Source organism: Streptomyces sp. WG5 (genome assembly GCF_049974565.1).
Classification (GTDB): Bacteria; Actinomycetota; Actinomycetes; order Streptomycetales; family Streptomycetaceae; genus Streptomyces.
Genome location: NZ_JBNGGC010000038.1, coordinates 1 through 55359, shown reverse-complemented (window position 1 = coordinate 55359; position 55359 = coordinate 1). Strand labels below are relative to the sequence as shown.

53 protein-coding genes (1 of these 53 only partly in view) are annotated in these 55359 nt (G+C 72.8%); 18 read left to right on the top strand and 35 right to left on the bottom strand.

What is annotated here, in order from left to right; genetic code table 11:
- Positions 1-819: the 5' portion of an RNA polymerase sigma factor SigF gene (locus ACP4IX_RS30675; protein ID WP_426524331.1), read on the bottom strand. Its footprint begins 69 nt before the window's first position; 819 of the gene's 888 nt are visible here — the first part of the coding sequence; its start codon is at positions 817-819; its stop codon lies beyond the left edge, outside the window.
- A 256-nt stretch (positions 820-1075) separates the two neighbouring features.
- Between ACP4IX_RS30675 and ACP4IX_RS30670 the strand changes: the two genes are divergently transcribed.
- On the top strand, positions 1076-1504 hold the full coding sequence (locus ACP4IX_RS30670; protein WP_426524275.1) for a helix-turn-helix domain-containing protein: 429 nt from the start codon (positions 1076-1078) through the stop codon (positions 1502-1504).
- A gap of 51 nt (positions 1505-1555) precedes the next feature.
- On the opposite strand, the gene ACP4IX_RS30665 is transcribed toward ACP4IX_RS30670, so the two are convergent.
- Together ACP4IX_RS30665 and ACP4IX_RS30660 are read right to left on the bottom strand one after the other, a co-directional pair.
- Complete coding sequence (locus tag ACP4IX_RS30665; RefSeq protein WP_426557777.1) at positions 1556-2158, bottom strand: ClpP family protease; 603 nt, start codon at positions 2156-2158, stop codon at positions 1556-1558.
- Positions 2158-2814 carry an ATP-dependent Clp protease proteolytic subunit gene (locus ACP4IX_RS30660; protein WP_426524271.1) on the bottom strand — a complete coding sequence of 219 codons (657 nt, stop codon included), beginning with the start codon at positions 2812-2814 and terminating at the stop codon, positions 2158-2160. The genes ACP4IX_RS30665 and ACP4IX_RS30660 overlap by 1 nt, the downstream gene beginning before the upstream one ends.
- Before the next feature lie 206 nt (positions 2815-3020).
- Between ACP4IX_RS30660 and ACP4IX_RS30655 the strand changes: the two genes are divergently transcribed.
- The 4 genes from ACP4IX_RS30655 to ACP4IX_RS30640 all read left to right on the top strand — a co-directional run bounded on the left by ACP4IX_RS30655 (position 3021) and on the right by ACP4IX_RS30640 (position 6879).
- Positions 3021-3500, top strand: coding sequence for a VOC family protein (locus ACP4IX_RS30655; protein WP_426524269.1), 480 nt, complete (start codon positions 3021-3023; stop codon positions 3498-3500).
- Positions 3501-3775: 275 nt separating this feature from the next.
- Positions 3776-4477 carry a ribonuclease H family protein gene (locus ACP4IX_RS30650; RefSeq protein WP_426557775.1) on the top strand — a complete coding sequence of 234 codons (702 nt, stop codon included), beginning with the start codon at positions 3776-3778 and terminating at the stop codon, positions 4475-4477.
- Between the two features lie 139 nt (positions 4478-4616).
- The gene (locus ACP4IX_RS30645; RefSeq protein ID WP_426557799.1) at positions 4617-5891 is read left to right on the top strand and encodes an FAD-dependent monooxygenase; all 1275 of its coding nucleotides are present in this window, start codon (positions 4617-4619) and stop codon (positions 5889-5891) included.
- 4 nt (positions 5892-5895) lie between these two features.
- Complete coding sequence (locus tag ACP4IX_RS30640; RefSeq protein WP_426524265.1) at positions 5896-6879, top strand: aldo/keto reductase; 984 nt, start codon at positions 5896-5898, stop codon at positions 6877-6879.
- Positions 6880-6918: 39 nt separating this feature from the next.
- Here ACP4IX_RS30640 and ACP4IX_RS30635 read toward each other — a convergent pair whose 3' ends face one another.
- On the bottom strand, positions 6919-7266 hold the full coding sequence (locus ACP4IX_RS30635) for a hypothetical protein (protein ID WP_426524263.1): 348 nt from the start codon (positions 7264-7266) through the stop codon (positions 6919-6921).
- Between the two features lie 151 nt (positions 7267-7417).
- Between ACP4IX_RS30635 and ACP4IX_RS30630 the strand changes: the two genes are divergently transcribed.
- Positions 7418-7933, top strand: a complete 516-nt coding sequence (locus ACP4IX_RS30630) for a DUF6328 family protein (protein WP_426524261.1) — start codon at positions 7418-7420, stop codon at positions 7931-7933.
- Positions 7934-7987: 54 nt separating this feature from the next.
- Here the strand turns inward: ACP4IX_RS30630 and ACP4IX_RS30625 are convergent, their stop codons facing one another.
- From ACP4IX_RS30625 to ACP4IX_RS30605, 5 genes are all read right to left on the bottom strand, one after another.
- Positions 7988-8413 (bottom strand): SsgA family sporulation/cell division regulator, encoded by a 426-nt coding sequence (locus ACP4IX_RS30625; protein WP_426524259.1) that lies wholly within the window; start codon positions 8411-8413, stop codon positions 7988-7990.
- A gap of 95 nt (positions 8414-8508) precedes the next feature.
- Positions 8509-9486 (bottom strand): LLM class F420-dependent oxidoreductase, encoded by a 978-nt coding sequence (locus ACP4IX_RS30620; protein ID WP_426524257.1) that lies wholly within the window; start codon positions 9484-9486, stop codon positions 8509-8511.
- 241 nt (positions 9487-9727) lie between these two features.
- Complete coding sequence (locus ACP4IX_RS30615; RefSeq protein WP_426524255.1) at positions 9728-10687, bottom strand: threonine/serine dehydratase; 960 nt, start codon at positions 10685-10687, stop codon at positions 9728-9730.
- 225 nt (positions 10688-10912) lie between these two features.
- A complete protein-coding gene (locus tag ACP4IX_RS30610; protein WP_426524253.1) occupies positions 10913-11590 on the bottom strand; it encodes an AIM24 family protein in 678 nt (225 codons plus the stop codon).
- A gap of 56 nt (positions 11591-11646) precedes the next feature.
- Positions 11647-12960 (bottom strand): CAP domain-containing protein, encoded by a 1314-nt coding sequence (locus ACP4IX_RS30605; protein ID WP_426557773.1) that lies wholly within the window; start codon positions 12958-12960, stop codon positions 11647-11649.
- A 200-nt stretch (positions 12961-13160) separates the two neighbouring features.
- On the opposite strand from ACP4IX_RS30605, the gene ACP4IX_RS30600 reads away from it, so the two are divergent.
- Positions 13161-14036, top strand: a complete 876-nt coding sequence (locus tag ACP4IX_RS30600; RefSeq protein WP_426524249.1) for a universal stress protein — start codon at positions 13161-13163, stop codon at positions 14034-14036.
- 76 nt (positions 14037-14112) lie between these two features.
- Here the strand turns inward: ACP4IX_RS30600 and ACP4IX_RS30595 are convergent, their stop codons facing one another.
- From ACP4IX_RS30595 to ACP4IX_RS30585, 3 genes are all read right to left on the bottom strand, one after another.
- Positions 14113-15345, bottom strand: a complete 1233-nt coding sequence (locus ACP4IX_RS30595) for a DUF4032 domain-containing protein (protein WP_426557771.1) — start codon at positions 15343-15345, stop codon at positions 14113-14115.
- Between the two features lie 238 nt (positions 15346-15583).
- Positions 15584-16867: an acyltransferase family protein gene (locus tag ACP4IX_RS30590; protein ID WP_426524245.1), complete on the bottom strand. Its 1284-nt coding sequence runs from the start codon at positions 16865-16867 to the stop codon at positions 15584-15586.
- Between the two features lie 110 nt (positions 16868-16977).
- The gene (locus ACP4IX_RS30585) at positions 16978-17607 is read right to left on the bottom strand and encodes an alpha-ketoglutarate-dependent dioxygenase AlkB (protein ID WP_426557769.1); all 630 of its coding nucleotides are present in this window, start codon (positions 17605-17607) and stop codon (positions 16978-16980) included.
- Positions 17608-17740: 133 nt separating this feature from the next.
- Here ACP4IX_RS30585 and ACP4IX_RS30580 point away from each other — a divergent pair, with 133 nt between their 5' ends.
- Both ACP4IX_RS30580 and ACP4IX_RS30575 read left to right on the top strand, forming a co-directional pair.
- The gene (locus ACP4IX_RS30580; RefSeq protein WP_426524241.1) at positions 17741-18364 is read left to right on the top strand and encodes a TetR/AcrR family transcriptional regulator; all 624 of its coding nucleotides are present in this window, start codon (positions 17741-17743) and stop codon (positions 18362-18364) included.
- Between the two features lie 119 nt (positions 18365-18483).
- The gene (locus tag ACP4IX_RS30575) at positions 18484-20157 is read left to right on the top strand and encodes an FAD-binding dehydrogenase (RefSeq protein WP_426557767.1); all 1674 of its coding nucleotides are present in this window, start codon (positions 18484-18486) and stop codon (positions 20155-20157) included.
- A gap of 53 nt (positions 20158-20210) precedes the next feature.
- Here ACP4IX_RS30575 and ACP4IX_RS30570 read toward each other — a convergent pair whose 3' ends face one another.
- The 3 genes from ACP4IX_RS30570 to ACP4IX_RS30560 form a co-directional block, all read right to left on the bottom strand.
- Positions 20211-20564 carry a DUF488 domain-containing protein gene (locus ACP4IX_RS30570; protein WP_426524237.1) on the bottom strand — a complete coding sequence of 118 codons (354 nt, stop codon included), beginning with the start codon at positions 20562-20564 and terminating at the stop codon, positions 20211-20213.
- An 82-nt stretch (positions 20565-20646) separates the two neighbouring features.
- Entirely contained in the window at positions 20647-20898 is a 252-nt protein-coding gene (locus ACP4IX_RS30565; protein ID WP_426524235.1) for a WhiB family transcriptional regulator, read from the bottom strand.
- Positions 20899-21012: 114 nt separating this feature from the next.
- On the bottom strand, positions 21013-21936 hold the full coding sequence (locus ACP4IX_RS30560; RefSeq protein WP_426524327.1) for a LysR family transcriptional regulator ArgP: 924 nt from the start codon (positions 21934-21936) through the stop codon (positions 21013-21015).
- Between the two features lie 69 nt (positions 21937-22005).
- Between ACP4IX_RS30560 and ACP4IX_RS30555 the strand changes: the two genes are divergently transcribed.
- Complete coding sequence (locus ACP4IX_RS30555) at positions 22006-22620, top strand: LysE/ArgO family amino acid transporter (RefSeq protein ID WP_426524233.1); 615 nt, start codon at positions 22006-22008, stop codon at positions 22618-22620.
- A gap of 103 nt (positions 22621-22723) precedes the next feature.
- Here ACP4IX_RS30555 and ACP4IX_RS30550 read toward each other — a convergent pair whose 3' ends face one another.
- From ACP4IX_RS30550 to ACP4IX_RS30540, 3 genes are all read right to left on the bottom strand, one after another.
- Positions 22724-23179, bottom strand: coding sequence for a cyclic nucleotide-binding domain-containing protein (locus tag ACP4IX_RS30550; RefSeq protein ID WP_426524231.1), 456 nt, complete (start codon positions 23177-23179; stop codon positions 22724-22726).
- Between the two features lie 345 nt (positions 23180-23524).
- Positions 23525-25003, bottom strand: coding sequence for an aminotransferase class I/II-fold pyridoxal phosphate-dependent enzyme (locus ACP4IX_RS30545; protein ID WP_426557765.1), 1479 nt, complete (start codon positions 25001-25003; stop codon positions 23525-23527).
- 49 nt (positions 25004-25052) lie between these two features.
- Positions 25053-25268 (bottom strand): hypothetical protein, encoded by a 216-nt coding sequence (locus ACP4IX_RS30540; protein WP_426524227.1) that lies wholly within the window; start codon positions 25266-25268, stop codon positions 25053-25055.
- A gap of 169 nt (positions 25269-25437) precedes the next feature.
- Here ACP4IX_RS30540 and ACP4IX_RS30535 point away from each other — a divergent pair, with 169 nt between their 5' ends.
- The 5 genes from ACP4IX_RS30535 to ACP4IX_RS30515 all read left to right on the top strand — a co-directional run bounded on the left by ACP4IX_RS30535 (position 25438) and on the right by ACP4IX_RS30515 (position 28839).
- Positions 25438-25875: an ATP-binding protein gene (locus ACP4IX_RS30535; RefSeq protein WP_426557763.1), complete on the top strand. Its 438-nt coding sequence runs from the start codon at positions 25438-25440 to the stop codon at positions 25873-25875.
- A 177-nt stretch (positions 25876-26052) separates the two neighbouring features.
- Positions 26053-26922 (top strand): SigB/SigF/SigG family RNA polymerase sigma factor, encoded by an 870-nt coding sequence (locus ACP4IX_RS30530; protein ID WP_426557761.1) that lies wholly within the window; start codon positions 26053-26055, stop codon positions 26920-26922.
- A 31-nt stretch (positions 26923-26953) separates the two neighbouring features.
- Entirely contained in the window at positions 26954-27199 is a 246-nt protein-coding gene (locus ACP4IX_RS30525; protein ID WP_426524221.1) for a DUF5133 domain-containing protein, read from the top strand.
- 331 nt (positions 27200-27530) lie between these two features.
- The gene (locus ACP4IX_RS30520) at positions 27531-28376 is read left to right on the top strand and encodes a DUF1206 domain-containing protein (RefSeq protein WP_426557759.1); all 846 of its coding nucleotides are present in this window, start codon (positions 27531-27533) and stop codon (positions 28374-28376) included.
- Positions 28377-28404: 28 nt separating this feature from the next.
- Positions 28405-28839, top strand: coding sequence for a hypothetical protein (locus ACP4IX_RS30515; RefSeq protein WP_426557757.1), 435 nt, complete (start codon positions 28405-28407; stop codon positions 28837-28839).
- A 56-nt stretch (positions 28840-28895) separates the two neighbouring features.
- Here ACP4IX_RS30515 and ACP4IX_RS30510 read toward each other — a convergent pair whose 3' ends face one another.
- The 11 genes from ACP4IX_RS30510 to ACP4IX_RS30460 all read right to left on the bottom strand — a co-directional run bounded on the left by ACP4IX_RS30510 (position 28896) and on the right by ACP4IX_RS30460 (position 44855).
- Positions 28896-31142, bottom strand: a complete 2247-nt coding sequence (locus tag ACP4IX_RS30510; protein ID WP_426557755.1) for an FUSC family protein — start codon at positions 31140-31142, stop codon at positions 28896-28898.
- A gap of 111 nt (positions 31143-31253) precedes the next feature.
- On the bottom strand, positions 31254-32630 hold the full coding sequence (locus ACP4IX_RS30505) for an NAD(P)/FAD-dependent oxidoreductase (protein ID WP_426524213.1): 1377 nt from the start codon (positions 32628-32630) through the stop codon (positions 31254-31256).
- Between the two features lie 222 nt (positions 32631-32852).
- Positions 32853-34586 carry a PP2C family protein-serine/threonine phosphatase gene (locus ACP4IX_RS30500; protein ID WP_426557753.1) on the bottom strand — a complete coding sequence of 578 codons (1734 nt, stop codon included), beginning with the start codon at positions 34584-34586 and terminating at the stop codon, positions 32853-32855.
- On the bottom strand, positions 34583-34783 hold the full coding sequence (locus ACP4IX_RS30495) for a hypothetical protein (RefSeq protein WP_426524209.1): 201 nt from the start codon (positions 34781-34783) through the stop codon (positions 34583-34585). Before ACP4IX_RS30495 ends, ACP4IX_RS30500 begins: the two co-directional genes overlap by 4 nt.
- Positions 34780-35844: a SpoIIE family protein phosphatase gene (locus ACP4IX_RS30490; RefSeq protein WP_426557751.1), complete on the bottom strand. Its 1065-nt coding sequence runs from the start codon at positions 35842-35844 to the stop codon at positions 34780-34782. Before ACP4IX_RS30490 ends, ACP4IX_RS30495 begins: the two co-directional genes overlap by 4 nt.
- Complete coding sequence (locus tag ACP4IX_RS30485) at positions 35844-36284, bottom strand: anti-sigma regulatory factor (RefSeq protein WP_426524325.1); 441 nt, start codon at positions 36282-36284, stop codon at positions 35844-35846. The genes ACP4IX_RS30490 and ACP4IX_RS30485 overlap by 1 nt, the downstream gene beginning before the upstream one ends.
- A complete protein-coding gene (locus tag ACP4IX_RS30480; RefSeq protein WP_426524205.1) occupies positions 36284-36715 on the bottom strand; it encodes an STAS domain-containing protein in 432 nt (143 codons plus the stop codon). The genes ACP4IX_RS30485 and ACP4IX_RS30480 overlap by 1 nt, the downstream gene beginning before the upstream one ends.
- On the bottom strand, positions 36712-37608 hold the full coding sequence (locus tag ACP4IX_RS30475) for an STAS domain-containing protein (RefSeq protein WP_426524203.1): 897 nt from the start codon (positions 37606-37608) through the stop codon (positions 36712-36714). Before ACP4IX_RS30475 ends, ACP4IX_RS30480 begins: the two co-directional genes overlap by 4 nt.
- 157 nt (positions 37609-37765) lie before the next feature.
- Positions 37766-38158 carry an STAS domain-containing protein gene (locus ACP4IX_RS30470; RefSeq protein WP_426524201.1) on the bottom strand — a complete coding sequence of 131 codons (393 nt, stop codon included), beginning with the start codon at positions 38156-38158 and terminating at the stop codon, positions 37766-37768.
- A gap of 105 nt (positions 38159-38263) precedes the next feature.
- Positions 38264-40762: a SpoIIE family protein phosphatase gene (locus ACP4IX_RS30465; RefSeq protein WP_426524199.1), complete on the bottom strand. Its 2499-nt coding sequence runs from the start codon at positions 40760-40762 to the stop codon at positions 38264-38266.
- 97 nt (positions 40763-40859) lie between these two features.
- Entirely contained in the window at positions 40860-44855 is a 3996-nt protein-coding gene (locus ACP4IX_RS30460) for a HAMP domain-containing protein (RefSeq protein WP_426557749.1), read from the bottom strand.
- A 420-nt stretch (positions 44856-45275) separates the two neighbouring features.
- Here ACP4IX_RS30460 and ACP4IX_RS30455 point away from each other — a divergent pair, with 420 nt between their 5' ends.
- Positions 45276-45641 (top strand): PRC-barrel domain-containing protein, encoded by a 366-nt coding sequence (locus ACP4IX_RS30455; protein WP_426524323.1) that lies wholly within the window; start codon positions 45276-45278, stop codon positions 45639-45641.
- Positions 45642-45686: 45 nt separating this feature from the next.
- Positions 45687-46139, top strand: a complete 453-nt coding sequence (locus tag ACP4IX_RS30450) for an ATP-binding protein (protein ID WP_426524195.1) — start codon at positions 45687-45689, stop codon at positions 46137-46139.
- A 21-nt stretch (positions 46140-46160) separates the two neighbouring features.
- On the opposite strand, the gene ACP4IX_RS30445 is transcribed toward ACP4IX_RS30450, so the two are convergent.
- Positions 46161-46595 carry an ATP-binding protein gene (locus ACP4IX_RS30445; protein WP_279562485.1) on the bottom strand — a complete coding sequence of 145 codons (435 nt, stop codon included), beginning with the start codon at positions 46593-46595 and terminating at the stop codon, positions 46161-46163.
- Positions 46596-46871: 276 nt separating this feature from the next.
- Positions 46872-48779: an AMP-dependent synthetase/ligase gene (locus ACP4IX_RS30440; protein WP_426557747.1), complete on the bottom strand. Its 1908-nt coding sequence runs from the start codon at positions 48777-48779 to the stop codon at positions 46872-46874.
- A 151-nt stretch (positions 48780-48930) separates the two neighbouring features.
- Here ACP4IX_RS30440 and ACP4IX_RS30435 point away from each other — a divergent pair, with 151 nt between their 5' ends.
- Entirely contained in the window at positions 48931-49164 is a 234-nt protein-coding gene (locus ACP4IX_RS30435) for a DUF6480 family protein (RefSeq protein ID WP_426524191.1), read from the top strand.
- A gap of 34 nt (positions 49165-49198) precedes the next feature.
- Here the strand turns inward: ACP4IX_RS30435 and ACP4IX_RS30430 are convergent, their stop codons facing one another.
- The 4 genes from ACP4IX_RS30430 to treS form a co-directional block, all read right to left on the bottom strand.
- Positions 49199-50290 (bottom strand): glutamate--cysteine ligase 2, encoded by a 1092-nt coding sequence (locus ACP4IX_RS30430; RefSeq protein ID WP_426524189.1) that lies wholly within the window; start codon positions 50288-50290, stop codon positions 49199-49201.
- Between the two features lie 108 nt (positions 50291-50398).
- The gene (gene glgB / locus ACP4IX_RS30425; RefSeq protein WP_426557745.1) at positions 50399-52621 is read right to left on the bottom strand and encodes a 1,4-alpha-glucan branching enzyme; all 2223 of its coding nucleotides are present in this window, start codon (positions 52619-52621) and stop codon (positions 50399-50401) included.
- Positions 52622-52624: 3 nt separating this feature from the next.
- A complete protein-coding gene (locus ACP4IX_RS30420; RefSeq protein WP_426524185.1) occupies positions 52625-53986 on the bottom strand; it encodes a maltokinase N-terminal cap-like domain-containing protein in 1362 nt (453 codons plus the stop codon).
- Positions 53987-54014: 28 nt separating this feature from the next.
- Positions 54015-55359, bottom strand: a 1345-nt coding sequence (gene treS / locus ACP4IX_RS30415) for a maltose alpha-D-glucosyltransferase (RefSeq protein ID WP_426524183.1), incomplete at its 5' end; no start/stop codon positions are given.

The window sequence follows — 55359 nt, the reverse complement described above, 5'->3', positions numbered from 1 at the left end:
CACGTGCATCTGCGAGCAGCCGAGCCGCTCGCCGATCTCCGCCTGGGTGGCCTCCTCCACGAACCGCATGTGGATGATCTGCCGGTCGCGCTCGCTGAGCTCCGCCATCAGCGGGGCGAGCGAATGGAAGTCCTCGACGAGCCGCAGCCCGTCCTCCTCGACGCCGATGAAGTCGGCCAGCACCGACTCGCCGCTCTCGGGCCCGTCCCCGGTCAGTGCGGCGTCCAGCGAGGAGGAGTTGTAGCCGTTGGACGCGATCTGGCCCTCGACCACCTCGTTCTCACTGATGTTCATCAGGGTGGCGAGTTCGGCGACGGTGGGTTCCCGGTCCAGGCGGGAGGAGAGCTCCTCGCGGGCCTTGGCCAGCTCCACGCGCAGCTCCTGCAGGCGCCGGGGCACGTGCACCGCCCAGGTGGTGTCGCGGAAGAAGCGCTTGATCTCGCCGACGATGTACGGCAGCGCGAAGGACGTGAACTCCACCTCGCGCGACAGTTCGAACCGGTCGATGGCCTTGATCAGGCCGATCATGCCGGTCTGCACGACGTCCTCCATGTCGTCCCCGCGACCGCGGAAGCGGCCGGCGGCGAACCGCACGAGCGACATGTTCATCTCGATCAGCGTGTTGCGCGCGTACTGGTACTCGTGCGTGCCCTCTTCGAGTTCCGCCATGCGCTGGAAGAACTGGCGGGACAACTGCCGCGCGTCACGCGGAGCCACGGTGCGCGGGTCCCCGACACCCGGCAGAGATCCGCCGCCCGTCCTGCTCCCGGTGGTCTGCTCGACGACCTGTGCCTCCGGCCGGATCACGGCGGACTCCATTACCTCTCCCACGAAAGTCACGGTTCGACGTCTCCCTAGGTTCTTCCCGCTTGCGGGTACCCGGGCCACGGCGGCGCATGCCCCCCGTCTTCACGGGTGGCGAGAACTCGGTGCCGCTGCGTCATCGCGGGGTGATGCGTTCCTCCTCAGCGTAGTCCCGTGGGCGGTGACCGGCACCCGGTGCTTCCCCTCCGGTTTCCCTCTGGGCGGAACGCCGCCCCCTTCCCTCGCGCGGCAGGGTTCCTAGGCTGAGGAGGTGACCAGCCACGTGCCGAAAGAAGCCCGCGTCATCGCGCTGCGCCCGCAGACCGCGCGCCCCGGAGCCCGCCCCGCCGCCTCGCCGGTCCCCCCGGAACGGAGGCCGCCCGCCGGCAGAGAGCCCTTGTGGCGCGATCTCGTCGGCGACGTCCTGCGCCGTGAACGCCTTGCCCAGGAACGCACCCTGAAGGAGGTGGCGGATACGGCGCGGATCTCCATGCCGTATCTGTCGGAGGTCGAGCGCGGCCGCAAGGAGGCGTCGTCGGAGGTGCTGGCCGCCGCCGCGGGCGCTCTCGGCCTGGGCCTCGGCGACCTGCTGGCGCGGGCCCACGGGGAGCTGGTCCGCCTCACCTCCCGGCACACCGGCGCCGGCCGGGCCGGTGGTACGTCGGGTGCCCGGCACGACGGGCTGTGCCTGGCCGCCTGACCGCCCGCACGGGCCGGCGCCCCGCGGACGGCGAGGCGCCGGCCCGGCCTCTCACACCCTCACCAGACGCCGGTCGAGTACGTCGTCGGCCAGCCCGTACGCCACCGCCGCCTCGGCGGTGAACACCTTGTCGCGGTCCGTGTCCGCGCGCAGGGTCGCCACGTCGTGGCCCGTGTGCCGCGCCAGCACCTCCTCCACCTGGGAGCGGATCCGCACCATCTCCTTGGCCTGGAGCGCCAGATCGGACGCCGTGCCGCGCTGTCCGCCGGTGGCCGGCTGGCCGAGCAGCACCCGCGAGTGCCCCAGCACGAACCGCCGCCCCGGATCCCCGCCGGCCAGCAGCACGGCCGCCGTGGAGGCCGCCTGCCCGACGCAGAACGTGGAGATCGGCGCCTGCACGAACGTCATGGTGTCGTAGATCGCCATCAGCGAGGTGTACGAGCCGCCGGGCGAGTTGATGTAGATCGCGATCTCGGACTCCGGGGCCGCCGACTCCAGATGGAGGAGCTGCGCGATGACGACGTTGGCGACGCCGTCGTCGATCTCGGTGCCGACGAAGATGATCCGCTCGTTCAGCAGCCGGCTGAACACGTCGAAGGACCGCTCGCCCTGCGGGGTCCGCTCGACGACGTTCGGAATCGTGTACGTCCCCATCACCGCAGTCCCATCCTCGGTCGTGTCGTGGCCGGGCGGACGTCCGCGAGGGACTCCAGGACCCGGTCCACCATCCCGTACTCCCTGGCCTCCTCGGCCGTGAACCAGCGGTCCCGGTCGCCGTCCCGGGAGATGGTCTCCGGGCTCTGGCCGGTGTGCTCCGCGGTGATCCGCTCGATGGTCCGCTTGGTGAACTCCAGGCTCTCCGCCTGGATCTCGATGTCGGCGGTGGTGCCGCCGATGCCCCCCGACGGCTGGTGCATCATGATGCGCGCGTTCGGCAGGGCGTACCGCTTGCCGGCGGTGCCGACGCTGAGCAGGAACTGCCCCATGCTGGCCGCGAAGCCCATGGCGAGCGTCGAGACGTCGTTGGGGATCAGCCGCATCGTGTCGTAGATGGCGAGCCCGGCGTGCACGGAGCCCCCGGGACTGTTGATGTACAGGCTGATGTCGGTCCGCGGGTCCTCCGCGGACAGGATCAGCAGCTGGGCGCAGACCCGGTTCGCGGAGACCTCGTCGACCTGCGTGCCCAGCAGCACGATCCGCTGTGCGAGCAACTGCGCGGCCAGGTGGTCGTCGAACGGGGTCGGAGGGGTGTCGCCCTCCTCCGCCCGGGGCAGCGAGGCCGGGGCGGGGCCGGCGAAGAGTGGAGACATCGGCGCTCCTTGTCGAGTCGTGGAGAACGTCGTACGCGGCTGGCGGCGCCGCGGTCCGTCCACTGTGGGACCGCCCCGGCCCCCGGCGGGGGTTTCTCTGCCCGCGGCAGATTCGCCACGGGCAGATCCCGGTCCGTACGACCGATGAGTTCTCCGGCCTGCGCCGGTCGACAGTGGTGACCGTGTTCCACGCCCGGGAGGTACTCATGAGCACCGACGGATTCACCACGTGTCTCTGGTTCGACGGCCAGGCGGAGGAGGCCGCCCACTTCTACGTCTCCCTCTTCGAGAACTCCGGCATCGGTGCCGTCACCCGGTACCCCGAGGGAGGGCACCGGCCCGCCGGCACCGTGCTCACCGTCGACTTCACGGCCAACGGCCAGAAGTTCGTCGCCCTCAACGGGGGGCCGGAGTTCAGGTTCAACGAGGCGATCTCCTTCCAGATCACCTGTGAGAACCAGGAAGAGGTCGACCACTACTGGACCGAACTCACCAAGGGCGGCGAGGAGGGACCCTGCGGCTGGCTCAAGGACAGGTTCGGCGTCTCCTGGCAGGTCGTCCCGGTCCGGCTCGAGGAGATGTTCCGCGACCCGGATCCCGCGAAGGTGGCGCGCGCCAACCAGGCGATGATGTCGATGCACAAGCTCGACATCGCCGCGCTGGAGAGGGCGTACGCCGGGGAGTGAGCGGCCCGTCGGCGCGCGGAGCGGGGCAGGGGCTGACCGGCGTGGGGAAGCGGACCCCTGTCCGGCGCTCCGTCGCTTCGCTCCGGGCGACCGCACCGTGCCCGGCCGCACGGCTGCGGTCCGTGCCGATGGACCCCCCCTTCGGCCGGTCCCGGCACGGAGCGACCCGCGGGGCGCGAACTCCTCGGTGACCGACATCACGACGACCGAGGGGGAGGCGCGGAAGGCCACGGACGTCTCCTGAGCCCCGTCCGGGCACCCCGCCGGGCCATGGCATGATCGGGCGCATGCGTGAACGTGTTGTGGCCGCGTGCGACGGGGCTTCGAAGGGAAACCCGGGTCCGGCCGGCTGGGCCTGGGTGGTCGCCGACGCGTCGGAGCGTCCGGTCCGCTGGGAGGCGGGCCCGCTCGGCAGGGCCACCAACAACATCGCCGAACTCACGGCGTTGGAGCGCCTGCTCGCGTCGACCGACCCCGACGTGCCGCTCGAGGTCCGCATGGACTCGCAGTACGCCATGAAGGCCGTCACCACCTGGCTGCCCGGCTGGAAGCGCAACGGCTGGAAGACGGCCGCCGGCAAGCCGGTCGCCAACCAGGAGCTGGTGGTGCGCATCGACGAGCTGCTCGACGGCCGCTCCGTCGAGTTCCGCTACGTACCCGCCCACCAGGTCGACGGCGACCGGCTCAACGACTTCGCCGATCGTGCCGCCAGCCAGGCCGCCGTCGTCCAGGAGCCCGCGGGCAGCGGCCTCGGCTCACCGGAGCCGCCGCCGGCGCCGGACGTTCCCGCGGCCCGCAAGGCACCGCGCCGGAAACCGGGCGCGGCCCGCAAGGGCGGCGGTGCGCCGGCGCGCACGATCAAGGCGAAGTTCCCGGGGCGCTGCCCGTGCGGGCGGTCGTACGCGGCGGGGGAGTCCATCGCCAAGAACGACCGGGGCTGGGGCCACCCGGAGTGCCGCACGGCGGCGGCCGGGTAGCCCGAGCAGGCCCACGGCCGGGCAGCCGAGCCGGGCAGCCGACGCAGGCCCGCGGCCGCGTAGCACCGGCCTGCGCCCCCTCGCTTGTTACTGTGCTTTCCGGATGACCGGAATGTCCGTACATAAGTGCATGTCAGGGGTGCGTGTGAAGGTCGCTTGTGTCGGCGGCGGGCCCGCCGGACTGTATCTGTCGATCCTGCTCAAGCTGCAGGACCCGTCCCACGACGTCACCGTCCACGAACGCGACCCGGAAGGCTCCACCTACGGCTGGGGCGTCACCTACTGGCGCGGACTGCTCGACCGGCTCCAGGAACACGACCCCGAGTCCGCGCGCGCCCTCGCGGAGCACTCGGTGCGCTGGCGGGACGGCGTCGCCCACGTGGGCGACCGGTCCACCCGGCACCGCGGCGACGAGGGGTTCGGCATCGGCCGCCACCGGCTCCTGGAGATCCTCGCCGCCCGCGCCCGCTCCCTCGGTGTGCGCCTGGAGTACGAGCACAGGATCACCGGCGACGCCCCGCCCGCCGCCGACCTCGTCGTGGCGGCCGACGGAGCGGGCAGCGCCCTGCGCACCCGCCACGCCGGTCACTTCGGTACCCGGACCCGGGCGGGGCGCAACCACTACGTCTGGCTCGGCACCACCCGGGTCTTCGACGCCTTCACCTTCGCCTTCGTCGAGACCGGCCACGGCTGGATCTGGGCGTACGGCTACGGCTACGGCCCCGAAGGCAGCACCTGCGTCGTCGAGTGCGCGCCCGAGACCTGGACCGGCCTGGGCCTGGACCGGGCCGACGAGGCCGAAGGGCTGGTCCTGCTGGAGAAGCTCTTCGCCGATGTCCTGGACGGCCACCCGCTCACCGGCCGGTCCGCACCCGGCGCCGGTACCCCGTGGCAGACCTTCCGCACCCTCACCAACCGCACCTGGTCCCGGGACAACCTCGTCCTGCTCGGCGACGCCGCCCACACCACGCACTACTCCATCGGCGCAGGAACCACCCTCGCGCTGGAGGACGCCATGGCCCTGTCCGCCGCGCTGCGCGACCGGGCGACCCTCCCCGAGGCCTTCGCCCACTACGAACGCGAACGCAGGGCGGCCCTGCTGCCGGTACAGAGCGCGGCCCGCCACAGCGCCCAGTGGTACGAGAACCTGCCCCGCTACATCCATCTGCCGCCGGAGCGGATGTTCGCCCTGCTCGGCCAGCGCCACTCGCCCCTGCTGCCCTACGTCCCGCCCCGTCTCTACTACCGGGTCGACCGGGCGGCCGGGCGACTGGAGGCGCTGCGCCGGCTCAAGCGCTGGCTGGGACCGAGGGTCGCGCGGACGGTGCAGGCGCGGAACCTGGCCGCCCGCGACCAGGGCGCCGGCAGCGAGGCGTCCCGACGCGATGCGCGATCACTCCGGATGACAGACTGACGCCATGGACGAGCGCACATTCGACAGGTCGGAACAGCACGCATCGGTGATCGGCCTCGGCACCTGGCAACTCGGCGCCGACTGGGGAGACGTCGACGACAAGGAAGCCCTCGCGGTGCTGGAGGCGGCGGCCGAGTCGGGGGTGACCTTCTTCGACACGGCCGACGTCTACGGCGACGGACGCAGCGAGGAGACCATCGCCACGTTCCTGCGCGGCAGGCCCGACCTGCACGTGCTGGTCGCCACCAAGATGGGCCGCCGGGTCGAGCAGATCCCGCAGAACTACGTCCTCGACAACTTCCGGGAGTGGAACGACCGCTCCCGCCGCAACCTGGGCGTCGACGTCCTGGACCTGGTGCAGCTGCACTGCCCGCCGACTCCCGTCTACTCCACCGACGAGGTCTTCGACGCCCTCGACACCCTGGTCGAGGAAGAGCGCGTCGCCGCCTACGGCGTCAGCGTGGAGACCTGCGAGGAGGCGCTGACCGCGATCGCCCGGCCGAACGTGGCGAGCGTGCAGATCATCCTCAACCCGTTCCGGATGAAGCCGCTGCGCGAGGTCCTCCCGGCGGCGCGGGAAGCGGGCGTCGGCATCATCGCCCGGGTTCCGCTGGCCTCCGGTCTGCTGTCCGGCAGGTACACCCGGGACACGGTCTTCGCCGCGAACGACCACCGGAACTTCAACCGGCACGGCGAGGCCTTCGACCAGGGCGAGACCTTCTCCGGCGTCGACTTCGCCACGGGCGTGGAGGCCGCCGCGGAGTTCGCAGCGCTCGCCCCCGAGGGGTACACCCCGGCCCAGCTGGCCCTGCGGTGGATCATCCAGCAGCCCGGCGTGACCACCGTGATCCCCGGTGCGCGTTCGCCCGAGCAGGCCCGCGCCAACGCGGACGCCGCCCGGCTGCCGGAGCTGTCCGAGGACACGCTCGCGGCGATCCGCGACCTCTACGACCGTCGTGTCAAGGACCAGGTCGAGGGCCGCTGGTAGGCGGTGCCCCGAGCCGCCGGCAGGCGGTACCCGCGAACCTCACGGCACCAGGAGCAGCTCCCGCTCCCGCTCCTGGTCGCCGGAGGCCGCTCCTTCGTTCCGCGTGCTGAAGGCGTGGGACAGCGTCTCGCTCGCCGCCTCGACGGCCTGCGGCGTGCCCTGAACGGTGACCGCCACCGGCGCGGACAGCGGGGCACCCGCCTCTCCCGGCGCCGAGGACGCCTCCGGGGCCGCCGGGGAGCCGAAGGTGGCGGTGCGGACCGTCGCCCGCTCGTCCGCCGGGAGGCCGTCGGGTGCGCCGAAGACGCCCTCCAGTGCGCGGACGATCGCCCGCGCGTCGTCGAGACCACCACCGCTGAGCGTCACGGTGAGCTGAGTGTCGGACATCCTGCTCCTTCTCCCGGGCCTGCGTCGGTCCCGGCCCGTGTAACCGTCCGCCGATCACCCAAACCGGGCGCCGCGATCCCGGCACGGCGCCTGAGTGCGGGGAACCCGGGAAGAGAGAAGAGGACGCAGGCCGCGGAAACCGGGAGGAACAGTGACGGACTCGCGCTCGGACACGGCGGACGGCAACGGCTCGGGCCGGCGCAGGGGGCGCAACGAGAGCGAGGAGGAGCGGGCGGACCGGATGTGGACGGAGCTGATCCAGGAGGTCCGCGTCGCGCAGATGGGCGTACAGATCCTGTTCGCCTTCCTGCTGACCGTGGTGTTCACCCCGAAGTACGACGATCTCTCGGACACGGACCAGACGATCTACCTCGTGACGGTCGTCCTCGGTGCCGTGACCACCGGCGCGCTGATCGGGCCGGTGTCCCTGCACCGCATCGTCTCCGGTCGGCGCGTGAAACCCCAGGCGGTGCGGTGGGCCTCCCGGCTGACCCTGCTCGGCATCGTGCTGCTGCTGGCCACGATGACGTCCTCGCTCCTGCTGATCCTCCGGGTGGCGACGGACGACGCCTTCGTGCCCTATCTCGTCACCGGCGTGGTGCTCTGGTACCTGCTGTGCTGGTTCGGGATCCCGCTGTGGACCCGTCACCGCTACACGTCCCACTGAGTTCCGCCGAGGGCCCACTGCGGTACACGTCCCACTGAGGTCCGGCCCCGAAGGTCAGCCGTCGGCCATCAGCTCCGCGAGGAAGTCGTCGACGCGCACCTGCTCCTCACCCGGCCGGACCACGGCGTGGGTCTCGTGCAGGAAGGCCTCGACGGCCGCGGCCCACACGAACACCACGGCGTGGTGGCGGTCCCCGTCGGGCCGGACGTCGCCCAGCAGCTCGATGCGCAACTCGTCCCACAGGCCCCGCGATTCGGGGCGAAGCCGCACGTCGCCCACGCCGACCGGACGGGTGAGCCCGTCGCCCAGCATCTCCCGGTCCAGGGTCCAGCGGGCGAGCACGCGGCCGTCGTGACTGAACACCACGGTGACCGCGAACGGGTCCGCGGCGTCGTACCCGAAGTGGGCGAGCACGGGGAAGCGGTCGGCGTCGCCCGTCCGGAGCTGCACCACCAGGGTCTTGTGCACGACGGTGTTCACGGCAGGGGCCTCCCGGGGGAACGGACGTAGAGCCCTCTAGTACCCCGCCCGTCCGCAAGATGCTCACGCGAACGGGTGATTCGCCCCGGCCCGTTTCAGGACCGGCCGAGCGCCTCGCGCAGCGCGGGCAGCAGGGTCTTCTCGGACCAGTCCAGGAAGGCCGGTTGCGTCTCGCCCCCGATCTGCACCAGGGCGATCTCGGTGAACCCGGCCTCGGCGTACGGGCGTACGGCCTCCACGAAGGCGTCCGGGTCGTCGCCGCAGGGGATCGACTCGGCGACGTCGTCGGGGGTGACGAACTGGGTGGCCGCCTCGAAGGAGTCCGGGTGCGGAAGTTCGGAGTTGACCTTCCAGCCGCTGCCGAACCAGCGGAACTGGGCGTGGGCGCGTGTGACCGCCGTGTTCCGGTCGGGGTCGTAGGACACCGGCAGCTGACCGACGCGCGGCTTGCCCTCGCCGCCGTGCCGGTCGAAGGCCTCCAGCAGCCCCGGCTTGGGTTCGGTGGCGATCAGCAGGTCGGCGTGCTCGCCCGCGAGCGCGCAGGAGCGCTCCCCGGAGACGGCGATCCCGAGGGGCGGCGCGCTGTCCGGCAGGTCCCACAGCCGGGCCGACTCCACGTCGAAGTGCGTGCCGCGGCGGTTCACATGACCGCCCTCGAACAGCGCCCGGATGATCTCCACGGCCTCCTCGAGCATCTCGTGCCGCACGTCCACGGACGGCCAGCCGCCGCCCACCACGTGCTCGTTGAGGTTCTCGCCCGAACCGAGCCCCAGCCGGAACCGGCCCTCGGACAGCAACTGCAGCGTCGCCGCCTTCTGCGCCACCACCGCCGGGTGGTAGCGGAACGTCGGACACGTCACGTACGTCATCAGCGGGATGCGGGAGGTCGCCTGTGCCGCGGCGCCCAGCACGCTCCACGCGTACGGCGAGTGGCCCTGCGAGCGCAGCCACGGGAAGTAGTGGTCGGAGGTCACCGAGAAGTCGAACCCCACCTCCTCGGCCCGCACCAGATGGCCGACGAGCTCACGGGGGCCGGCCTGCTCGGTCATCATCGTGTATCCGATTTGCACCATAACGGGCGAGTCCCCGTCCGGACGCGGCGAAAACGGGGCGAAATCGGAGCCGTGCGGTCGCGCACCGCGTCCGAACGGGCGTCCCCCGTGCCCGTGCGGCCCGGAACTCCGCCACCGGCGTGCGCGAGACCAGCATCCACCGACTGCGCGAAGCCGGCATCCACCGGCGTGCGCGGAGCCGGCATCCGGAGCCGGCCTGCCGGCACCCGGGGTGCATCCCGGTCTGGCGCGGAACCCGGCGTCAGCGCAGTCCGAAGCGGTCCGCCCAGGCCGTCATGTCCGCGGCCGTGGAGTTTCCTCCGCACACCACCAGCCCGATCCGGGCGCCGTCGCCCACCCGCTCCAGCACCCGCCGGGCCGCGGGCAGCAGGCAGCCCGCGGCCGGCTCGGTCCACACCTTGCCGTGCTCGGCGAGCGCCAGCGAACCCTCGACGGCCTCCCGGTCCGGCACCACGAGCACCTCACCGACCAGCGCCGACACATGGTCGTACGTCAGCTGTGAGACGGACGGGGCGCTGAGCGTGGTGACGACCGAGGACAGGGGCACGGGGAGCGGCCCGCCGGCCGCCAGCGCCTGGGACATCGCCTCGGCGCCCTCGGTCTCCACGCCCCAGATCCGCACGTGTGGCCGCAGTGCCCGCAGCGCCGCCGCCACGCCCGCGATCAGCCCGCCGCCTCCGATGCTCACGAGCACGTCGGTGAGTTCCCCGGCGTCCTCGGCGAACTCCAGGCCGACGGTGCCCTGCCCCGCGATCACGACCGGGTCGTCGAAGGGGTGGACCAGGGTCAGCCCCTCCTCCCGCAGCCGGGCCACCAGGGCGAAGGCACTGTCCATCCCGTCGGTGAGCCGTACCAGCGCGCCCGCCTCCTCGGCGGTCTCCACGGAACGGGCCGGTGCCGTCCGCGGCATGACCACCGTGGCCTTCGCGTCGAGGGCGGCGGCCATGACCGCCACGGCGATGCCGTGGTTGCCGCCGCTGACCGCGACGACACCGGCGGCCCGCTCCGCCTCGGTCAGCGACAGCAGCTTCGCTGTCGCGCCGCGCGCCTTGAACGAACCGGTGCGCTGGAGCAGCTCCAGCTTCGCGGTGACCGGGACCCCGAGCAGCGCGGACAGCCCGGGGCTGGGCACGGTCGGGGTGCGTACGACATGTCCGGCGATCCGCTCGGCGGCGGCTTCGATCTCCGTGATCCCGATCAAGGCAGTCATCCTTCCGGCGCGGGCGGTGATCCGCGCCGCTTCGCACCCTTGCGCGCGTCACTGTCGAGGTCAACACGGTCCGGCACGGTTCCGAGGGCGGTGAGTGTCTGCCGGGTAGAACTTCCGAGGCCGGGCCGCACCGGGAAGCCGGCAGTGACCGCGGCTCCCCGGCCGTCCCGCTCATGGCCGCCGCGGTCGTCCTCCGGTCCGCGTGCCGAGGCGTCTTCAGTGCTGCTGCGACTTCTGCGGCGTCACCTCGCTCGGCCGTACGACGACGAAGCCCTGGCCCTGGAGCAGCAGCTGCACGGCCTCTCCCGAACCGCCGCGCAGCATCGAGCCGATGGACTGCGAACGGTGCAGGGAGGTCGACAGCCCGGCGGACCAGCCGACGACGGCATCGGTGTCGACGTAGACCGGGTCCTGGGGCGAGACGGGGATGACCAGCGGGCTGCCCTCGCACACCAGCCCCAGCCTGCCCTGCCCCGCGAAGACGCTGTTGAACAGTCCGCCGCCGGTGATGCCCGCACCCTTCACGGTGGCGATGCGGTACGACAACGAGGAGTCGAAGCACAGGACGTTGCGGCCGTTGACCGTGAACTCGTCGCCGGGTTCGACCTCCACGATGAAGCAGTTCTGCGCCTCGTGAGCGAACCACGCCTCACCCTGTCCGCGCACCGCCATCAGGGGCAGTCCCTCCCCGGTGACCGCGCGTTTGAGCATGCCGCCCACGCCCTGGCCCTTGCGTTCGAACTGGAGACTGCCGCGATAGGCGACCATCGCGCCCTGCCGGGCCAGCATGTCTCCGTTCACCGTGTAACGGATGCACTTGGAATTCTCGACGGTCATGCCCGGCGCCGTGGCGGGCTGCACCATGTGCTCGCTGGAAAAGAGGTCACCCTTCATACGGGCATACTGGCCCGGAGCGTCCCGTTCCGACAAGATCGTGCCGGTGGCAGGGTTCAACCGCCGAAGACCTGGGTCCAGTACGTGCCCGCCCGGCCGCCGCCGGCGAGGCCGATGCCGATGTGGGTGAAGTCGGACCTGAGGATGTTGGCGCGGTGCCCGGGGCTGTTCATCCAGCCCTCCACCACGTCGGCCGGGGAACGCTGGCCGCAGGCTATGTTCTCCCCGACCGTGCGCCGCGTGGCGCCCGCGGCGGCGGCCCGGTCCCAGGGCTTGCCGCCGTCGGGATCGGTGTGGGAGTAGAAGTCGCGGGCCACCATGTCCGCGCTGTGCGCCTGCGCGGCGAGGGCCAGCCGGGAGTCGACGGCCAGCGCGGGCAGACCGGCCCCGGCCCGCTCCCGGTTGGTGAGGTCGACGACCTCGGCCGTCGTGCGGGCCAGGCCGTCCGGGGTCAGCGGTACGGCCCACAACGCGGTCCAGTAGGTGTCGCCCGAGGGCCCGCCGGTGACACACGCCCACCCGGCGTGCGTGAAGGCCGCGTCCTGCAGGGTGCGCCGGGTCCGCTCGGTGCGCAGGCAGTACGCGACGAACTCGGTGGGCGTGCGCGGACCGGAGACCAGATGCTCGCCGACGGTGAGATAGGCGAACCGGGCGGAGACGACGCGCTGGTGCACGGAGACACCGTCCCGGGTCTCGACGCTCAGCGTGCCCGCGGCGGCCATGGCGGCGGCGTGCGCCCGGGCCGCGGAGGCCAGGCGCGGGTCGGCGCGGACGGCGGGGGAACCTGCCTGTGCCCGGGCGGAGTTGACCGGACCGAGGAAGCCGTCGAGGTCGGCGGGGGGTGCCAAGGCGGCGGGGGACGCGGCCGTCCCCCGGTCGCCGGGCGACGGGGCGTCGTCGACCTCCACCCCGAAGTCGCGGGCGAGACCGGCGAGCCCGTCGGCGTACCCCTGACCCAGAGCGCGCAACTTCCATCCCTCACCGCGCCGGTACAACTCCGCGAGCAGCAGGACGGTCTCCTGCCCGGGGCGCGACGGAGCGAACCGGGTGAGGGCGCGCCCGCTCGCGTCGGTGACGTGGAGCGTGGGGGAGGGGAGCGCGCTCAGGGCCGTGCCGGGGTCCGAAGCACTGACCGCCACCGTCACCCGGGCGGCACCGGGGCGCAGTCGCGCGGGCTCGACAGTGAGCGTGTCGCCCCGCAATCGGACGCCCGGCGCCTCCAACTGGTTGTAGAAGACGAAGTCGTCGTCACCGCGCACCTTGCCACCCTCATCGGTGATGAGCGCCGTCACGTCGAAGCCGCCGGGCACCCGCACGCTCACGGGGCCGTCGGGCAGGGGGACGTTGCCCCCGGGGACCAACTCGCTCATCGTGCCGCCCTGTGTCCTCTTACCACGTTCCGGTCGGGGTGTCGGTGTCGGGTGAACGTCCACCGCACAGAGGGAGTTCCCGGCGCACGGCCGGCACCCGGTGCTCAGCCGGAAGCCGTTCGCTCCGGAGTGATCTGATGAGGGTGGTGCAGGGAAGACTGAGGACCATGGACGTGACCGCGACACAGGGAGGGACCCGCATGACGCGCCCGATCACGGCAGGCGTCGACGGTTCGGAGGAGAGCCTGGCCGCACTGGGCTGGGCCGCGAGGGAGGCGGTCCGCCGGGAAGCGCCGCTGCACGTCGTGCACGCCTGGCGTTTCCAGCCGCAGGACGCGGCCGGACCGGGAGACCGGGACGCGCAGGAACGGTGGGTCCGGGACTCGGTCGCCGAGTCGGTCCGGACCGTCACCGAGCGGCACCCGGGCCTCCCGGTGTCCACCGAGGTCCGCGAGGCCGACGACGCCGTCGCCGTACTGCTGGCCGCGGCGGGCGACGCCGGGACGCTGGTGCTCGGCTCGCGCGGCCACGGGGCGGTCGTCGGCTTCCTGCTCGGCTCGGTCGGCCAGCAGGTGATCGCCGAGGCGACCCGGCCCGTCGTCCTCGTACGGGCCGGGGAGGAGGCCGTGACCGAGGCCGCCGGACGCGAGGTCGTCGTCGGGCAGCAGGGGGAGCCGGAGGACAGCGCCGACGTGATCGGCTTCGCCTTCGAGGCGGCCGCCGCGCGCGGTGCCACCGTGCGGGCCGTCCGGGCCTGGGCCCTGCCGACGGTGTTCACCTACAGCCCGGGCTCGATGCGACTCGCCGACGAGGCCGGGGGGCTCGAGTCGTACGAGAGGAAGGCCCTCGGCGAGGCGCTCGGGCCGTGGCGCGAACGGTTCCCCGACGTTCCTGTGATCGAGCACGTGGAGATGGGCAGCGCGGGGCAGGTTCTGCTGTCGGTGGCCGCGGACGCCCAGCTGATGGTCGTCGGCCGCCGTGCCCGCCGTACGGCCGTCGGCGCCCGGATCGGCTCGGTGGCGCACGGCGTACTGCACCACGCGGACTGCCCGGTGGCGGTGATCCCGCACCAGTGACGCCCGTACGCGCCACGCCCGTACGCGCCACGCCCGTACGCGCACGCCGCGGGCGTGCGCGCACGGGGCCGGTGACTCAGTCGGCCGTCGGCTGCAGGGTCTCCCGGGCCCTGGGCAGGATGTTCGCGATGTAGTCCTCCACGGCCGTGTCCAGACCGATGTCGTGCTGGGCCCGCTCGGACAGGTACCAGCGGTGCTCCAGCAGCTCGTGGTAGATCTCGGCCGGGTCCATCGCTCCGCGCAGCTCCACCGGCACCGCGCGCACGGTGGGCCGGAAGACCTCGCGCACCCAGCGGTGGGCGAGCACTTCCGGGCGTGCGCCGAGGGGGTCGTCCGGGGCGTAGTCGTCCTGGGTGGCCATCCAGCTCTCCAGGTCGTTCAGCAGCCGCCTGGCCTGGTTCTCCTCGGCGTCCAGGCCGGTCAGACGCAGCAGCTGACGCTGGTGGTGGCCGGCGTCGACGACCTTGGGCACGAAGGTGACCGTGTCGCCGTTGGAGGCGTGCTCGATCTGCATCTCGGCCACGTCGAAACCGAGGTCGTTGAGGCGCCGGATCCGGCGCTCGATGTAGTGGTACTTCCCCGCCGGGTAGACGGAGGTGCGGGTCAGCTCCTGCCACAGGCTCCGGTAGCGGGCGCAGATCTCGGTGCCGAAGTCGATCGGGTCGACGGAGGGGTGCAGCGCCCCCGACGCCTCCAGGTCGAGCAGCTCGCCGCTGATGTTCACCCGGGCGAGGTCGAGGTCGTAGTCGCGCTGGCCGTCGCTCAGCCGCGCGTGCAGTTCCCCGGTCTCGGCGTCCACCAGGTAGGCGGCGTAGGCGCCCGCGTCCCGCCGGAAGAGCGTGTTGGACAGTGAGCAGTCGCCCCAGGCGAACCCGGCCAGGTGCAGCCGGACCAGCAGCACGGCCAGGGCGTCCATCAGCCGGTGCATGGTCGCCGGGCGCAGCGTCGTCTCGAACATCGACCGGTACGGCATCGAGCCGCCGAGGTGCCGGGTGACGAGCACCGGTTCCAGCGCCTCGCCGGCGGTGTCGGTGCGGCCGGTGACGACGGCCAGCGCGTCCACGGCGGGGATGGCGAGCCGGTCCAGGTCGCGCAGCAGCTGGTACTCGCGCAGCGCGGGCCGCTCGGCCAGCTCCTTGACGGCTATCACCTCGTCCCCGGCCCGCGCGTAGCGGACGACGTGGCGGGAGATACCGCGGGGCAGTGGCACGAGGTACTCCTCGGGCCACTCCTCCAGCGGCGTCTGCCAGGGCAGTTCGAGCAGGAGCGCGGGGTGCTCCGGATTGGTGGCGCTGATCTGCAAGGCCATGCCCCGACTCTAGAACGCCCGTTCCCGGGCCTGTCGCGCGGCGTCCCTTCAGCGGGCCGCGGTGGACGGGCCGTGCCCGGGGAGCAGGAGGCAGCCGTCCAGCCCGGCGAGGACGTCGAGGGAGGCAGCGGTGCGTGCCCGATCGCGAGGGAACATGCCGGGCAGCGGTGCCGCACTCGTGCCCCCGTGATCGTTCCGCGCTCTGCTCGTCCCGGTTCGCCGTGACCGGGACAGCAGGTCAGTGGGGCGGCGGAAGCGACGGGTCCGGGGGATCCCGGGGGTGTGGTGGGTCCTGCTCCGGCGGTTCCCGGGCAGTCCGGGGGCGAGCGGCCGGGCGCATCCCGAACAGGACCCGTGTCACCGGCGTCCTGCGTACCCCGTACTCGTATCCGACGAGGATCACGCCCAGTGAAGCGGCCACGATCACCGCGTACTTCACCGCCATCGGCGCGGACCATCCGACCACGCCGTACGCGAAGGCGACCACGACCGGCTGGTGCAGCACGTAGAGGGGCAGCGCGGCGAGCGCCAGATACCGCAGCGCCGCGTCCCGTCGCGCGGTCGGGCCGCCCGTGCCCGGCCGCGGGCACGCCGTCCGGTTCCGGGGCCGGTCCAGCAGACCGAGGATCGAGACCACCCAGCACCAGCCGGCCGCCCCGAACACCGTCCGGGTGAACAGCGCGAGCGGCGTCCACGCCGTGAACGGGTCGTCTCCGGCGACGAAGCCGGGCGCGGACCCGGCGAACAGCACCAGCCCGAGCAGCCCCACCGGTATCGCCGCGCGGCGCACCGCCTCCCGGATCCGCCCGTCGTCCGCGAGGGCGAAACCGCACAGGAAGAACAGCAGATAGGCCCAGCGGTTCCAGCCCGCGTAGTCCTCCTCCATGCCCAGCAGCGCATTGACGGCGGCGAGCGGCAGCGCGGGGAGCAGGAGCAGGGCCGGGTGGCGGCGCAGGGCGGGGGCAACGTGTCCGGCGCCGGCCGTCAGCCGGGCCGCGACCGGGACGAGCAGCAGGCAGAAGGCGAGCAGCAGGACGACGAACCACAGGTGGCCGGTCTCGAAGTGGTCCCCCTCCAGGACGAAGGGGAAGTCGGCCAGGTCCGGGCGGACGGTCAGGAAGCGCGGCCAGAACCGCCCGTACGACTCGTGGTAGCCCGGGTCGGCGGCGCGCAGGCGCAGCCACTGGGGGAGGGGACACAGGACGGCCGTCCCGAAGACCAGGGGGACGCCGAGGCGGAGCAGGCGTTCCCGGGCGAAGCCGCCGGGCCCGCGGCGGCGGATCGAGTGCCGGGCGCCGAGACCGGCGACGAGGAACAGCATGGGCATGGCCCACACCACGCCGAACCCGGCGAGGACGGTGACGGCGTCCGTCGTCCGCGCGTTCTTGACGTAGAAGTCGTCGTCCGGGGAGAAGACGAGGGCGGTGTGGAAGAAGACCAGTCCCAGCACGACGAGGGCGCGCAGCGCGTCCAGTTCGCCGCGCCGGCCGCCGGCCGCCCCTCGCCCCGTGTCCGCGCTCATCGGCCCTCCCGCCCGAGGTGCGCCCAGTGTGGTGGAGCGGGCCGGGGGAGGACAGACTTCCGGTAAGCCGGGGGCCGGGGGAGGACAGATTTCCGGCGGGCCGGGATGGTTCAGCGCACGCCGTGCGGGCGGAACTGGACGCTGATGCGCGGCCCGGCGGCTCGGGTGCTCTTGGGGACGCAGTGCTCCCAGGTCCGCTGGCAGGAGCCGCCCATCACGATCAGGTCGCCGTGGCCCAGCGGGCGGCGCACCGTGTCGCCGCCTCCGCCCGCCGGGCGCAGCAGCAGGTCCCGGGGTGCCCCGACCGACAGGATGGCGACCATCGTGTCCTGGCGCGCGCCCCGCCCGATCCGGTCACCGTGCCAGGCGACACTGTCCCGGCCGTCGCGGTAGTGGCACAGCCCGGCGGTGGTGAAGGGCTCGCCCAGCTCCTCGGCGTAGTGCGCGGACAGCGCGTCGCGGGCCTCGGTCAGCAGCGGGTGCGGCAGCGTGTCGCCCGCGCCGTAGAAGGCGAGCAGCCGGGGCACGTCGACCACTTGGTCGTACATGGCACGCCGCTCCGCGCGCCACGGGACCTCGGAGGCCAGCCGCTCGAACAGCGCGTCGGCGCCGGTCAGCCACCCGGGAAGCAGGTCGATCCAGGCACCCGAGCCGAGGTGCGTGCGGCGCAGCCCGTCGAGCGGGCCGAGCCGGACCTCGTCCGTCTGGTCGAAGAGCGAGCCCTGGAGGTGCGTGGTCATGGGTCCAGCGTAAACCCTGAATCGAATACACGTTCTATCCGTGTGTTCCGTCTGTGCTCCGCTCCCGGCACGACCCTTCCGATACACCGCTGTATCGGATACGTTCCCGGATCGAGCACGGGGAGGACCGGACATGGCGGCGAAGGCGACGACCGGGCGGGTGACCAGGCGGCGGGCGCGCACCCGCGCCAACCTCCTGGACGCGGCGTTCGCGGTGTTCGCCGCCAAGGGGTTCGGCCGGGTGTCGATCGAGGAGGTCTGCGAGGCGGCCGGTTACAGCCGGGGTGCCTTCTACTCGAACTTCGACAGCCTCGACGAGCTGTTCTTCGCCCTCTACCGCGAACGGGCCGACCTGATCGCGGAGCAGGTGTCGGGCGCCCTCGCGCTGGACGGTCCGGACCTGGACGTGCCCGCCGCCGCGGACCGCGTCACCGAGGTACTGCTCCTGGACCGGGACTGGCTCCTGGTGAAGACGGACTTCCTGGTGCACGCCGCCCGCGATCCCGCCGTGGCGCGAACACTGCTGGAGCACCGGGCGCGCCTGCGGCGGGCGATCGCCGAACGGCTCGCCCGGGCCCGCGGGCGCACCACCGTTCCCGCCGTCCTGGGCGACGCCGACGGCGCGGCGCACGCGGTGGTCGCCGCGTACGACGGAGTCACCACCCAGCTGCTCCTGGACCGGGACGTCGAGCACGCGCGTGCCTGGCTGGGACAGCTGCTCACCGCACTGCTCACCGAGGGCGGCGACACCCCCTGACCCCCCAGCCCCTCGTCCCTCGACTCTTCGACCCCCTCACCCCTTCGACCTCCTCAACCCTTCGACCCGCTCAACCCCTCGAGATCCCCCATGACACGCAACAGGAAGGGACGGTCGCCATGGATGCCGACGTCATCGTGGTCGGAGCGGGCCTGGCCGGGCTGGTCGCGGCCCACGAACTGACCAGCCGGGGCAGGAGGGTCGCCCTCGTCGACCAGGAGAACGCGGCCAACCTCGGCGGTCAGGCCTTCTGGTCCTTCGGCGGCCTCTTCCTCGTCGACTCGCCGGAACAGCGGCGCCTCGGCGTCAAGGACTCCCTCGAGCTCGCCTGGAACGACTGGCAGGGCAGCGCGGGCTTCGACCGGACCGAGGACGAGGACTCCTGGGCGGTGCGCTGGGCCCGGGCGTACGTCGAATGGGCGGCGGGGGAGAAGCGGTCCTGGCTCACCGGGCACGGCATCACCTTCCTGCCCACCGTCGGCTGGGCCGAGCGCGGCGACCTCACGGCCGGCGGGCACGGCAACTCCGTGCCCCGGTTCCACATCGCCTGGGGCACCGGCACCGGCGTCGTCGAGCCGTTCGTGCGCTACGCCAGGCAGGCCGTGCGCGACGGACTGCTCACCTTCCACCACCGTCACCGCGTCGACCACCTCGTCGTCGAGGACGGCACCGCGCGCGGTGTGCGCGGCACCGTACTGGCCGAGGACCACTCACCCCGCGGAGTCGCCTCCAACCGTGAGGCGGTCGGCGAGTTCCAACTCGCCGCCCAGGCCGTGATCGTCACCTCCGGAGGCATCGGCGCCGACCACGACATCGTCCGCCGCCACTGGCCCGAGCGCCTCGGCACCCCGCCCGCCGAGATGGTCACCGGCGTCCCCGCCTACGTCGACGGGCGGATGCTCGACATCAGCGCCGAGGCGGGCGCACGCCTGGTCAACCGCGACCGGATGTGGCACTACACCGAGGGGGTGCGCAACTGGGACCCCGTCTGGCCCGGTCACGGCATCCGCATCCTGCCCGGACCTTCCCCGCTGTGGTTCGACGCCCTCGGCCGCCGCCTTCCCGGATCTTGCCTGCCCGGCTACGACACCCTCGGCACCCTCCGGCACCTGCGGACCGCCGAGGACCTCGCCGGCCACGACCACTCCTGGTTCATCCTCACCCAGAAGATCATCGAGAAGGAGTTCGCGCTCTCCGGTTCCGAGCAGAACCCCGACATCACCGCGAAGGACCGCGCCGGGTTCCTGCGCGAACGCGTCCTCGGCAAGGGCGCGCCGGGACCGGTGGACGCCTTCCTGCGCAGGGGAGCCGACTTCGTGTCCGCGCCGAACCTGGAGCAACTCGTCGACAGGATGAACGGACTGACCGACAAGCCGCTCCTGGACGCCGCCGTGATCCGGCGTCAGATCGAGGCCCGCGACCTCCAGATGGCCAACCCCTACGCCAAGGACGCCCAGGTCCAGGGCATCCGCAACGCCCGCCGCTACATCGGCGACCGCCTCGGCCGGGTCGCCGCGCCGCACCGGGTCCTCGACCCGGCGGCGGGCCCGCTGATCGCGGTCAAGCTGCACGTCCTCACCCGCAAGACCCTCGGCGGCATCCAGACCGACCTCGACTCCCGCGCCCTGGGCGCCGACGGCACGCCCGTCGAGGGTCTGTACGCGGCCGGTGAGGTGGCCGGCTTCGGCGGCGGCGGGGTGCACGGCTACAACGCGCTGGAGGGCACCTTCCTCGGCGGCTGTCTGTTCTCCGGGCGGGCGGCGGGCCGGGCGGCGGCACGGCAGACGTCCTGAGCGACACGACCGCTTCGCCGGCGTCTCCGTCCCCGCGCGGCGGCTCCGTCTCCTCACGCCTCGTCGAGGAGGCGGAGCAGCACGGCGGCGTGGCTCTGCCCGGGCGACTTGGACGCGGTCAGCAGCGTCACGTCCCCCTGGCGCGCCAGCTCCCGTACGTGGTCGAGGAGCTCCGCCGCGTCCGGGGCGGCCAGCTCGGCCTCGTACCGCTGCGCGAACTCCTCGTAGGAGCCCTCGCCCGCGTGGTACCAGCGGCGCAACTCGGCCGACGGGGTGAGCCTCTTGGGCCACTCGTCCACGTGCGCCGCGTCCTTCGCCACACCGCGCGGCCACAGCCGGTCCACCAGGACGCGTACGCCGTCGTCGGGTTCGGGCGGGTCGTACACACGGTGCACACGGACGTTCATGGCTCTTCCTTCCTTTCCGGGCCGGCACCCGTGGGGGCCACCGCGCCGCCCCGGCCACCGAGGCCGGGGCGGCGCACCGGGGTCAGCCGGACCTCCGGCGCACGGCCTCTCGCCGCTTGAGCGCGCGGCGCTCCAGCTCCCCGGTCCCTCCCCAGACGCCGAGGGTCTGCCCCGTGTCGAGTGCCCATCGCAGGCACTGCTCCTGGACCGGACAGCGCCGGCAGACCGCCTTCGCCTGCTCGGTCTGCAGAGCGGCCGGGCCGGTGCTGCCGATCGGGAAGAACAGGTCGGGGTCCTCCGTGCGGCATGCGGCGTGCTCTCGCCAGTCGTCCATCAAAGTCACCTGCGATCGGTTTCGTTCGCTTCCTCGTGGATGCCTGCTCCCTTGCGGGTGACCTGTCGACAGCGGAGTGAAACCGGCGCGGGGCCTCGCGTCGTACCGTCGCGCCTATCTCCGCAGCGCCTCCTGTGCCGCCGTCACCACCGTGTCGGCCACCGTCGCGAGCGCCGGGGAGTCGAGTTTCCACTGCTGCCAGTACAGCGGCACGTCCACCGCCAGATCGGGGGCGAAGTCGACGATCCGGCCGGTGCCCAGCAGCGGCTCCGCCTGGGGCTCGGGCACCATGCCCCAGCCCAGACCGGCGGCGACCGCCTCGACGAAGCCCTCCGAGGTCGGCATGTAGTGCCGCGACGTACTCGCGCCGCCGTGCCCCAGCCGCCGCGCGAAGCCGTCCTGGAAGTCGTCCCGCCGGTCGAAGACCACCACCGGCGCCCCGGCGAGCACCTCGCGCAGCGGCCCGCCCAGATACCGCGCGGCGAATTCCGGGGCGGCGCACGGCAGATACCGCATCCGGCCGAGGTACCGGACGGAGCAGCCGGGGACGGGGTCGGGCGAGGAGGTCACCGCGGCCATCACCACGCCCTCCCGCAGCAGGGCCGCCGTGTGGTCCTCGTCCTCACGGCGCAGCTCGAAGCAGAGCCGGGGTTCTCGAGGCACCCGCGTGAGGGCGCCGAGGAACCATGTCGCGAGCGAGTCGGCGTTGACCGCCACCGAGACCCGGGTCGGCTCCCCGGCACCGCTCAGCCCCAGCTCGGCGTACGCGTCCCGCTCCAGCCGGGCCACCTGGCGGGCGAGGCGCACCAGCACCGCGCCGGAATCCGTCGGCCGCACCGGCTTCGTGCGCAGCAGCAGCACCCGGCCGGTGCGCTGCTCCAGGGCCTTCACCCGCTGGCTGACCGCGGACGGTGTCACGTGCAGTGCCGCGGCGGCCGCGTCGAAAGTGCCCTCGTCCACCACGGCCAGCAGGGTGCGGACCTGGTCGAGCGGAAGGTCCGCGAAAGCCGCCGCAGTCGTCCCCGCTTTCTCCGTCATCACGGGCGCTAATGATACGTAAGAATCTTTAGCTGTACGTCCTGTGATCGTCCGCTTAGCGTCGAGGGCATGACCAACGCACTCACCGCCGCGGCCGCCGGCTTCGGCACCGGCCTCTCGCTCATCGTCGCCATCGGTGCCCAGAACGCCTTCGTCCTGCGTCAGGGGATCCGCCGTGACGCGGTCCTCACCGTGGTCGGCATCTGCGCGCTCTCCGACGCCCTGCTCATCGCCCTCGGGGTCGGCGGGGTCGGCGCGGTGGTGGTGGCCTGGCCGGGCGCGCTGACCGCGGTCGGCTGGATCGGCGGCGCCTTCCTGCTCTGCTACGGCGCTCTGGCCGCGCGGCGTGTGTTCCGGCCGGCCGGTGCGCTGCGGGCGGACGGCGACGCCGCGGGCTCGCGCCGCCGGGCGGTCCTCACCTGCCTGGCGCTGACCTGGCTCAACCCGCACGTCTACCTCGACACGGTGTTCCTGCTGGGCTCGGTCGCCGCCGACCGGGGCCCGCTGCGCTGGACCTTCGGCCTGGGTGCCGTGGTCGCCAGCCTGTGCTGGTTCGCCGCGCTCGGCTTCGGCGCCCGCTACCTCGGCCGGTTCCTGGCCCGGCCCGCGGCCTGGCGGGTGCTCGACGGACTGGTCGCCGTCACCATGATCGTCCTCGGCGTCACCCTCGTCGCCGGAGCCTGAACCGGACCACCGGACCACCGGACCACCAGGCCACCAAGCCACAGGCCGGGCCCCGGCGGCGTCGCGACGCCGGCGCCTCGCCGCTACGGTGCGTGACACCGGCTCACAGGGAGGCGCGTCCGTGCAGCGCGTAGTGCTCCATGAGCCGGCCCCTCGTCGTCTCCAGCCGGTGCGCGAGGATCTCGGCGACCGACCGCACCAGCACGATGCCCAGCTGCGGGTCCTCGTCGCACAGGGCGAGCACCGAGGCCGCCTCGAACTCGTAGGCGCGCACGGGGCTGAAGGCCTCGGCGCCGAAGTCCCACTCGTAGGGCGGGAACAACCAGGACCAGCCGAGCAGATCGCCCGCGCCGAGGCTGGCGACCGTGACCCGCTGCAGGGGCGTGACCTGCTGGGTCAGGGAGACCGCGCCGGAACGGACGACCCAGAACCGGTCGGCCCTGCCACCCGCCTCGAAGATCCGGGCGTCCTCCGGGAAGGAGACCTCCCGGGCGAGTGCCGTCAGCCGCTCGCGCTGGGGCAGCGGAAGGGCGGTCAGCAGTTTGATCGCTTTGGTCATGGCACGGGGCTCCTCGCCGGCGATTCGGTTCCGGGGCTTTCCCTATGCCCATTTCAGTCGCTTCGAGCGCCCTGAGCACCTCGGCGGACGGCAGATCCCGTACGGATTCCGTGCCGGATCCGGGGACGGCCGCGCCAGGGCATGAAAAAGCCCTGGCTGGACGGGGGAAGCCAGCCAGGGCCGTAAGCGGTGACGTACGAAGGACACTCCGGTCGACCCCGTCGCCACGTATGTGTGAACGCTAAACCATCTTCGGTTCTCCCGCGAAGCGGGAACCGGGGCACGTGACCTGTTTCACTGGTCCGATTTCACTGGTCCGAGCCGCCACTGCCCCCGTCCAGGGCCTCACCCGCCGTTCTCCGCGACGACCCTGATCGTCTCCAGTCCCGGATCGCTCGGGTCCGGCAGGTACATCCCGGCGTCCAGACCGCTGCGCAGGTACCGCAGGACGGGTTCGGCCAGCCGTTCGCCGGGCAGGACGGCCGGGATGCCGGGCGGGTACGGCGTGATCATCTCCGCCGCGACGCGCCCGGCGGCCCGGCCGAGCGGCACGTCCTCGGTGGGCCCGAAGAACGCGTCCCGGACCAGAGCCACCTGCGGCATCCGCAGCTCGGACGGCGACGGGACCTCGACGCGCGGGGCGGGGGCAAGGCCAGGGGCGGCGTGCGCGAGGTCCTTGAGCGCGGAGAGCAGCTCGCCGGCGGTCTCCCGGTCGTCGCCGTGGGTGATCTGCGCGCCGATGCGGCGGTGGTCCGTGATGTGCGCGATCACGCCCCGGTGCTCGCGCAGCCAGTCCGCCGCCTGGAAGCCCGAGACACCGAGCCCGTCGAGGTCGATGACGACGGGCAGCGGATCGAACCCGTGGGCCGCCCCCGGGCCGCAGAAGTCGGCCCGGTCGTTGACGTGCATGCCGTCGATCTCCTCGACGGCCGCGCGGACATCGGCCGCCAGCTCCAGGGCGCCGCCCATCAGCTCGCGGCCGCGCAGCGCCATCTGGCGGCGCCAGCCGTCCAGCCCGGCGAAGATCAGCGCCGAGGGACTGGTGGTACCCAGCAGGTCCGCCCGCATGCCGAGCAGCTCCGGCGGGACGAGGTCACCGCGCAGATGGAACACGGAGCCCTGCTCCAGGCCGCTGCCCATCTTGTGGATGCTGGTCACGCAGATGTCGGCGCCCGCGTCCATCGCCCAGGACGGCAGATCGGGGTGGAAGGGCAGATGCGCGCCCCAGGCCTCGTCGACGATCAGCGGCGCCGAGCGGCGGTGGCAGGCCTCGGCGACGGCCCGCAGGTCGGCGCTCGCACCGTACGGTGTGGGGCTGGTGACCAGGGCGCCCTTGGCGTCGGGATGGGCACCGAACGCCTTCTCGAACTCCTCCGCGGACGGCGGATGGGCCAGGTGCCGCTCTGCGTCCCAGCGCGGCTCGACCCAGACCGGCTCGATCCCGGACAGGATCAGCCCGGAGACGACGGACTTGTGGGCGTCCCGGCCGATCAGCAGCTTCTCGTGCGGCCCCGCGACCGCCAGCATCGCCGCCTTCACCGACAGGGAGGACCCGCACGTCGAGAAGAACGTGTGGTCGGCGTGCACGGCATCGGCCATCAGCTCCTGGGCGCGCTGCAGCACCCGCCCCCTGGTGAGCCGGTCGTCGAGCCCGCCCGTCGCGAGCACGTCCCCGTAGAAGACGGCGTCGCCCAGCACCTCCCGTACCTCCGGGTCGGCCCCGCGGGCCTGTTTGTGCCCCGGCGGCGTGAACGACAGCCGCCCCTCGCGGCGGTAGTCGACGAGGGCTTCCAGAACGGGTGCTCGGGTGTGGTCGGCCGTCATGCGGATCCGGTTTCCCGTCCGGTCCCCGGTCAATCCGCTCCGCGGCTCGTCACCGGGCGTGCCGGCCCGGGGTCAGCACCTCGTCGAGCACCCGCAGGACGGCCTCGTACGCCATCGTCCGTACGGCGGCGTCCCGGGATCCCTCAGGGTCGGTCGGCCGCAGCTCTTCCCTTCGCGCCCGCCAGATCCGCTCCTGTTCCACCGCGCAGGCCCTCGCGCGGTGCATACGGCGCAGCAGTTCGTCCGAGTCCACAACATCCGTCATGTACTCCGCGTACCCCCGCAGAGCCCCCGGAAGGCCACTGGGCCGAACGAAGGGCCGGAGGTTTGGGGGCACGGGCAGAGGTCAGCCGATCGACAGGGCCGCACGGCGCGCGGACGGCGCGCGGGGCCGGCCGGATCCGGCCCATCTCACCGACCAGGGGAGCAGACGGATGTGCGACAGGCACACGACCGAACCCGTCGTCGAGCAGCACGGCGCCCACCGGCACCGGCCGTGCAAACCGGCCGAGGCGCGGAGGACGGTCGAACGCGTCGTCACCGAATGCGGCGGCACCGACGGCAGCACGTCCTGCGACGCGGGCGCCCTGTCGGACGCCGTGCTCGTCGCCTCGGAGCTGACCACCAACGCGATCCTGCACGGCGGCGGCATCACCGACTTCCGGGCCGACGTCGTCGGGCCCGGTCTGGGGCTCTCGGTGTGCGACCGCAGTCAGGACCTCCCGGTGGCCGTGCCGTCCACCGACCCCCAGGGACGCCGCCGCGTCGGCGGCCGGGGCTGGCCGATCGTCTGCCGGCTGGCACGTGACGTACGGGTGGCAGACCTTCCCTCGGGAGGCAAGTGCATCACCGTGGTCGTTCCGCTGTCCTGAGTACTTTTCGAAAAGCGGAGTTTGTTCCCCCGGGGCAGGGGCAGTCGCAAGTTCGTGCTTCGGACCGGAGGCGCAGCAGCGGGAGCGGTATGGCTGCTTCGGCCCTCCGGGTGGTGACCCGGACAGTGCCGTTCCCGCGGAAAGTCCCCTGAGACCACCGTTCAGGAGCGAACGCGCATGCTCATCGAAACACCCACCGTCCGTCCCGGAACCATCGAGTCCACCAACGCCTCCGCCGCTCCCGCCCGTCGCCGGCACGACGACGCGCCCGACACCATGGCCCTCTTCGGCCGGCTGACGGAGCTGGCGGACGGGCCCGAACGCGACGCCGTCCGCGACGAACTCGTCACGGCCTGGCTGCCCATGGCCCACCGGATCGCCGGGCGGTTCCGGGACCGCGGCGAGTCCATCGAGGACCTCCGCCAGGTCGCGGCGCTCGGCCTGGTGAAGGCCATCGACCGCTTCGACCCGGAGCGGGGAGCCTTCGAGAGCTACGCCGTGCCCACCATCACCGGCGAGGTCAAGCGCCACTTCCGGGACCGTATGTGGGCCCTTCGGGTGCCCCGCCGGGTCCAGGAACTGCGCAACAAGGTGCGGGTGGCGCGCCGCGAACTCACCCAGAGCCCGGGCAGCCCCGAACCCACGGTGGCCGCCGTCGCCGCCCACACCGGGCTGACCGAGGACGAGGTCAGCGCCGGCATGGAGGCGCTGGAGAGCTTCAGCACTCTCTCGCTGGACGCCGAACTGTCGGCCGGCGACGACGGCTACAGCCTCGCGGACACCCTGGGCGCCGCGGACACCTCGTACGACACCGTGATCGACCGCGAGTCGGCCAAGGAGGGACTGCGCAGGCTGCCCGAACGCGAACGCGCCATCCTCTACATGCGCTTCTTCGAGGACATGACGCAAAGCCGTATAGCCGACCGCCTGGGCATCTCGCAGATGCACGTCTCGCGGCTCATCAGCCGCAGCTGCGCCCGCGTGCGCGACGAGGCGATGGGACAGCGGGCGGGCCGCCGGGGGACCGGCCGGCCGGTGCGCAGCTGACCGGCCGGCGAACAGGGAGGGAACGACAGGGATGCTGATGCCTCACCCCGTGGTGCTGCGCGGACTCGTCGCCGAGTACGAGGCGGCAGCGGTGCACGAGCCCGCCGACGACACGGGCGGACCGGGCCCCCGGACGCGGGACCTGGCGTACACGCTGTGCGTGTCGACCGGCACGAGGGACGTCGCGGGGGCCCTGGAGGCCGCCCGCCGCTGGCTCGCGGCCGGTACGGTCCCGGCCCCGCCGCCCGTCGCCGAGGCCGCGGGCGGGGCGGACTGACCCACGGCGGACAGGGAACGTGTGGTGGCGTGACCGCCCGTACGCCGTGAGACGGCGTACGGGCAGTCGTGCGTCATCGTCAGGAGGACCGGTACACGCCCCCGCGGTCCGACACCGGGACGCGCACGGCAGCCCGACGCCGTGGCCACCGCACCGCGTCCCGACGTCCAGCCCGGCGGGCCGGGACCCGGGCGCCCGCGCGCCGGGAGCGGACGGGCCTCACCGCGGACGCCGGGGACCACGGCACCCGCTGCCCGTCCCGCGGGGCGCTCCGCCGCCCGGTGTGCACCGACGAAGCCGGGGCATCCGGAGTCCGGGAGGGGAGGTCCCCATGAACGCACCTGGCAACGCACAGGGCATGGCACGCACCGCCCGCAGCCGGGCCCGGCGGGCGGCGAACGGGTCGACCGCCGAGACAGCGGCACGGGCCGGGCTCACCGCCCGCGGTGTGATCTACCTGCTGGTCGGCATCCTGGCCCTGCAGATCGCCTTCGGCACCGGAGAGCGGCAGGCGGACCGGGGCGGCGCCCTGGCCGAGCTGTCGGACAGGCCGTTCGGCGCCGTACTGCTGTGGGCGCTGGGCCTGGGGCTCGTCGGCATGGCGCTGTGGCGGCTGTCCGAGGCGCTGTTCGGCGTCACGGGGAAGGACGGGCACACGGCCAGGAAGCGCCTGCCGGCCGCCGCCCGCTGTGTGTTCTACGCGTTCGTCGCCTCCTCCGTACTGGCCTTCGCGGCCGGTACCGGTGGCAGCGGCTCCAGCGACCGGCAGTCCCGGGACGTCACGGCCGGAGTGATGGAGGTGCCCGCCGGGCGGTGGCTGGTGGGCGTGGCCGGCATCGCGATCGTCGTCGCCGGAGTGGTGATCGGCGTGCAGGCACTGCGCCGCAGCTATCACAAGAAGCTGAAGCTCGGTGCCCTGAGCCCCCGGGCCCGGCGGCTGGTCGACGTCACCGGCGTCGGCGGCGGGGCGGCCCGCGGCATCGTCTTCGCCACGGCGGGCGCCTTCGCCGTGCGGGCCGCCGTCGACTACGAACCCGACAGGGCGAAGGGGCTCGACGACACCCTCCGCTCCTTCGCCGACACCCCGCTCGGCCCCTGGCTCCTGATCTGCGTCGCCGCGGGTCTGGTGCTCTTCGGTGTCTTCTCCTTCGCCCTCGCACGCTGGCGCCGCGTCTGAGCCGCGCCGCACGGGGAACCCGGGTCGAATGAACGAACACGAGATTCCTCCGCCGGACGGACGTCCCGTGGACGTCTACCTCGACCTCCTGCGCATCCGCATGGAGACCGACGACTACCAGCTGCTGCTCAGCGTGGTGGAACCCGTCCTCCAGGCGATCGACGAGCACCAGATGCCCACCATCGACTTCTCCCTGGACGGGGACAACGCCGAGGCGCTGCCCCAGGAGATCAGGGACGAGGCCGCCCTGGTCATCGCCACCGCGGTCACCGGCCGGCTGGACAACGAGGTCGTCGAGATCAGGACCGACGAGACCGGCCCGGTCCGGGTCGTCACCGACGCGGTCACCGCCTCCGATCCCGAACGCCTCGGCGAGATAGCCGACTACCTCAAGGAACGCCACCGGCAGAACGAGGAACTGCGCGGCATCGCCGAGGCGAGCGGTCTGCCCAGCGACTTCTGACCGTCACCGGCCCGGACCGTCACCGGCCCGGACCGTCACGCCGCCGGCCCCGACCGTCACCGCGCCGGCGTCCTGACCGGCACCGCCAGCGGCCGGGCGAGGCCCACCACCGCCTCGTCCAGGCGCTCCAGGTGCCGCAGCACCCGGCCGGTGATGCGGCCGTAGCGCGGCACCCCGGCGGCGTCCGGTTCCAGCAGCGAGGCGATGCTCGGCCCGGTCTCCACCTCGGTCCGGGCGTCCTCGTCGGCGACGTGCGCGGCGATCGCCTCGATGTTGCGCACCGTACGCCGCACCGCCCCGCGCAGCCGCGGGTCGGCCGCGATCGAGGGGTGGGTGGGCAGCAGCTCGGCCGTCGCGGCGAGGGACCGCGCGTGGTACGCGCAGGTCTCCAGCAGCGCCACCACGTACTGGGCGGTGTTGCGCCGGGCCCGCAGCGGCGTGATCGGATGGGTCAGCGGCTGGGTGGCGGCCCGCAGATCCCCCAGCGCCTGGTCCAGCTCCCGCGCCGTGTCCAGCAGATCGGCCGCCGCCCCGCCGCTGAGCTGGTCGACGGCGCCCTCGGTGACGTCGGTGAGCCGCTCCAGCACCGTGCCGAGCAGTTCGTTCGTACGGCGGTCGGTCCGTATCGGCAGCACCAGCGCCGCCGCGACGATCCCGCAGGCCGCGCCGAGTGCCGTCTCCTCCAAGCGCAGCAGCAGCACCGACAGGCTGTAGGTGTGCAGCAGGGTGTACAGCAGCCCCAGCATCGCGGTGACGAAGAACGACATCAGCGTGTACGACAGCGGCGCCGTGTAGAACATCGCGAAGATGAGCAGCAGCACCAGTCCGAACGCGATCCAGGTGTGGCCGCCCACCACGCCCGCCAGCACGATGCCGGCCACCACGCCGAGCATCGTGCCGAGCACGCGGCGGTAGCCCTTGACGAGGATCTCGCCGGTGGAGGCCGTGTTCAGGAAGACGATCCAGCACGCGAGCACCGCCCAGTACCAGCGCTCGGCGGACAGGAACTCCCCGCCCAGGATGGCCAGCGACGACCCCACCGCCACCTGCACCGCGGCGCGCGTGGTGGGCCGGCGAAACCCGGTCGGCTCCTCCTTCGCGGAGGTCTCCTCCCCGGCGTCGATGGCGGCGTCCTCGGCGTCCAGTTCCTCCCGGGAACGGGTCGTCGCGGGCGTGTCGTCCGACTCGTCCTGCGGCCCGTCCAGGGCGATCCTGAGGCCCATCACCGCGCGCGCCGTCTCACCGAGGCCGCGGAACACGTCCTGCACCGCCGGTGTCGCCTCGGGCAGGTTCTCCTCGTCGCGGTAGCCGAGGAGCCGGTTGCGCAGATGGGAGAGCGCGGTCCCGCGCGCCTCGGAGGGCGGCCGCAGCACCAGCGTGCGCAGCGCCCCCAGATCGCGGCGCAGGATCTCCGTGGCCTCGCCGGGCGCCGGTGAACTGCCCACCGAGGGGGCGGGCGCGCCGGGCAGGTGCAGGGTCAGCGTGTCCGCCCGCTCGGCGCTGCGCGCGGTCAGCAGCAGCAGGCCCAGCCGCTCGGCGGCGATCTCGGCGTCCGCGATGCGCCGCTGCACCAGACGGGCCGTGGACTCGTCCGGAGTGCCCTCCTCCAGCCGGGACTGGATCATCAGAGCCGTCTCGTGCAGGCGTGCGGTGCCGTCGCGCAGGTGCTCGAGCGTCTTCTCGATCCCGTCCGGGCCGGCGTCCAGCAGTTCGGTCTGCGTGGCGATCAGCTGGGCCAGCCGGGCGCGGAAGGCCTGCCGCAGCCGCTGGAGCACGCCCGCCGGTGTCTCCGGCACCACCGCGAAGCGGACCACCGCGCTGCACACGAACGCCACCGCGATGGCTCCCAGCAGCTCCGGCAGCACCGACACCTTCGCGCCGACGAACAGGGAGACGAAGTAGACCTGGAAGCCGATCAGCCCGAGCGCGGTGCCGCGGTCGCCGAACCGGCGGACGAAGACGGCACAGAAGATCAGGACGACGAAGAAGGCGTCACCGATGACGACTCGCGAGGTGAGCAGCGAGCTGACCGACACCGACGCCAGGGCGACGGGCAGCCCCAGCGCCAGGGTGACGGCCTGCGCGCCCAGCTCCTTCTCCCGGATGGCGAAGGTGGCGACCATCGCCGTCATGGCGCCCGCCACCAGATGGGTGACGTCCGCACCGGACACGGCGAGCACCGCCAGCGCCAGCGCGATGGCGCCCACCGTCCGCAGCCCCGCCGTCAACCGCAGCAGCCCGGGGTCGGACGCGGCGACGCGGTCCCGCAGCCGTGTCCGCGCCGAGCGCCCCGCTGCCTTCACGCCGCCGTACACTCTCCCGATTCACGCCTGGTCCACGACCGGTCCCGGGCCGGTTCGCGCCGAGATCCACTTCTCAGCATGTCATGCCGTGAGCCGGCCGGGGCCGCGGGGTCACAGCTCCGCCCGGCCCGCCTCCTTGACACGTTCCCGCACCTGCTCCGGCGTCAGATAGGCGTCGGTGTACTCGAAGTCCTTCAGCTTGGCGGGTTTGCGGGCCTGGAAGCCGGTGCGTACGAAATCGTCGCCGGCGACCGCGTTGAGCGTCCAGTTGGCCGCCACCCGGGCCTTGGCCACACCCGTGCGCAGCGCCGACCAGTGGTAGCCGCGGGCCACGGCCTGGGCGGGCAGGCCCTTCAGCTCGACGCCCAGCGGCTTGGAGACCGCGTCCTTGCCGCCGAGGTCGACGACGAGCCCCAGATCCTTGTGGACGTACGGCCGCATCGGCTGGTTGCGCAGGGTGGCGATGAGGTTCTCGGCGACGTGCCGGCCCTGCCGCATGGCGTGCTGGGCGGTGGGCGGGCAGACGGCGCCCTCCTGGCCCTTGGCGAGGTCGGGCACGGCGGCACAGTCGCCGAGTGCGAACACCCCGTCGTGGTTCGGCAGGCACATCTCGGCGGTGACCGCGAGCCGCCCCTTGACCGTCTCCGCGCCGAGCGTGGCCATGAGCGGGCTCGCCACCACTCCGGCGGTCCAGATCAGGGTGCGGGTGGGCACCACCCGGCCGTCCGTGAAGGTGACCTCCTCGGGTCCGGCCTTGTCGATGGAGACGCCCAGGGAGATCTCGATGCCCCGCCGCGTCAGGACTTCCTGCGCGTCCCGTCCGAGCTTCTCGCCCAGTTCGGGCATCAGCTTCGGGGCGATGTCGATCAGATGCCACTTGATCAGGCTCGGATCGAGCCGGGCGTAGCGTTTGACGGCCGCGTGCGTCAGCCGCTGCAGACAGGCCGCGGTCTCGGTGCCCGCGTAACCGCCGCCGACCACCACGAACTGCAGCCGCGAGGCGCGCTCCGCGGGATCCTGACTGGCGTCGGCGAGGTCCAGCTGCGAGATGACGTGGTCGCGGATGTACGCGGCCTCCGCCAGCGTCTTCATGCCGAACGCGTTGTCGGTGAGCCCCGGGATGTCGAAGGTGCGGGTGATGCTGCCGGGGGCCAGCACGATGTAGTCGTACGGCTCGTTGACGATCTGGTCGGTGATGGTGCGCACCACGCAGACCTTCGCCCGGAGGTCCACGCCGATGGCGCCGCCCGGGATGATCCGGGTCCGGTACTTGCTGCTGCGGCGCAGGGAGAGCGCGATCGACTGGGGCGTGAGCACCCCGGAGGCGACCTGGGGCAGCAGCGGCAGGTAGAGCTGATAGGAGAACGGCGTCACCAGGGTGACGTCTGCCTCGTTGGGGGAGAGCCTCCGCTCCAGACGACGGACGCACTCCACGCCGGCGAAACCTGCGCCGACCACCAGGATCCTGGGTCGTGTCACGGTGTTCATCCCTTTCTGCGGCTCCAGGCGGTCTGCCGCGAACGCCATTCGCCTGCCCCTGGATCGCTGCTTCGCACCTCGTCGATCCCACCGTGTCCGCGCCGGTTCGGCCAGCCGGGCGGGGCGGGCGGGCGACACGTCCTGAGCACCACCATGCCCCGCCGTGGCCCGGAGCGCACCGGGTGGGAGTGAGCGGCCCGGCACTCTTCCGTGGGGAGTGGTGCCGCCGGGTCAGCCGGACCCGCGGAGGTGGCAGAGCAGCAGGCACACGTCGTCGTCCCGCTCCGAGTCGCTGAGCAGGGGGCGCAGGATCCCGTCCGCCGAGCCTTCCAGGTCCGCCTCCAGCTCCGCCGGGCCGAACGACCCGAGCGCCTCCGCCAGCCGCGCGATGCCCGGGTCTATGCCCCGGGCCCGGCGCTCCACCAGGCCGTCCGTGTACAGGGCGAGCGTCGAACCCGGCGCCAGCGGCACCGTGTGGTCGGCGATCTCCTGTTTCAGCGGGATACCGAGCATCGCACCCGGTTTGGCGTCCAGGGTCCGGACCCGCCCGTCCGGCGTACGCAGCACCGGCGGCGGATGGCCGGCGGCGGCCCACGTCAGCGTGGGGTCGTCGGGGTGGAAGCGGGCGATGACGGCGGTGGCGAAGAGGTCGGGCTGGAGATGGTGCAGGAAGGTGTGCAGCCGGGTCAGGAGCCGGCCCGGGCTGCCGCAGTCGACGGCGTAGGCGCGCAGCGCGGTGCGCAGCTGGCTCATCATCACGGCCGCGCGCAGTCCGTGCCCGGTCACGTCACCGACCACGGCGATGACACCGCCGTCGGGCTGGCGGAAGGCGTCGTACCAGTCGCCGCCGATGTTCAGGCCGTGCGTGGCGGGCAGATAGCGCGCGGCCAGGGCGAGTCCCGGCGGGGCGGGCAGCTCCGTCAGCAGGGCCCGCTGGAGGGTCTCGGCGATGTCGCGGTTGTGCTGGTAGCGCTGGGCGTGATCGATCGCGGTGCTGGCCCGCCGGGTCAGCTCGATCAGCATCACGGCGTCGTCGGGATCCCAGCGCTCCCCGGGCGGGGACAGGGTCACCACGCCCAGGGGCGCCTGCCGTGTCGGCAGTGGGATGCACAGCAGGGCCCGGTCCGGGGCCAGCGCCGAGGGCGGCTGGTCGTCGACACCGGGCAGGCAGCCGGGGTGCGGAGCGGCGTACTGGGGCCGGCCGGTGCGGGCGGCGACCACGGCGGCGGCCGCGTGCGCGGGGCCCGGCCGGTCGCCGTCCTGGTCGAACAGCCAGACGTCGACGCTCGCGGCGTACTCGGGCACCAGCAGGTCGGGCAGGCGGCGCACGATCTCGTGGTGGTCGAGCGACGCCGTCAGCACCGCGCTCGCGTCCGCGAGGAACGTCAGTCTGCGACGGGCGTTCTCCGCCTCCGTACGCGCCTTGCGCTCGGCGGCGAACGCCTCCCGCTGGGCCCGCCCGGCGGCGTCCAGCTCGGCGTGCAGCGCCACGACCCCCTGGTTCGTCTGGTGCAGCTCCTCCCGGTGGAAGTCGACCAGGGCCTCCTGCTCGGCGAGCCTGTCCAGTACCAGCGCCGTGTCCTCGTCGGCCCCCAGCAGGGCCTCCGCCGAGGCGGCCGGGTCGTCCGCCGAGACGTCGGCTTCGGTGTCCGGCACCGCCTCGGGGCAGGGCACCGTGATCCGCCACGGCGGCTGGCCGTCGGCAGCGGCGTCGCGCGACGGCGTCAGCACGGCGTGCAGCACCCCGTCCCCGGCCTCCGGCGTGGCGCGGGAAACCGTCCCCGCCTCCAGAGTGAGCCGCCAGGTACCGCCCTTGGCCAGGCACAGCCGCAGCTGCGCGCCGAGCGAGGCCACCAGCCGCGCCCGCTCCAGAGGCGGCACACCGTAGGCCGTGGCCAGGCGTGCGGTGGTGATGCGTGCCTGCGCCGCGTCGGTGATGTCGGTGATCTCCCAGGTGCGGGTCATGGGCGGTCCAGCGGGGTCGGGACCGGGCAGGCGGAGGTGGTGCCGTCCCGGGTGGGGCGGGTGGGGCGACTGGTGTGCGATGCTGCCGACAGCGTGTCTTCGAGGGGCGACGCGCCGCGGGGGGCGGCCGGGCGTGCGGTGGTGGTGCGTGCCCGCGCCGCGTCGGTGAGGTCGGTGATCTCCCGGGTGCGGGTCATGGGCCGTCCGGCGAGGACGGGGCCAGTACGGCCACGGCGGTGTCGTCCCGTACCGGACGGGCCGAACTGCTGGCGTCGCGGACCGTCACCGCGGCCGTCACCGCCGGGTCGGCCGCCGTGCGGCAGGTGTCGGGGGTCGGGGTCCAGCGGCTGGGCAGACCGTCGCTGTGCAGGACCAGCACCCGGTCGTCCGCCCAGGCCGTCTCCTCCTCGCGCAGGGTCGTGGGCCGGTGGGTGCCGACGATGCCGGGCCGGGACACCAGGTGCCGCCAGGTGCCGCCCTCGCACAGCCGCGCCCCGATGTTGCCGACGCCCGCGAACCTCAGCACCCCGGCCCGCGTGTCGACCTGCGCCACCGCGACGGCCGCGCCGCGGGTCCCGGTCAACGCCGTGTCGAGCCGCCGCAACGCCTGAGCGGGGGTGAGGTGGGCCGCACCGCGCAAGGCCTCCACGGCCGCGGTCGACGCGCGGGCCGCCTCCGGCCCGTGGCCCAGCCCGTCGGCCAGCATCAGCGTGACCCGGTCCCCGGCCCGGACCCAGGCCCAGGCGTCGCCCGAGTAGTCGGCCCCGCCGAAGGGGACGTTCACCGCGCCGGCCCGTACCCCGGCCGCCGGTCCCGGTTCCGCGGCACGGCCGCCGGGCACGGCGCCGACCCGGGCGACCACCACCGTGCCCCGGCCCGGGACGCTGTGCAGATCGAAGGCGTCGGCGAGGCGCGCGCAGGTGCCGAGACCGGCGCCGAGGGAGCGCGTCGTGCTGAAACCGTCGCGCAGGGCGGCGGCCACGTCGGCGATCCCGGGGCCGTGGTCGACCGTGACGACCTGCACCTGCCGGGTCTCGGCCCGCTCGGCCGTGAGAACGGCGGGAGCGACGACGTCGATGAGGACCTCGCCGCCCCCGGCGTGCTTGAGCAGGTTGGTGGCCAGCTCGGTCGCCACCAGCGCCGCGGTGGCGGTGTGCTGGTCGTCCAGCCCGGCCATGGCCGCCGCGTGCTCCGCGGCCACCCGGGCGTCGCGCACCCGGGTCGAGTCGTGCACCGGAACGTCCCACACGCGCGGCATCAGGACTCCTCACGCGGGCGGGGAGCCCGGCCCACCCAGGAGGTCACCCGCACGGTGGTGCCGGCCCCCGGGTCGCTCTCGATCGCGAACTCGTGCACCAGGCGCCGCGCGCCGCCCAGCCCCATGCCCAGTCCGCCCCCCGAGGTGAAGCCGTCACTGAGCGCCTGCTCCAGGTCCGCGATGCCCGGTCCCTCGTCGCTGAAGGTCAGCCGCAGTCCCTGCGCGCCCCCTTCGCTGAGAGGCTCCGTCTCCATCGTTCCGCCGCCGCCGTACACGAGCGTGTTGCGGGCCAGTTCGCTGGCCGCCGTGACCAGCTTCGTCTGGTCCACCAGACCGAAGCCGAGCTGAGCGGCCGCCTGCCGCACGTGCTGACGTACCCACACCAGATCCATGTCCGAACGGATCGGCAGGCGGGCCTGGGCGCCCGCGGCAGTGTGCATCACGGACTCTCCTGGCGCAGGCCGCCGAAGTGGGAGGACGGGGCGTGCCGCGTCAACAGCTCCAGCGCCACCTCGGTACTGAGCGCGGTGTGCACCCTCGGCAGCGTCAGGCCCAGTTCCACCAGGGTGATGGCGACCGCAGGCCGCATGCCGACGATCACGGTGCGCGCGGCCAGCAGCTCGGTCTGCCCGGCGATCTCGGCCAGTACCCGGCCGAGGAAGGAGTCGACGATCTCCACCCCGGAGACGTCGATGATCACACCGGTGGCCCCGCTGCGGGAGATGGTCTCGGCGAGGTCCTGCTGAAGCTGCTGCGCCGTGCTGTCGTGCAGGTCGCCCTGGAGGGTGACCAGCAGCACCTCGCCGAGCCGGAGGACCGGAACATGACCCGTCACGGGACCCGGGTGGGGCCCCGGGAATGCCTGGCTCACCGCGTGACCGGACCGTTCGCGACGGGGTTCACGATGCCGACCCCGAGCTGGTGCAGCACGTACCCCAGCGCGTCGGCGAGGCTCGCCCGGGTGACCACGGTGCCCAGGTCCAGGCCGAGGTGGACCATGGTCTGCGCGATCGCGGGCCGGATGCCGGAGACGATGCACTCGGCGCCCATCAGCCGGGCCGCCGCGACCGTCTTCATCAGGTGCTGGGCCACCAGCGAGTCGACGGTCGGGACCCCGGTGATGTCCAGGATCGCGTAGCGCGCCTGCTGTTCGACGATGGACTCCAGCAGGGTCTCCATGACGACCTGGCTGCGGGCGCTGTCGAGCGTTCCGATGAGCGGGACGGCCACGATGCCGTCCCACAGCTTGATGACGGGAGTGGCCACCTCCAGCAGCTGCAGCCGCTGGCGGTCGATGAGCGCCTGCCCCTCGCTGAGCGCCGTCTGCATGACCACGACCCGCAGCGTGCCCATCAGCACGCTCAGCGTGGTGACGCAGTCCCGGGCGTGCTCGGCGGAGGCGTCCGGCAGGTCGGCCACGAGCAGGTTCTCGACCGGCGGGCGCAGGGCGGCCAGTTCGCTCGACACCTGGGCGGTGCTCAGGCCGGCCCGGGACCGGGCCGCGCCCATCCGTGCCAACTGCTCGCGCACCGTCGTGAATCCGGCGGCGTCCGGGTCCTCCACCCGTGCCGCGTCCGCGACTTGGGCCAGCGCGTCCACCACGGCCTTGCCCGCCTCGACCGCCTCGTCGCGCGAGACGGTGAACACGGCCCGGAACAACGGCTCGTCCGCCCATCGCTGGGCGATCTGCTCACGGCGGCGCCGCAGAAAGTCCCTGACCTCGTCCGTCGGCGATCCCGCTGTTCCCTCCGCCTGTTCCGGCACCTGTTCCACTCCTCATCCGCATTGCGCCGCACAGCACCCAGGAGGTGACGTGACGGCGACGTGAGTCTGCCGGGCGACCACTGTAACCATCCGCCGACCTCGTACGACACCTGCTCCCGCGTGAACGGCCCGGACGAGTGCCGGGGAGGAGGGAATCTCAGGCGTCCGGAACCCGCGGGCCCGCGGGCTGCGCGTCGACGCGGGAGAGCGCCTCGTCGACGCTCTCGGAGACCGGCACGGTGATGCTCACCCCCGTCAGGTCCAGGACGCGCCGGACCGCGGGGGCGGGCGAGATGATGTGCACGCTGCCCGGCAGCTCCCGGGCCTCCTGATAGACCCGCAGGATGATGTTCATGCCCGACGAGTCCATGAACGGGACCTCCGACAGGTCCAGCAGGAAGTGCCGTCGGCCGTGGTGGAGTTGGTTGGCCAGATGGTGCTGGAACTCGGTCGCGGTGTCGACGTCCAGGTACCCCTCCACCCTGAGCAGCGCCACCTCCTCCCGGGGCAGCGTCACCTCGACGGACAGCGGGTTCTGGGCTATGGGCACGGAAACCTCCAACAACGCGGCCGGACGGTGGCGTGTCGTTACCACCGCGCCCGGCGGTTACCCCCGAATCCGTGCACCACACCTGTCCGGCCCGGGTGCCGCCCGTCACCCGACGCGGATACCCACGAGGCACGTGTCGTCGTCCGTGTCCGACCTGCTGTAGGTGAGCAGCCGGTCCAGGTGCTGGTCGAGGGTGTTGGGTGTCGGACGGACGGTCCTCAGCAGCTGGGCCAGCGCCTCCTCCACCGAGCGGTCGCGGCGTTCGATCAGCCCGTCGGTGTACATCAGCAGCGTGTCCTCGCCGGCCAGCTGCACTTCGTCCTCCTCGTACGCCGCCTCGGCCACCGCCCCCAGCAGCATGCCCTTGAGCAGCGGCAGCGGCTCGGCCCGGGAGCCCCGGACCAGCACCGGCGGCAGATGGCCCGCCCTGGCCCAGCGCAGCGTGCGCCGGGCCGGGTCGTACAGGCCGCACACCGCCGTGGCCGTGACCCCGCCCGTCAGGTGGTGCGCCACGATGTTGAGCCACGACAGCAGCTGGCCCGGCCCGGCACCGGTCACCGCCAGTCCGCGCAGCGCGTTGCGCAGGACCACCATGCTGGTCGCGGCCTCTATGCCGTGCCCGGCCACGTCCCCCACGCACAGCAGCACCCGCCGGTTCGGCAGCATCACGGCGTCGTACCAGTCGCCTCCCACGAGCTGCTCGGTCTCCGCGGGCCGGTACCGGACGGCCACCTGGAGGTCCGGAACCCTGAGCGGGGTCTGGGCGGGCGGCATGATGGCGTGCTGCAACTGCAGGGTCAGCCGGTTGCGCTCGATGGCCTGCTGCTCGGTGTGCGCCAGCTGGTCGCGCGTCGCCGCGAGCGCCACCTCGGTCCAGTGCTGGGCCGAGATGTCCTGGTAGGCCCCCCGTACGAGGAGCAGGCGGTCGTCGGCGTCCAGGACCGGTTCGGCCACCACCCGGACGTGCCGGGTCACCCCGTCGGGCCGCTGCAGCCGGAACGCCGCCGACGCCGGCCGCCGGTGGTGCAGGAGCGTGCGCAGGAACCGGCCGATGGTGACCGCGTCGTCCGGGTGGGCGTGGGCGGTCAGCTCCTCGAGCGGCACCGGCGTACTCGTCTGCGGACGCCCGTACAGGTCGAACAGCTGTCCGTTCCAGGTGATCTCGCCGGTCAGCAGGTTCTCCTCGAAGCCGCCGATGCGGCCGAGGCGCTGGGCGTGCTGGAGGAGGCTGGCCAGCCGGGCCGTCTCGTCCTCGATGCGCCAGATCAGCAGGACGGCGTTGCCGTGCCGGCTGATGCTGATGTCCGCGACCGCCGAGAGCGGCACCTGGTCCACCAGCGCGGTGAGGTTGATGTGCCGGGCCCGGAAGGGCTCGCCGGTGGCGTACACCCGTTCCACGTTCTGGAACAGCTCGCTGTCCCCGGCGGCCATCGGGTACGCCTCCAGCAGCAGCGCGCCGCCCACGACGGCACGCGGCCGTCCGGCGGGGTCCAGGAAGCTCTTGTTCACGTGCTGGATGCGGAAGTCCGCCAGGTGCCCGGCGGCGTCCAGGTGCGGCACCAGGACCAGGGCGGGGTCGTACAGGCCGTCGGCCAGGTCCATCAGCTCCACCGCGTCCGGCATGACCCGGGGCTCCTGCCCGGCGCCGTGCGGTGGCGTGTACGACTCCAGGGTGTGCGCGCACAGCTCCGCCAGGGCCTCCACCTGGCGCACCACCTGCGGCGGCTGCGGGGCCAGCGGCGCCGGCCAGACGATCTCCAGCACGCCGTGGATACGGCCCCCGGTACCGGCGGGCACGGCGACCCTGCCGCCGTCCGGGTACTGGTGCCGGCCCACACTGGGCAGCCCGGTCCCGGCCAGGGAGGTGAACCACTGGCCCGTGCGCTCGGTCAGTCCGCACCGGGCCACCGTCGTCACGTCCGGCGGCACGTAGCGCCAGCGGGTGGCCTCGGCCGCGGAGAACCCCGCGCTGCCGGCCAGCGTGAGCGATCCGTCGTACCCGGCCGCCCAGATGGCCACGGCGGCCGCGCCCAGCGGACGCAGTGCCTGCTCCAGCAGGGCGTCGGCGACGGCCTGGGTGTCGTCGGCCGCCAGCGCACCGCTCTCGGCCGCCCGCAGGCGCACGGCGGCCGAACCGGCCCCCGCCTCCCCGGTGTCCGTGCCGTCCTCGGCGTCCGCGCCGCGCACGGCGGCGGTGGCCGCGAGGAACGCGTCCGTCACCTCCGACATGCGGTCCCGGGCGGCCTGGTTGATGACGTCGACCGCGAACTCCAGCGGCGTGACCTGGGACTGCTCGGCCAGCTCGGCGAGCTGCCGGGCGGCCTGCGCCGGACCGCACCCGAGCCGTGCGACCAGGACGCCCTTGGCGAGCTCGACCAGCGCCCGGCCCTCGGCCTCCGCCTGGGCGGCCCGCACCTCGCGGCTGAGCCGGTCCACCGTGGCCGCCAGTCTGCCCACCGGCGACAGCGGGGTCATCCCGCGCAGACCGGCGCCCGGCCCGTCGACCGCGCAGGACTGCGGTGGTCCGGACACCGGGGGCGGCGCGGCGGACGCGTCCCGCGGGGCGCCGCCGGCCGGCTCGGGCGGCTGCTCGGATTCGCTCACGACGGGGACACTCCTCGGCTGGAGACCGCCGCGGACCGCGGCGGGACACGCCGCGCACCGCCCGGCCCACCGGTGTACGGGACGGGAGCCGGTGCGCTCATGCCGGCAGCCACCGTCGGACGCAGGCGATGAGGTCCTGGGTGTCGACGGGCTTGGTGACGTAGTCGCTGGCGCCCGAGGCGAGGCTCTTCTCCCGGTCGCCGGGCATCGCCTTCGCCGTGACCGCGATGATCGGCAGCTCGGCGTACCGCGGCATCCGCCGGATCTCGGCCGTCGCCGTGTAGCCGTCCATCTCCGGCATCATCACGTCCATCAGGACCAGTGCGACCTCCGGGTGGTCCACGAGCGTCTCGATGCCCCGGCGCCCGTTCTCCGCGTGCAGCACCCGGAAACCGTGGAGCTCCAGAATCCCGCTGAGCGCGAAGAGGTTGCGCGCGTCGTCGTCGACGACGAGGACGGTGCGCCCGGCCGGCGAGTCGTCCACGGCGCCCGGGGCCAGGTGCTGCGGCTCCTCGGGGCGGACCAGGGAGAGTACGTCCCCGGGTTCCTCGGCGGCCAGGTGCAGGGCGATGCGCTCCCGCAGTTCGTCGAGGCTGGACAGGAACTCCAGCGCCCCGCCCCGAGTGCCGGAGCGCAGGCTCTCCTCCAGCGCGGCGTCCGTCCGGTGACCGCTGTGCACGAGCACCGGCACGCTCGCCAGCGCCGAGTCACCCCGCAGGGCCTCAAGGAAGCGGGACGCCTCGGCGTCCGGCATGCCCAGCTCCAGCACGACGCAGTGGCACGGCTCGGCCGCCAGCGCACCGGCGGCCTCCTGCGCCCCCACGGCCGTGATGACGTCGAGCGGCGGCCGGTCGCCCGCGTCGTCCCGCCCGTGCGTCAGGTCGGCGATCACGCTCTCCGCGACGAGGGTCAGCAGACCGCGTGGACGCTCCTCCACGACGAGCAGCCGGCGCGGGCGCTGCCGGTGGCCGCCCGTGAACTCGGGTGCCGGCGCCGGGCGGGCGAGGACGTCGGCGGCCGACTCGGCCGGGACGTGTCCCGTGCCCCGCTCGAGCAGCTCCTCGAAGTCGGGCCGGGCCACCGGCAGGAACAGCGTGAACGTGCTGCCCCGGTCGGGCGTGCTGTCCACGGTGACGGCGCCGCCGAGCAGCTGGGCGATCTCCCGCGTGATGGACAGGCCGAGCCCGGTGCCGCCGTACTTGCGGCTCGTCGTGCCGTCCGCCTGCTGGAAGGCGCCGAAGACCGACTCCAGGTTCTGCTCGGGGATGCCGATGCCCGTGTCCTTCACCCGGAAGGCCACCACGGCACCACCCCGGATCACCCCTCGGGGCACCTCGTCGTCCGGCGCCGGTTCGACGGCCAGTTCCACCCGGCCCCGCTCGGTGAACTTCACCGCGTTGGACAGCAGGTTGCGCAGCACCTGACGCAGCCGGGAGTCGTCGGTCAGCAGGTCCGCCGGCGCCCCGGGGGCCGTCGTCACCGTGAAGTCGAGGCCCTTCTGCGTGGTCATGGGCCGGAAGGTCGCCTCGACGTACTCGATGAGCTGCCGCAGGGTCACGCGCTCGGGGGAGACGTCCATCTTCCCGGCCTCGACCTTCGACAGGTCCAGGATGTCGTTGATCAGCTGGAGCAGGTCCGCGCCCGCGGAGTGGATGATGCCCGCGTACTCGACCTGCTTCGGGGTGAGGTTGCGCGACGGGTTCTGGGCGAGCAGCTGGGCGAGGATGAGCAGGCTGTTGAGCGGGGTGCGCAGTTCGTGGCTCATGTTGGCCAGGAACTCCGACTTGTACTTCGAGGCCAGCGACAGCTGCTGGGCGCGGGCCTCCAGCTCCTGCCGCGCCTGCTCGATCTGCAGGTTCTTCGCCTCGATGTCCCGGTTCTGGGCCGCCAGCAGGGACGCCTTGTCCCCCAGTTCGGCGTTGGAGCGCTGCAGTTCCTCCTGCTGCACCTGGAGCTCCGCCGAGCGGGCCTGGAGTTCCGCGGTCAGGCGCTGGGACTCGGCGAGGAGCTCGTCGGTACGGGCGTTGGCCACGATGGTGTTGACGTTGACGCCGATGGTCTCCATCAGCATGTCCAGGAAGTCCCGGTGGACCTGTGTGAACGCGGTGACCGACGCCAGCTCGATCACGCCGAGGACCTGCCCCTCGACCACGATGGGCACCAGCACCAGAGCGGCCGGCGCCACCTCGCCGAGCCCGGAGGAGATGGTGACGTAACCCGGTGGCAGCTCGTCCACCACGATGGTGCGCCGGCTGCGCGCGGCCTGGCCGACCAGGGTGCGGCCGAAGGCGATGCGGGTGGGCCTGGCCGCGTCGCCGGGGTAGCCGTAGGAGCCGACCAGCCGCAGCTCGGGTCCCTCGTCGCCGTCCTCGGCGAGGTAGAACGCGCCGTACTGGGCCGACACCAGCGGCACCAGCTCGTCCATGATCAACTCGGCGACCACGGGCAGGTCCCGGTGCCCCTGCATCAGGCCGGAGATCCGGGCGAGGTTGCTCTTGAGCCAGTCCTGCTCCTGGTTGGCCCGCGTGGTCTCGCGCAGGGACTCCACCATGGAGTTGATGTTGTCCTTGAGCTCGGCGACCTCGCCGGACGCCTCCACGTTGATGGAGCGGGTCAGATCGCCCTCGGCCACGGCGGAGGTCACCCCGGCGATCGCGCGGACCTGGCGGGTGAGGTTGCCGGCCAGCTCGTTGACGTTCTCCGTGAGGCGCTTCCAGGTGCCGGAGACGCCCTCCACCTCGGCCTGGCCGCCGAGCCGGCCCTCGGTGCCGACCTCGCGGGCGACGCGGGTGACCTCGTCGGCGAAGGCGGAGAGCTGGTCGACCATCGTGTTGATCGTCGTCTTGAGCTCCAGGATCTCGCCGCGCGCGTCGACGTCGATCTTCTTCGACAGGTCGCCCCGGGCCACCGCGGTCGTCACCAGCGCGATGTTGCGCACCTGGCCGGTGAGGTTGTTGGCCATGGAGTTGACGTTGTCGGTGAGGTCCTTCCAGGTCCCGGCGACGTTCGGCACGTGCGCCTGGCCGCCGAGCCGGCCCTCGGTGCCCACCTCGCGGGCCACCCGGGTGACCTCGTCGGCGAACGCCGACAGCGTGTCGACCATCGTGTTGATGACGTCGGCCAGCGCCGCGACCTCGCCCTTGGCCTCGACCGTGATCCGCTGCGACAGGTCGCCGCGCGCCACGGCGGTGGCGACCTGCGTGATGGAGCGGACCTGGCCGGTGAGGTTGTTGGCCATGGAGTTGACGTTGTCGGTCAGGTCCTTCCAGGTGCCCGACACACCGCGCACCTGGGCGCGCCCGCCCAGGTTGCCCTCGGTGCCGACCTCGCGGGCGACGCGGGTGACCTCGTCGGCGAAGGCGGAGAGCTGGTCGACCATCGTGTTGATGGTGTTCTTGAGTTCGAGGATCTCGCCGCGGGCGTCCACGGTGATCTTCTGGGAGAGGTCGCCCTTGGCCACGGCGGTCGCCACCTGGGCGACGTTGCGGACCTGGCTGGTCAGGTTGCCCGCCATGAAGTTCACCGAGTCGGTGAGGTCGCGCCACGTGCCCCGGACGCCCTGGACGTCGGCCTGGCCGCCGAGCCGCCCGTCGGTGCCGACCTCGCGGGCGACGCGGGTGACCTCGTCGGCGAAGGCGGAGAGCTGGTCGACCATCGTGTTGATGGTGTTCTTGAGTTCGAGGATCTCGCCGCGGGCGTCCACGTCGATCTTCTGCGACAGGTCGCCCTTGGCCACCGCCGTGGCGACCTGGGCGATGTCACGGACCTGGGTGGTGAGGTTCCCCGCCATGGCGTTGACCGAGTCCGTGAGGTCGGCCCAGGTGCCCGAGACACCCGGCACCCTCGCCTGACCACCGAGGGTGCCCTCGGTGCCGACCTCACGCGCCACCCGGGTGACCTCGGAGGTGAACACGGACAACTGGTCCACCATGCCGTTGAAGACCTTGGCGATGTCCCCCATCAGACCGTCCGCCTCGTCCGGCAGACGCGTGCCGAAGTCGCCGTCCCGCACGGCCGTCAGGCCCGCCAGAAGGCGGCGCAACTCCTGGTCGCCCGGAACCGCGTCGACGGCCCCGGTGCTGTCGCTGGTCATGCGCACCCTCGTTCCGCTCCCCAGGAGCCCTCGGTGACGAGGACTCGGAACCCCTCCGGACCGGTCGGGAGGTCCGGTCTGTCGTGCGTGCTTTTCCGCAGTTCACGGATCTGCCCCATGAGAAAAATACGTCAGAGGCTAACCCAGGTCCCGGGTGCGGACAAAGCGGCGCCCACCCGGTGGAGCGCGGCGCCCCCTCCGGATCACGCCGTGCGTGCCCCCTCCGGATCACGCCGTGCGTGCCCCGTCCGGATCACGCCGTGCGTGCGGGCCCGGCCGGATTTCGCCGCCGATCGGCCCGCGGTGTCCGAATGCGGCGGCCCGGGACGGGTATCTGCTGGTGCAGGAGCCGGTCCGGCCCGTGGCGTCCGCCCGGCCCCACAGTCGTCACCGGCGTGGGAGGGAAGGGACAGCGTGCCGATGGAGAGCATCTGGTCGTACGCGGAGGGCAGCGGTCACGTGCGGGGACAGGACCTGACGGGCTGCACCGTCGTCGCCAGCGACGGCACCATCGGTCACGTCGACCGGCAGGCCGAACACTTCGGCATGCGGCACCTGGTCGTCGACACCGGCGTCTGGGTCTTCGGCCGGAGCGTGCTCGTGCCCGTCGGCATGGTCAGGGGCGTCGACCCGGAGGCCCGTACGGTCACGGTGGCCTGCACCAGGGCGGAGGTCAAGGCCGCGCCCCGGTTCCGGACCGACAGCGAGACGATGGACCGGGAGTACCTGACGTCCGTCGGCGACTACTACCACCGGCTGCCGCCCCAGGAGACCTCCGCGGACTGACCCGGTTGTGATCACAGCACGGCGAACACCAGGGACACCACTGACATGGAATCAACCGACCGGCTCACCACGGCCTCGTCCGGCGTCGCGTCGTCCCGCGCACCGGCACCGGGCGCCGTCACCGGCGCGGCGACGGCACGTGCGTACGCGGAGGCGGTGGCGCGCACGCGATGGGGGCCGGGCCGCGGGGTGCGGGAGGAGGACGTCATCGACCTGCTGCTCGTGGTCTCGGAGTTGGTCACCAACGCGATCCGGCACGGGGACGGTCTGGCCGGCTTCGAGGTCCGGCCCACGGCCGAAGGCATGTGGATCGCCGTCCACGACAACAGCGCGGTGGTGCCCCGGGCCGCGTACGCGTTCCCCACCCGGCACCACGGGAACGGCTACGGCTGGCCGCTGGTCGCCCGCCTGGCACGCGACATCGACGTCGACCGGCACCCGGGGGGCGGCAAGACGATCAGCGTGCTCGTGCCCCTGCGCGACGCGGGCGCGCCGTGAGCGGGGCGGTGACCCCGGCCGTCACCAGGGCAGGAAGACGTGGATGTCCTTGCCCCGCTCGCCGGTGACGACGCTCACCTGGTCGGACAGGGTGTGGATGAGATGCCAGCCGATGCCGCCGCCACCGCTGCTCGGATGGAAGGGGCGCGGCGCGGGTTCGGTCGTACTGGAGTCGTGCATCACCACGTGCACGCCGTCGAAGGTACGGCGCAGCCGCAGCTGGAACGGCCCCGGAGCGTACTGCACCGCGTTCGCCGCCAGCTCCGTGACGACGAGGAGTATGTCGTCCCAGTGCTCGGGCTGCGAGGGCGGCGACGCACGGGCCAGGTCGTAGAGGAATTCCTCCGCGACCAGGCGTGCACCGGTCACATTGTGCAGCTCTCCGGTGAAGCTGGCGGTGCGGTTCGTGATCTCCTCGGAAGCCAGTGTCCTGTCCCAACGCGACTCGGCTGCCATGGTGCCTTCCCGGCCCGGCATCGGCCGGGCGTTGTCCCTTCTTCGCTTTCCCTTCGTTTGTTAGTTCCCGTGCCGGCCGAGCCTACGCGCCTCGGTATGCCGGGCCGGGCGGCGATGGCCAGGGGTGACAGGGCCGTGACCCGCGGCGCGTTCCCGGTGCGGGACGGCCGGGGCCGGCCCCGGCGCTCATCGCCTTCGGCCCGCACGCCGAACGGCGAGTGCGCGGGCTCGGCGTACTCCGCCGGCGAGCCCGCGCACCGTCGCGGGCTCGCCCGGTCACCGGAGGAACACGTTGTCCGAGTCCTCCCAGGCGGCCTGCTCCTGCGGGAGCCGCTGCGGCCGACGGTGCGAGCGGGCCTCGTACATCGCGTCGATCTCGAAGGCGTAGGTCCTGACGATCTCGTCCCGCCGGAGTTTCATCGACGGCGTGAGCAGGCCGCCGGCCACGTCGAACGGATCGGGCAGCACACGGAAGACCCGGATGGACTCCGAGCGCGACACGGCGCTGTTGGCCGCGGCGACGGCCCGCGCGACCTCTTCCCGCAGCGCGTTCTCCTCGCGCGCCTCCCGGGCCGGGGCGTCGCCCTGCAGGGCCAGGCCCGCCCGCCAGTGCGTCAGGAACTCCGGGTCGAGCGTGATCAGGGCGCCGACGCAGGGCCGGTTGTCGCCCACGACCACCGCCTGGTGGACGAGCGGGTGCATGCGCAGCCGCTCCTCCAGGGCGGCCGGGGCCACGCTCTTGCCGCCGCTGGTGATGATGACGTCCTTCTTGCGCCCGGTGATCGCCAGGTAGTTCTCGTCGTCCAGATGCCCCAGGTCGCCGGTGGCCAGCCAGCCGTCCCGCAGCACCTCACGGGTGGCGGCCTCGTCACCGACGTACCCCTGGAACAGTGACGGACCGCGCACCAGGATCTCCCCGTCGTCGGCCACCCGGACCTCCATGCCGGGCAGGGGCTGCCCGACGGTGCCGGACTTCTCCCGGCCCAGCGGCTGCATCGTCAGCCCGCCGCTGGTCTCGGTGAGGCCGTAGCCGTCGTGGACGTAGACGCCGATGCCCTCGTAGAACAGGGACAGCTCGCGGCTGAGCGGCGAACCACCGGACGTCGCGCGGTGCACCCGGCCGCCCAGCGCGTCCCGCAGCCGGCGGTAGACCGTCCGCTCGTACAGGGCGTGCTGGAGGCGGAGATCGAACCCGGGGCCCGGCCCCCTGCCCAGCCGATGGCGCTCCAGCGCGGCGGCGAAGTCCCGCGCCGTGTCGGCGGCCCGCTCGAACAGCGCCCCGCGGCCCGCCTCCTGGGCGGCGCGCAGGAAGTTCTTGTAGAGCTTCTCCAGGACCGACGGGACGGCGTAGAAGTACGTCGGTCGGAAGGAGCGCAGCGCCGAGGCCAGTGCCTCCTGGGACATCGCCGGCTCGTGCGCCATGAGCAGTCCGCCCCGGACGCACAGGTTCTGGATCATCAGCCCGTACACGTGGGAGAAGGGCAGGAAGGCGAGGACGGCGCCCTGCTCCCCCGGGGGCGCCACCGTGCGGCCCCAGCCCGCGAGCAGGGTGTCGCACGGGCCGGCCAGACTGCGGTGGCTCAGCGCGCAGCCCCTGGCGCGGCCGGAGGTGCCCGAGGTGTAGGCGACGACCGCCGTGGAGTCCGGCAGCACGATGCGGCGCATGGAGTCGACGGTGGCGGACGGGAGGAACCCGCCGCGCGCCACCAGTGTGTCCACCGCGCCCGCGTCCAGTTGCCAGACGTGGCGCAGCGTCGGCAGCGAGGCGCACACCGAGCCGACGGTCATCACGCTCTGCTCGTCCTCGACCACCACGGCGACGCAGCCCGAGTCCCGCAGGATCCACTCGACCTGGTCGCGCGAGGAGGTCGGATAGATCGGCACGACCTCGGCGCCCACCGTCCACAGCGCGTAACTGAAGACCGTCCACTCGTACCGGGTCCGCGCCAGGATCGCCACCGGGTCGCCCGGCGAGATCCCGCACGCGATCAGGCCCTTGGCGACGTCGACCACCTGGTCGCGGAACTCCACGGCCGTCACCTCCTGCCAGACGGGGGAGTCCGGCGTGGGACGGCGGGCCAGCATCGGCAGGGCCGGAGTGCGGGCCGCCGTCTCGAAGAGGCTGTCGGCGAGCCCGCCCGTCAGGGGCCCGGCGGCCCGGGGAGCGGGAGCGGGGTCGCGCATGCGCTGGCTCCTGACATGTACGGACGGTGACACCGCCGACGAGCACCGTCATCGGCGGTGCTGAATCTAGCCGAGGCGATGGTCACGGGGGGACGGGACGGCAGAAGTGTTCCCACCCGGTGATCTCGGCGGATCGGGGGACCCGGGGGGTATGACTCACACGAATCCGGACCCGGAACCCGAACGCAGCACCGGACTGGAGCCGGGAGGCGGCGTACCGCCCGGCGAGACCCCGCCGGGGGAGAGCAGCATGTCCGAGGCGGGCCCGTGGGAGGGGAACAACCCGCCCAAGGGGTGGGCCAAGGCACCCCTGGCGGTGATCCTCTTCCTCGTGGCGCTCGTGGCGGCGGGCTTCCTCGGCTACGCCCTGGTCCTGATGCTCTGAACGCGGGTGGGGAGCGCAGGTCGGCAGGGGCGTCTCAGGCCGCCTGAGTACGGCGTACGCACTCGGTGACGACGTCCCGCAGGCTGCCGGTGCGCTCCAGCAGCTCGCGCTGCACGCGCGCCCCGTTGCCGTGCCGCAGCAGCTCGGCGGCGCCGTCCCGTACCCGGTCGAGGTCGCCGTCGGCGGCCAGCGCCTCCCCGACGTGGTCCAGCAGGGCCCGTACGACGGTCTCGGCCGGCATCCGCCGCATCGTCGCGGGGTGCAGCAGTTCCTCCGTCAGCCCGGACCGGGCCGCCCGCCAGGCGGCGAGGCGCAGCAGGCTCACACTGTGCCCGGCCGGCTCCCTGCCCTCCCGCCACTCCCGTGCGGCCGTTTCCACCAGTGCGCGGGCGAGGGCGGCGACGACGACGGCCGTCCCGGCGTCCAGGCAGACGTCCGCGACCCGGAACTCGACCGTCGGGTACCGCTGGGACAGCCGGACGTCGAAGTAGATCATCCCTTCGTCGAGGATCGTGCCGGTGGCGAGCATGTCCGCGACCCGGCGGTGATAGGTCTCCGCCGAACCGAACAGCTCCGTCGGACCGGCCGACGGCCAGCGCTGCCAGACCCGGCTGCGGTAACTGCTGTAGGCAGAGTCCCGGCCTTGCCAGAAGGGGGAGTTGGCGCTCAGCGCGGCGAGCACCGGCAGCCAGGGCCGCACCCGGTCGATCACCGCGACGCCCTCCTCGTCGGACTCCACGGACACGTGCACGTGGCAGCCCAGGACGAGCTGTTCGTGGACCACGACGCCGTACTGGTCGGCCATCCACCGGTAGCGGCGGTTCATTCCGACGGAGGGGCTGACCGGCAGCGGCGACGTGGCGAGCGCGGCCACGGCACATCCGATTCCCCCGGCGTGCCGCCCGGCCTCCCCGCGGCAGCGGACGATCTCCGCGTGCAGACGCCCCATGTCCGCCTGCGGATGAGTGGCGAACTCGAGCATCTGCTCGTGCAGTTCCTTCTCGAACACGTCCTGTCCGGCATCGTCGAGCAGGACGCGGGCGAGCACGGCGGCGGACAGCGCCCGCGGCTCGCCGGTCTCGGGATCGACCAGGAGGAGTTCCTCCTCCACTCCGACGGTGCGCACGTGATGCCGCCTTTCTGCGGGCCCGGCCACGGCGACGAGGTCCTCCCGGTCGCCAGGACACCGACTGCCCCCGGAGAGCGGACGGACACCTGGCCGCGCCGTCACGCCTCACAGGGCGTACGGCATCAGCCACACCGTGGCCAGCGGCGGCAGCGTGATCCGGATGCTCCCGTCCTCCGGTTTGACCGGGTCGGAGTCGGTCACCCCGGAGCCGCCGTACTCCTCGGCGTCGGTGTTGAGGACCTCCTGCCAGGCGGTGACGTCGTCGCCGACCGCGAGCCCGTAGTCGTGCCGGACGACCGGGGAGAAGTTCGACACCGCCAGCAGCGGCGTGCCGTCCGTGTCGAACCGCAGGAACGCGAAGACGTTGTCCTCGGCCGCGTCCACGGCGACCCACCGGAAGCCGGCCGGATCGGTGTCGCGCCGCCACAGGGCCGGGGTCCGCCCGTAGCGGGTGTTGAGTTCGCGGACCAGGTCCTGGATCCCGCGGTGGTCGCCCGCCGAGTGGTACCCCTCGTCGAGCAGCCACCACTCCGGCCCCTGCTTCTCCGACCACTCGGCGCCCTGGGCGAACTCCTGCCCCATGAACAGCAGCTGCTTGCCGGGGTGCGCCCACATGAAGCCGAGGTAGGCCCGGACGTTCGCCCGCCGCTGCCACCAGTCGCCGGGCATCTTCGACACCAGCGCCTGCTTGCCGTGCACCACCTCGTCGTGGGAGATCGGCAGGCAGTAGTTCTCGCTGTACGCGTACACCATCGAGAAGGTCATCTCGTGGTGGTGGTACTTGCGGTGCACCGGCTCGTGCGCGACGTACTCCAGCGAGTCGTGCATCCAGCCCATGTTCCACTTCAGGCCGAAGCCGAGGCCGCCGGCGTCGGTGGGCCGGGTCACCCCGCCCCACGCGGTCGACTCCTCGGCGATCGTCACCACGCCGGGGCAGCGCCGGTAGACGGTCGCGTTCATCTCCTGGAGGAACGCCATGGCCGCCAGGTCCTCGCGGCCGCCGTACTGGTTGGGCTCCCACTGACCGGAGTCGCGCGAGTAGTCCAGGTAGAGCATCGAGGCGACCGCGTCGACGCGCAGCCCGTCGATGTGGAACTCCTCGCACCAGTAGACCGCGTTCGCCACCAGGAAGTTGCGCACCTCGGTCCGCGCGAAGTCGAAGGTGTACGTGCCCCAGTCCGGGTGGGTCGCGCGCCGCTCGTCCCCGGGCTCGTACAGCGGGTCCCCGTCGAAGCGGGCCAGCGCCCAGTCGTCCTTCGGGAAGTGCGCCGGCACCCAGTCCATGATCACGCCGATGCCCGCCCGGTGCAGCGCGTCGACCAGGTACCGGAAGTCGTCGGGCGAGCCGAGGCGCGCGGTCGGCGCGTAGAAGCCGGTGACCTGGTAGCCCCAGGACGGGCCGTAGGGGTGCTCGGCGACCGGCATCAGTTCGACGTGGGTGAAGCCCAGGTCCCGGACGTAGGCGGGCAGCTCCTCGGCCAGCTCGCGGTAGGTCAGCCCCGGCCGCCAGGACGGCAGGTGCACCTCGTACACCGAGAACGGCGCCTCGTGCACGGGCGTGTCGGCGCGGGTCCGCATCCACGCGCCGTCGCCCCACTCGTACGCCGACGCGGTCACCACGGACGCGGTGTTCGGCGGCTCCTCCGCCGCGCGGGCCATGGGGTCGGCCTTGAGGAACCGGTGACCGTACCGCGAGTGGATCTCGAACTTGTACCGGGTGCCCTCGCCGACGCCCGGCAGGAACAGCTCCCAGACCCCGGACGAGCCGAGCGAGCGCATCGGGAACGCGGTGCCGTCCCAGTGGGTGAAGTCGGCGGCGACCCGCACCCCCTGGGCGTTCGGCGCCCACACCGTGAACCGGGTGCCGGTGACGCCCTGGTGGGTCATCGGCTCCGCGCCGAGGGCCCGCCACAGCTGCTCGTGCCGGCCCTCGGAGATCAGGTGCAGATCGAGCTCGCCGAGGGCGGGCAGGAAGCGGTACGGGTCGTGCGTCTCCTGCTCGCCCGCCTCGTACGTCACGACGAGGGTGTACGCGGGGATCTCCGCCAGCGGCAGGACACCGGAGAAGAGGCCGTCCTCCTCCGACACGAGGCCGTGGCGCTCGCCGTCGACGACCACGCTCACCTCGCGGGCGAACGGGCGCAGCGCCCGGAAGGCGATGCCGCCGGGGACCGGGTGGGCGCCCAGCAGGGCGTGCGGATCGTGGTGGGCGCCCGCCAGGAGGCGCCCCCGGTCGGTCGGGTCGAGGGGCGGAGCGGTTCCGCACGCACCGGGGGTGCGCGGGACGGGACCGGACGGCTCGGGGAGCGAGGTGTCGCGGAGGGCCACGGGTCAGTCTCCTCTCACGGCGAGTCGTTCGATCGCCGCCATGGGTACGGGAAGCCAGTCGGGGCGGTGCCGGGCCTCGTACAGCACCTCATACACGGCGCGGTCCGTCTCGTAGGCGCGCAGCAGGCCGTGCTTCTTACGGGGGTCCCACCCGGCGCGGGCGGCGTAGCCCGCGCAGAAGGCCTCCCGGCAGCGGCGCGCCCATTCGGGGCGCCACGGGCGGCGCTGCCGGGCGGCGTAGTCGAAGGAGCGGAGCATGCCCGCGATGTCCCGCACGGGGGAGTGGGCGCTGCGCCGTTCGGACAGCGGGCGGGACGGCTCGCCCTCGAAGTCGATGACGAACCAGTCCCGGCCGGCCCGCAGCACCTGGCCCAGGTGCATGTCGCCGTGGATGCGCTGGGCCGGCGGCCCGGAGTCGCAGGTGGACAGTGCCGCGAAGGCCGCCCGCAGCCCGGGCACGAAGGGCTGCAGCGCCGGTACGCAGTGCGCGGCGGCGGTCAGCCGCTCGGTCATCGCCGCCGCCGTGCGGCCGTTCTCCCCGGGTGCACCGGCCGGGAAGGCCGAGGCCAGCGCGAGGTGCACGTCGGCCATCGCCTGCCCGAGCTCGCGGGCCTGCACGGTGAAGTCGTCCCCGCCGGCCAGCGCGTTCAGGGCGAGGGTCCAGCCGTCGGAGGCGTCGTGCAGGAACGGCTGGAGCACGCCGAGCGTCGCCCCGTACGGATGGGTCGTACGCATCCACGCCACCGGCGCGGGGACCCGGCCGCAGCCCTGCCGGGCCAGCGCGTCCGGCACCTCCAGGTCGGGGTTGACGCCGGGCTGGATGCGCCGGAAGAGCTTCAGGATGAACTCGTCGCCGTAGATCAGCGACGAGTTGGACTGCTCGGCGTCCAGCAGCCGCGGTACGAGCCCGCCGGGCACCGGCCGCGCGGGGTCGGACTCGAAGCGCAGCGGTCCCGCCCTGCCGGGACGCCTGAGCCGTTCCAGGAGCAGCTGGGCCGCCCGGGGGTCGTGCAGCGCGTCGTAGACCGTCCGGCCGGCCAGTGGGCCGTCCTGAACCTGCCCGATGAGTGCCCGGCCCAGACGCGGCGACGGCTGCTCGCGCACGCCGAGCAGCAGTTGGTAGCAGTCGCCGGCCGGCGGAGCGCCTCCCGGCGCGGGCACGGGGCCCTGCCCGGTGTGGACCAGGAGATGCAGACAGCCCGGGAAGATCTCGGTCATCGACAGCAGACCGAGCTCGGCGACGGGACGGTCCTTGCCGGCGAACCAGCGCTGGCGCGGCAGCCACTGACGCAGCAGTTCGCCGAGCGACGCCATGGGCTCGGCGAGATGCCTGCGTCTGGGGCGCAGGGGTGCGGTCTTCGGCATGGTGACGCGTCCTTTCCTCGGCCCACGCTCACACGCGGCGGCCGATGCGGGATGCGACTCGGGTGAGCCGGAACCAGTAGAAGCCGTGGCCCCCGAGGGTCAGCAGGTACGGCAGTTCGCCGATGGCGGGGAAACGGACGCCCCCGAACAGTTCGACCGGATGGCGTCCGGCGAACTCGCGCAGGTCGAGTTCGGTGGGCTGGGCGAACCGCGCGAAGTTGTTCACGCACAGCACCAGGTCGTCCTCGTACTCGCGAAGGAAGGCGAGCACCGCGGGGTTGGAGGACGGCAGTTCGGTGTAGGTGCCGAGGCCGAAGGCGGGGTTCTGCTTGCGGATCTCGATCATGCGGCGGGTCCAGTGGAGCAGGGACGAGGGCGAGGCCATGGACGCCTCGACGTTCGTCACCTGGTAGCCGTAGACCGGGTCCATGATCGTCGGCAGGAACAGCCGCCCCGGGTCCGACGACGAGAAGCCGGCGTTGCGGTCCGGGGTCCACTGCATGGGGGTGCGCACCGCGTCGCGGTCGCCGAGCCAGATGTTGTCGCCCATGCCGATCTCGTCGCCGTAGTAGAGGATCGGCGAGCCGGGCAGGGCCAGCAGCAGGGCGGTGAACAGCTCGATCTGGTCGCGGTCGTTGTCGAGCAGGGTGGCGAGCCGGCGCCGGATGCCGATGTTGGCGCGCATGCGCGGGTCCTTGGCGTACTCCGCGTACATGTAGTCGCGCTCTTCGTCGGTGACCATCTCCAGGGTCAGTTCGTCGTGGTTGCGCAGGAAGATGCCCCACTGGCAGCCGGACGGGATGGCCGGGGTCTTGGCGAGGATCTCGGAGACCGGGTAGCGGGACTCGCGGCGGACGGCCATGAAGATCCGCGGCATGACCGGGAAGTGGAAGGCCATGTGGCACTCGTCGCCGCCCGCGGCGTAGTCGCCGAAGTAGTCGACCACGTCCTCCGGCCACTGGTTGGCCTCGGCCAGCAGCACGGTGTCGGGGTACTGGGCGTCGATCTCGCGCCGGACCCGTTTCAGGAACTCGTGGCTGGCGGGCAGGTTCTCGCAACTGGTGCCCTCTGCGGCGTACAGATAGGGCACGGCGTCGAGGCGGTAGCCGTCGACGCCCAGGTCCAGCCAGAACCTCAGCGCGGCCAGCATCTCCTCCTGGACGGCCGGGTTCTCGTAGTTGAGGTCCGGCTGGTGGGAGAAGAAGCGGTGCCAGAAGTACTGACCGCGGACCGGGTCGTAGGTCCAGTTGGAGGCCTCGGTGTCGACGAAGATGATGCGGGCGTCGGAGTACCGGGTGTCGTCGTCGGCCCAGACGTAGTAGTCGCCGTACGGGCCGTCGGGGTCCTTGCGCGACTCCTGGAACCACGGGTGC

Coding starts and splice junctions, on each gene's coding strand:
- ACP4IX_RS30650 (WP_426557775.1), top strand. CDS start 3,776: ATGATCGGGCGCATGCGTGAACGTGTTGTGGCCGCGTGCGACGGGGCT.
- ACP4IX_RS30420 (WP_426524185.1), bottom strand. CDS start 53,986: ATGCCGAAGACCGCACCCCTGCGCCCCAGACGCAGGCATCTCGCCGAG.
- ACP4IX_RS30515 (WP_426557757.1), top strand. CDS start 28,405: ATGAACGAACACGAGATTCCTCCGCCGGACGGACGTCCCGTGGACGTC.
- ACP4IX_RS30635 (WP_426524263.1), bottom strand. CDS start 7,266: ATGTCCGACACTCAGCTCACCGTGACGCTCAGCGGTGGTGGTCTCGAC.
- ACP4IX_RS30660 (WP_426524271.1), bottom strand. CDS start 2,814: ATGTCTCCACTCTTCGCCGGCCCCGCCCCGGCCTCGCTGCCCCGGGCG.
- ACP4IX_RS30550 (WP_426524231.1), bottom strand. CDS start 23,179: ATGACCAAAGCGATCAAACTGCTGACCGCCCTTCCGCTGCCCCAGCGC.
- ACP4IX_RS30560 (WP_426524327.1), bottom strand. CDS start 21,936: ATGACGGAGAAAGCGGGGACGACTGCGGCGGCTTTCGCGGACCTTCCG.
- ACP4IX_RS30520 (WP_426557759.1), top strand. CDS start 27,531: ATGAACGCACCTGGCAACGCACAGGGCATGGCACGCACCGCCCGCAGC.
- ACP4IX_RS30600 (WP_426524249.1), top strand. CDS start 13,161: ATGACGCGCCCGATCACGGCAGGCGTCGACGGTTCGGAGGAGAGCCTG.
- ACP4IX_RS30565 (WP_426524235.1), bottom strand. CDS start 20,898: ATGGACGACTGGCGAGAGCACGCCGCATGCCGCACGGAGGACCCCGAC.
- ACP4IX_RS30500 (WP_426557753.1), bottom strand. CDS start 34,586: ATGACCCGCACCTGGGAGATCACCGACATCACCGACGCGGCGCAGGCA.
- ACP4IX_RS30525 (WP_426524221.1), top strand. CDS start 26,954: ATGCTGATGCCTCACCCCGTGGTGCTGCGCGGACTCGTCGCCGAGTAC.
- ACP4IX_RS30655 (WP_426524269.1), top strand. CDS start 3,021: ATGAGCACCGACGGATTCACCACGTGTCTCTGGTTCGACGGCCAGGCG.
- ACP4IX_RS30620 (WP_426524257.1), bottom strand. CDS start 9,486: ATGGTGCAAATCGGATACACGATGATGACCGAGCAGGCCGGCCCCCGT.
- ACP4IX_RS30450 (WP_426524195.1), top strand. CDS start 45,687: ATGGAATCAACCGACCGGCTCACCACGGCCTCGTCCGGCGTCGCGTCG.
- ACP4IX_RS30580 (WP_426524241.1), top strand. CDS start 17,741: ATGGCGGCGAAGGCGACGACCGGGCGGGTGACCAGGCGGCGGGCGCGC.
- ACP4IX_RS30535 (WP_426557763.1), top strand. CDS start 25,438: ATGTGCGACAGGCACACGACCGAACCCGTCGTCGAGCAGCACGGCGCC.
- ACP4IX_RS30490 (WP_426557751.1), bottom strand. CDS start 35,844: ATGCCGCGCGTGTGGGACGTTCCGGTGCACGACTCGACCCGGGTGCGC.
- ACP4IX_RS30590 (WP_426524245.1), bottom strand. CDS start 16,867: ATGAGCGCGGACACGGGGCGAGGGGCGGCCGGCGGCCGGCGCGGCGAA.
- ACP4IX_RS30530 (WP_426557761.1), top strand. CDS start 26,053: ATGCTCATCGAAACACCCACCGTCCGTCCCGGAACCATCGAGTCCACC.
- ACP4IX_RS30505 (WP_426524213.1), bottom strand. CDS start 32,630: ATGAACACCGTGACACGACCCAGGATCCTGGTGGTCGGCGCAGGTTTC.
- ACP4IX_RS30555 (WP_426524233.1), top strand. CDS start 22,006: ATGACCAACGCACTCACCGCCGCGGCCGCCGGCTTCGGCACCGGCCTC.
- ACP4IX_RS30495 (WP_426524209.1), bottom strand. CDS start 34,783: ATGACCCGCACCCGGGAGATCACCGACCTCACCGACGCGGCGCGGGCA.
- ACP4IX_RS30485 (WP_426524325.1), bottom strand. CDS start 36,284: ATGCACACTGCCGCGGGCGCCCAGGCCCGCCTGCCGATCCGTTCGGAC.
- ACP4IX_RS30570 (WP_426524237.1), bottom strand. CDS start 20,564: ATGAACGTCCGTGTGCACCGTGTGTACGACCCGCCCGAACCCGACGAC.
- ACP4IX_RS30575 (WP_426557767.1), top strand. CDS start 18,484: ATGGATGCCGACGTCATCGTGGTCGGAGCGGGCCTGGCCGGGCTGGTC.
- ACP4IX_RS30455 (WP_426524323.1), top strand. CDS start 45,276: ATGGAGAGCATCTGGTCGTACGCGGAGGGCAGCGGTCACGTGCGGGGA.
- ACP4IX_RS30460 (WP_426557749.1), bottom strand. CDS start 44,855: ATGACCAGCGACAGCACCGGGGCCGTCGACGCGGTTCCGGGCGACCAG.
- ACP4IX_RS30610 (WP_426524253.1), bottom strand. CDS start 11,590: ATGAAGGGTGACCTCTTTTCCAGCGAGCACATGGTGCAGCCCGCCACG.
- ACP4IX_RS30640 (WP_426524265.1), top strand. CDS start 5,896: ATGGACGAGCGCACATTCGACAGGTCGGAACAGCACGCATCGGTGATC.
- ACP4IX_RS30605 (WP_426557773.1), bottom strand. CDS start 12,960: ATGAGCGAGTTGGTCCCCGGGGGCAACGTCCCCCTGCCCGACGGCCCC.
- ACP4IX_RS30445 (WP_279562485.1), bottom strand. CDS start 46,595: ATGGCAGCCGAGTCGCGTTGGGACAGGACACTGGCTTCCGAGGAGATC.
- ACP4IX_RS30540 (WP_426524227.1), bottom strand. CDS start 25,268: ATGACGGATGTTGTGGACTCGGACGAACTGCTGCGCCGTATGCACCGC.
- ACP4IX_RS30435 (WP_426524191.1), top strand. CDS start 48,931: ATGACTCACACGAATCCGGACCCGGAACCCGAACGCAGCACCGGACTG.
- ACP4IX_RS30665 (WP_426557777.1), bottom strand. CDS start 2,158: ATGGGGACGTACACGATTCCGAACGTCGTCGAGCGGACCCCGCAGGGC.
- ACP4IX_RS30585 (WP_426557769.1), bottom strand. CDS start 17,607: ATGACCACGCACCTCCAGGGCTCGCTCTTCGACCAGACGGACGAGGTC.
- ACP4IX_RS30440 (WP_426557747.1), bottom strand. CDS start 48,779: ATGCGCGACCCCGCTCCCGCTCCCCGGGCCGCCGGGCCCCTGACGGGC.
- ACP4IX_RS30545 (WP_426557765.1), bottom strand. CDS start 25,003: ATGACGGCCGACCACACCCGAGCACCCGTTCTGGAAGCCCTCGTCGAC.
- ACP4IX_RS30595 (WP_426557771.1), bottom strand. CDS start 15,345: ATGGCCTTGCAGATCAGCGCCACCAATCCGGAGCACCCCGCGCTCCTG.